Here is a 57,671-nt window from a genome sequence, read left to right on the forward strand (position 1 = left end):
AAGCCACACTAAGGCAACCTGTTCTAAAAGCTGACTCTACGAGCGTGCGAATCATGAAACCAGCGCGTTGATATAAGGGATTTATACTAATGTCCAATATTTCTGGCATCTGGGAATTGATTTGCATCAGCAAATTGTTGTGATTTTTAACACTTTATTGTTGTGACTTAGGTCACACTTCAGAAAAGGAGTAGTTGTTTGTCTCGCCCCTAGGTGGTTTTGAGCGATTGCAACCCCTGGGAAAGCTGAGACTTCGACTGGTCGTTCTACGATTGTTCTTACTAGCGTAGAAACCTGAGTGTTAAGCCTTCATAAACTGAGCAGTGGTTTTTCAACAAGAGTTTGTTAAAGTTCTGGTGCGAAGACTAAATTGTTAACCCTTGACGAGGTAAAAATACCTGTGTTTGCGATCGCTCGAAAGCAGCAACAATACGAAACTTACATACTCACTGACGAAAATGCTCAGTCTCGCCTAGAAGTCGTTCCGGAACGCGGCGGCATTATCACAAGCTGGAGTCTCCAAAGCCAAGATATTCTCTATCTTGATTGCGATCGCTTTGCTGACCCCAGCTTAAGCGTCCGGGGCGGCATCCCTATCCTCTTCCCCATCTGCGGCAACTTACCTGATAGTACTTACACTCACAACGGCAAACAATACACGCTCAAGCAGCATGGCTTTGCTCGTGACTTACCTTGGGAAGTCACCGAGCAAATAACTAATGACCTCGTAAGCCTTACCCTTGTCCTCAATAGCAACGACCAAACTCGTGCTGTTTACCCCTTCGACTTCCAAGTCGCCTTTACCTACGAACTCAAAGGGAATACCTTAGAAATTCGGCAACGCTACACAAACCACTCAACTGAGCCGATGTCCTTCTCGACGGGTCTTCATCCCTACTTCTTTACCTCTGACAAGACCCGATTAGAGTTTGATATCCCTGCCTCCGAGTATCAAAATCAGATTACCAAAGAAGTCCATCCCTTCTCCGGCAGCTTTGATTTGAGCCAAGATGAGATTGATGTTGCGTTTCGTCAAGTTAGCGCTAATTTTACAAGTGCTACGGATACGGGACGAGGGTTCAAAGTCACACTTAGTTACAGCGACCTGTACTCTACCCTCGTTTTCTGGACTGTTAAGGGTAAAGACTACTACTGCCTAGAACCCTGGAGCGCTCCTCGAAACTCTCTCAACACGGGAGAGCATCTCACAGAATTGGCACCTGGAGCCAGTTGTGAGGCATCTGTTCACCTGAAGGTGACTTTTTTTTGAAACGTTGGTTACATTTTCGATTTATTTATGGTAACTTAGAAAACGGTGGATTTATTGAGTTCACCTCTTCGGGTCGCTAACTCAACGGTAGAGTACTCGGCTTTTAACCGATTTGTTCCGGGTTCGAATCCCGGGCGACCCATACAAGTCATAGCAAACGATTATTAGGTCTATAAAAGAGGCTTATCTCAAAATCACTAGAGATAATTTCCTATAAATCGAAAAATATCTTAAGATTATCCTAAGAATTAAACTTGTCTAGAAATAACTAGCTAGCTGACAACTAAACCAAAAGTTAGGAGGACTATTTATGGCGCTCGTACCCATGCGGCTGCTGCTGGATCACGCGGCTGAAAACGGCTACGGCATTCCAGCATATAACGTCAACAACATGGAGCAGATCCTGTCGATCATGCAGGCTGCGGAAGAAGCAAATAGCCCAGTGATCTTACAAGCTTCTCGTGGTGCCCGCAGCTACGCAGGCGAATATTTCTTGCGCCATCTGGTTCTGGCAGCGGTAGAAACCTACCCTCATATCCCGATCGCCATGCACCAAGACCACGGCAATAGTCCATCGACTTGCTACTCAGCAATTCGCCACGGTTTTACTAGCGTCATGATGGACGGTTCTTTGGAAGCGGATGCCAAAACTCCATCTAGCTACGAGTACAACGTTGAAGTCACTCGTAAAGTTGTAGAAGTCGCCCATGCAGTCGGCGTTAGTGTCGAAGGCGAACTAGGATGCTTGGGTTCTCTGGAAACAGGCGCAGGTGAAGCAGAAGATGGTCACGGTTTTGAAGGGACTCTCTCCCATGACCAACTGTTGACCGACCCAGACGAAGCCGTTGACTTCGTTGAGCAGACTGGTGTAGATGCCCTCGCTGTTGCGATTGGCACCAGCCACGGTGCTTACAAGTTCACCCGCAAACCCACGGGTGAAATTCTCGCTATTAGCCGGATTGAGGAAATTCATCGCCGCCTGCCTAACACCCACTTGGTGATGCATGGTTCCTCCTCTGTGCCAGAAGACTTGCTTGCCCTCATCAACCAGTACGGCGGTAGCATTCCTGAAACCTACGGCGTGCCTGTTGAAGAAATTCAAAAAGGCATTAAGAGTGGTGTCCGTAAGGTCAACATCGACACAGATAACCGCTTGGCTATCACGGCTGCAATCCGTGAAGCTGCTGCGAAAGATCCATCTAACTTTGACCCACGTCACTTCATGAAGCCTTCTATCAAGTACATGAAGAATGTTTGCTTAGAGCGTTATCAGCAGTTTGGCACGGCTGGCAATGCAAGCAAGATTAAGCAGATGACTCTGGATGACTATGCGGCTAAGTATGCCAAAGGTGAATTAACTGCTGCGACGAAAAAAGCTGTTACAGCTTAATTTCTTGACTTGTAAGCCAACAAGCTAATTTGTATTGATGATTTGTTTGGGTAGCTTTGACAGCTACCCAATTTTTATTTCTTCTCTAGTAAAGTTTTAAAGCATGTCTAGGGGCGATCGCTTATTTTGTTTGATAGTGATATTAAGCGATCGCGCTTGAAATCTACTATTGCCAGCCAACGGTTAAAGAGTAGACTTGGATTCCAAGAAGAATGCTTCTAAAACTAGACAATAAAATCGGTTATTTGGAATACACAACTGCCTAATCTCAATGGCAATACTCTACAACCCACGGCTAATGCCTTTAGGCAGATGATTGTCTCTGACCAAAGTAGTAAGCTTCAAATTAGGCAAGTCTAAGGTAACGAGGGCATTGCTAACGATAGGACAACAGGCTCTTAGTGCAGAAGCTCTGAGGGCTTTTTTATTTGAATTGCACAAGTTAAACCAAAAGTTTACCCCTGCTTTGAACAGGGGTGAAGCCAACTAATAGGACAGCAAACTCTTGTCTAAGAGTAGAAGCTTTTATAGAGCTGATCTCCTACCATACGACCTATGTCCAATTACATACTTTAGGACTTACGCAAAATTATCCATCAAACGCTAGAGGTAGTACTCCATTATTCCTTTTCCTTTGGCTTGTAAGTAGAAGCAACGTGTAAGTCCTTCAACTGCTTGAGATCAACAGCCGCCGGAGCATCGGTCAAGAGACAGCGTGCTTGTTGCGTCTTCGGGAAAGCAATTACATCCCGAATTGACTCTTCGCCAGCAAGCAACATCACTAATCGGTCTAAGCCGAACGCAAGCCCACCGTGGGGTGGTGTCCCGTACTCAAATGCCTCAAGCAGAAACCCGAACTTGTCGTAAGCTTCTTCCGGAGATAAGCCAATTGTTTCAAAAACTTGTTGCTGTAGTTCGGGTTTGAAAATTCGTAAACTACCCCCTCCAACTTCTAAACCGTTAAAAACTAAGTCGTAAGCTTGCGCTCGTGCGGTTTTTAGATCATTCAAATCATCGGGGTGGGGAGCTGTAAATGGGTGATGCAGTGCCTCTAGTCGCTTTTCCTCAGCATTCCACTCAAACATTGGGAAATCGGTCACCCAAAGTAAGTTAATCTTGTTTGGGTCAATTAGCCCCAATTCACGACCAATCACGCCGCGCAGTCGGTCTAGGGTTTTGTTAACAACGTCTGTAGGTCCTGCACCAAAGAGCAAGAGATGACCGGGTTTTGCCCCTGTGCGCTCTAGTAATTCCTGTTTTTGGGCTTCTGTTAGGTTGTCCTTAATTGCCCCAATCGTGTCGATTTCACCATTATCACGCACTCGAATGTAAGCAACACCCTTAGCACCCGCTTCACTGGCTTCTTTGAATAAGTCGCCACCTGGCTTTATCCGCACATTGGAAATAACTTCATTCCCACCAGGGATTGGTAGAACTTTGATGGTACCACCAGCCGCAACAGCACCGGAGAAGACTTTGAAGCCAGAATCTTTTAGTAAATCAGAAACATTGACAAGTTCTAAAGCAAAGCGCGTGTCTGGTTTATCGCTGCCGTAGCGTTCCATTGCTTCGGCGTAGGTGAGGCGAGGGAAGGGGCGTGGTATGTCAATGCCCTTGAGGGTTTTGAAGATGTGACAGACTAACCCTTCATTTAGCTGGAGAATTTCCTCTTGAGACATGAAGCTCATTTCCATGTCTAGTTGGGTAAATTCTGGCTGCCTTTCGGCACGTAAGTCTTCATCCCGGAAGCAACGGACAATTTGATAGTAGCGGTCAACTCCAGATACCATCAGCAATTGCTTGAAGAGTTGCGGGGATTGGGGCAAGGCATACCACTGACCCGGATTGACACGAGAAGGGACAAGGTAGTCTCTTGCTCCTTCAGGGGTGGAGCGAGTGAGAATTGGTGTTTCGACTTCGATGAAGTTTTGCTCATCTTCCAAGTAACGGCGGATTGCTTTGACGACTTGGTGACGCAGTTGGAGGTTTTTGCTCATGCGATCGCGTCTTAAGTCCAAGTACCGATACTTCAGGCGCAATTCTTCCCGCACTGGCTCTGTATCAGCGGTTGAAACTTGGAACGGTAGCTGCTTACGGACGCTATTGAGTAGCTCAATTTTGTCAGCGTAAACTTCGACTTCCCCAGTCGGGAGTTTAGGATTTAGTGAATCATCTGGACGCGCCGTGACTCGCCCCGTCACTTTCACAACATATTCATTCCGGAGGGTTTCGGCATCATTGTAGGACTCTGGAGTGCGCTGGGGGTCACTGACAATTTGAATAATGCCAGTGCGATCGCGTAAATCCAAAAAAATCACACCTCCATGGTCGCGGCGACGGTCTATCCATCCACACAGGGTAACTGTCTCTCCAATCTGTTCCTTTCTGACTTCGCCGCAATAATAAGTTCGCATAGTTGCAAAAACACTAACTTCGGCTTGAGGATAGGGAATGCGTAAGCATCAAGCCTGAAGTATATAATAAGCGCCATTCGGCTCACTCAGCAGAACAGGATGTAAGTCAATAGTTAAAGCTCAACCAAAAAGCTGGTTGAGCGATCGCTTATTGCATTGCACTTTGTGCGCTGCAAGGTTTAATAGTTGCTATTCCCTAGTAGTCATTGGAATTTCAGACTGCCTATCCTACTGTTTTCAGTCCCTCCAGTTCAGGCACCGCTTACTCAGGTGCCGTGGTAGCCGTAGCCCCTTATGAACCTGCTTCAGATTTGTCAACGTCGCTAACGCTATATTCTTTTGAAGCTTCGTAGTCCACATCAAAATCCACTTCTGGTACTTTCTCTTTCCCTTCAGCCATATTTTGAGCGGCTAACTCAGCTTCCTGTACATCAGTTTGCTTGGGATCTGGTTTCAGTTCCTCAGACATATTCAACTCCTAATTTCTATTTTTTATATTAGCGACGCTAATTCTATCAGTAGCGATCCCCATTGCCTTAGTGTCTTAAGGCATATCTTTAACCTCTTCAGGAACAAAGTTTCCTTCAATATTGCTCCGAGAAAGCAAACTCTCTCTCTTGGAGGGCGATTTCAAATAGTAAACTTTGATACTCCTATGCTTGAACACATTTACTTGCTTTGGAGAAGAATTATGAATAGTCAAGAAAGTGGTAGCTCTTCAACTCGTTCCGGAGATACCAAAAAAGTAGTAGAAGCGTTTGAAGGGCTAGGCACAGATGAAAAACTAGCGCTACTCTACTACGCTTATGAAAAAATGGGAGATTCAATCACGCCAGCCGCTCCTACTGCCACGTTCCCAGAACTGGCTCCTCGCTTACTAGGCGGAGAATTTTATGATATGTCTGATGATGATCAGCTAGCCGTAATGCGAGAGATTGTTAACCGGGAAGATACAGAGCTATCTCGTGCCTATGGAGCATTGACCGAAAACAATCAACTCGTTGTTTGGTATGCCTGGGCTGTGGCGATGGGAGATACCGTAGTAGATATGCCAAGCGATTATCAAGCTACCCAAACCATCAACGATGCCCTATCCCAAATTGAAGGACTAGAATTTGAGGCACAAATCTCAATGTTGCGAGAGATAGTAGGAAATATGGGTCATAGCGATGTCAAGTCGATTCCTACCCAGGCAGAAACCGGGAAGACGGCAAGCTTATAACATTGCGTGTGACGTTGCTCGTCCTTGCTGCGTTGAGGGGTAGCTAGTAGACTTCGGCGGAAGTCTACCTGCCATTATGCAGCCAAAGCCTTACCCTTGTAAGTCCACTTAAAGGGTTTTGCCATAGTGCGATTGAAATAGTCAATAAATTCAAGAATACGGGTTTTGAGATCGGCAATACTTGTAAAACTGGCACGCCTGAGTAACTTCCGGACTAAGATACTGAACCAGATTTCAATCTGATTGAGCCAGGATGAGTGCTTGGGAGTAAAGTGAAACACTCTTGCGTTGGGTTGGATCACTCAAGAAGGCAATTCTTTTGGCGTGCAATGCCAAAAAGTTGCACATCAGATTTTTATAAATCGAAAGAACTACTTGAGAAGTAATTAATTAGGGGTTGCTGTTTAAGCGCCCTGTAAAATACTCCTAGATAGGAAGAGGTGTGATACTTGGTTCTCTGAAAGAGCCTGGTTGAACACTCTTTTTTCTATGCAGGCTATTTTAAAGCTGTAGATTGTGAGGGTGGATGATGCGAGATCAGCTAATGCTCCCACACGATGAACAATAGGGGAGTGTCAAATCAGGAGGATATGAGTTATGACAATCAATACAGCCAAGCTGGAGAGCATTCTCCAAAATTTTGTCACTGGCGCAAGTGATGTTCAGGGAGCCGCTCTTGTCTCTCCTGATGGACTTCCTCTAGCATCCAGCTTACCGAGCGAGATGGATGAAGAACGGGTATCCGCTATGTCAGCCGCCATGCTTTCTTTAGGTGAGCGCATTGGTAGCGAATTGTCTAGAGGCTTTCTTGATCGCATTTATGTTGAGGGTGATCAGGGCTATGGCATCCTCACTAACTGTGGCGAGTATGCCGTCTTACTCGTTTTAGCAAGCAAGGCGGCAAAACAGGGCGTGCTGATGTTGGAAATTAAGCGTGTAATTCCTGAGCTGAAGGCGGCTTTAAGCTGAGGTAGCTGATGATACTCAATCGCCCCTAACATCACACTCTGTAATTTAATTAATTGAATTAAAGCCTTCTACTCCTCAAGCAAGCTGTGGTGCCTCTCGGACTACTTCACTTTCCACCCATAGAAGGCTTAATTTTTAAACAATTCGATTCACAACTTCTTTATAGGTCTTGTGAACATTAGGCAACACCTGCAATGAGTTACTCTGAATTATTTTTGACTAATCTATCACTCGTATTATGTTGTTTTCTACAGTGAAATAACGTAATTCCTCTAGAGGCTCAAACTGTATTCAATTCAACAGCGAGCTGGTAGGTGATGAGTCTCGGAATCAGTGGAAGAATATTTCGGAGACTTGTTTCTATTGATAGGTGATGAATTGACAAAAATTTCTACAATTCTAAGACGATAGCTCGATTTTGGGAACACTAGCCGTGTTCACGTTAGTTTGAAAACCGTTTTATCTAGCCAGTCTACTACTAGTTGACTCTTACTTCTGCATCAACCTTCGGAACGGGGTTTAATATTGTATGTTTAAGTTGTTATGATAGAAAAAATTTACTTTTTTCCTTGAAAAAGAAAAGTAACATAAAGTTAATAATTCTTCGTTTTTAGTTTGAAAATAGGTAGAGTATGCTCCTAATTTCAGATGACTTGTAGAGAAAGCAGCGGAATGAGTAATGGCTATTACGAGTTGTTTAGCAGAATTTTCACTTCCAGAACTATTTCAATTTCTTGATCAAGGCAGCAAAACTGGTTTGTTGACCTTGCGGTTTCAGCCTGACAGTCAAAATCCAGAGAAAAAAATTCGTCATGCTCTAATGCATCAAGGTCGGATTGTTGCGGTGACCAATCGTCTTGACCACCAGTGCTTGCTGGCGATGATTTGTCAGCGAGGCTGGATTAGCCCTGAGGTGCTGCGTGAGCAAGTGAATCGGTGTCCGGCGAATATACCGATTGGACTTTACTTAAAGACGCAGGGCTTTTTACAACCAGAGCAGTTGAGATTGCTGTTCCATGCTCAAGTGTTGCAGCAAGTGTGTGCGTTGTTTAGGCTTCGAGATGCTCGGTTTAAGTTCGACTCTAAAGCCACGTTGCCAACAACCGAAATGACGGGCTTGAGCCTTTCTGCTACCGAAGCGACGTTAATGGGTTTACGTGTGTTGCGAGACTGGAGGTCATTGGTGGACAAACTACCGGAACCAACTTCAGCCTTATCTAGGGTTGTTTTGGGTAAGCGTCACTTGCGGCTAGATTCTTTGGAAGGGCAAGTGTGGCAAATGGCGAATGGCTCACTTCCTCTAAATGCGATCGCGTCTCAACTTAAACAGTCTGTAGAAACGATTCAACAAACAGCCTTTCGGCTTATTAGTGTTGGTTTGGTTGCAGAAGTGCCAATCATCACTCCCGTTCGCAGTAAAACTTCAGAAGAAGATGTTTTAGAGTCAGCTACCTTTGACACCGAAATGACCAAGGAAAACAATGGACAAGCCCTAAGCCAGTCCTTCGTACAAAGCTTGCTTGGTTTCTTGAGGAGCAAGTAAACGTGGAAATTATGCGTCTCGTTGTTACCGGCACTGTAGGTGCCGGTAAGTCAACGTTCATTCGCTCAGTCAGTGAAATTGATGTCGTAGACACGGATCGTGTAGCCACAGATGAAACCGCGTCACTCAAGAAAAAAACAACCGTAGCCATGGATTTTGGGCGTTTGCAATTTGCGCCGGGAATGGCAGTGCATTTATATGGAACGCCGGGACAGTCTCGCTTCGACTTCATGTGGGATATTCTGATTCGCCGCGCTCACGCTTATATCCTCCTTATCGATGCCCATCGCCCTGGTGATTTTCGCGCTGGTCGCCGAATGCTCACCTTTATGAAACAGCGTACACAAATTCCCTTAGTGATCGGTTTAACGCATATGGATTGTGAGGGAGCCTGGTCTGAGGAAAATGTCGCGATCGCGTTGGGCTTTGCTGACAAGAAGCACCGACCACCCTTTGTAACGCTCAATGCTAATCAAAAAGATTCTGTAATTAGAGCATTGATTGTTCTAATGCAACACTTTATGCAAAGCTCAGTTATTTAACTTTATATAAAATCTAAGCGCTTCCTTCTGTAATTACGTCAATAACGTAACAATATTAGCTAAATACAGTATCGCTGGTCACATTAATGACTTGTATTTACTACAAGACAAAGCATCTATTTTACATAAGTTAAATTTCATCAATATCCTGTTATTTTAACTACGCATTCTGTAATTGCAATTACAACGGACTTCGCTAAGATAACTGAAACTTAATAACGTTTACTTAGCAGGTCTCAAGATATGCATCTGGATCTGGCGGACGAGCTACAGATTTCTATCGATAGATTGATTCAGGGGGTGTGGTAAGCAGTTTTACAATAGATGCATGTTAAGGATTGTTAAGATGCTTCCAGTTTGCGTTGCATAGCTAGCTGAGTGCATCGTTGACTTCGCCCACTTGTTTTTTAGCTTCCCATTAAATAACCATGACCATTTCAGGTGCTCTATCGGACTTCTCACTACCAGAAATCTTTCAATTAATTGAGAAAGGACACAAAACTGGCTTGCTGACTCTTCGTGCTTTGCCAGATGCACAAGATACGCAAGCACGATATTTTTACATTTGGGTGCGCGAAGGTCGTATTGTAGCGGCAGCCAACCGCTTAGACCAGCAAGGTTTAGTTTCACTGATTGCACAACGCCAGTGGGTTAGCGATCGCGTTTTTGATAAACTTGTTCATTGGTGCTGTCCCATTAGTGAACCCTTGGGTATGTACCTCAAAGCTCAAGGCGTATTACAAGCCGAACAGCTTAAGCAGTTGTTCCAGATTCAGGTACTAAAGCAAGTCTGTGGCTTATTCCAACTCAAGGACGCTGAGTTTAAGTTTGAGCAAAACGTACACATACCACCGCGAGAGTTAACTGGCTTGAGTGTTCCAGCGACAGAAGCCGCACTGGTAGGACTGCGTGTGCTGCGTAACTGGGAAGCGTTAGCAGACAGACTGCCGGAGGCAAACGAGGGTTTAGCGAGTACCATTGAGGGTCAACCCCATTATCGACTCAACGCTCAAGAGTGGCAAGTTTGGGAATACACGAAAGGTACAGTTTCGCTTTGGGTAATTGCCGAGCAACTGAGACTACCCGTTGAGACAGTTCAGCAGATTGCTTTCCGACTCATCACAATCGGTATAGCAGAAGAAGTGCCTTTAGTGGTTAATACTCAAGTGAAACAAGCCGTTGAGCCACTCCCTTTACAGATTATTGATGAAGCTAAGCAAGAGAATGTTAGTAACTCTTTTGTACAAAATTTAGTGGGATTTTTGCGTAACAAAGTTCTGACACCGTAAAGTTTGTGTTCTTAGGAAACAGCAACCTGAGTCATTTCCTCTGGAGTGAGATGAGAATGTACTACTTCACCATCACGGAACCAGACAATGCGCCTCGTTAAGCGTGCTACGTCTGGCTCGTGAGTGACCATAACAACGGTAATGCCAGCTTGATTGAGTTCAGTAAAGATATCCATGACTTCAGCCGTTGTGTGAGAATCCAACGCTCCCGTTGGTTCATCGGCTAACAGTAAGACAGGTCGATTCACGATCGCTCGTGCGATCGCAACTCGTTGCTGTTGTCCTCCAGAAAGTTGGTTGGGTCTATTTTTCATCCGGTTTTCCAAGCCAACTCGCTTCAAAGCCTGCATCGCGCGATCGCGTCGTTCACTAGCAGGAATTCCTGCATACACCATTGGTAACATCACATTTTCCAGGGCTGTTAATTGAGGCAACAGGTGGAATTGCTGGAAGACAAAGCCAATCTTAAGATTACGAATCCCTGCTAAATCAGCATCTACTAACCGAGAAACATCCACGTTATCCAGGTAATAATGCCCTGATGTTGGTCGGTCAAGACAGCCGATAATATTCATCGCTGTAGACTTACCAGAACCCGAAGCTCCCATAATTGCACAATACTCTCCCTGCTCAACCACCAGGCTGACTCCGTTGAGGGCACGAACTTCCGTATTTCCGATGCCGTAAACTTTGTAAACATCTTCAATGCGGATGATGATCGGTTTCTTACCAACACTGAAGTGATCTGAGTAAAGGTCAACTTTGTCTTGCATACAGCGGTTTTCAGTTGGGTGAGATACAGCGGAAGGTGTGTAAAACCTACCTAGAGCGAGGAAAAAAAGCTGATAGCTGACGGCTTTCTACTAGAGTTAAGAGCTTCTAAGAGCAACAATCGGGTCAAGTTTTGCGGCTCGTTGCGCGGGGACGACACCGAAGAATAAGCCAATACCACCAGACACCCCAACAGCTAAGACAATGGCTACAGGTGAGACACCTGCTTGCAACGGGGTCAACGCACCAACCAGCAGGACACCACCCACACCAATGAGCGTCCCCAAAACCCCACCTGCTGCGGAGAGTATGACAGCTTCAATCATGAACTGAACGAGAATATCTTGCTCTCTTGCACCAATCGCTTTTCGTAGTCCAATTTCCTGGGTACGTTCGGTGACGGAGACAAGCATAATATTCATGACACCGATGCCTCCGACGAAAAGGGAAATCGCCGCGATTGCCGTCAGCATCAACGTTAATGCTCCCGTAATCGTGCCGACAATCTCTAAAAGGTCTTCCTGCGCTCTCACGGTAAAGTCATCTTCGCCAGTGATTTTGTGCCGTAGCCGCAATAGATTCTCCACCTGAAACCGAGCGGCAGTCGTGCTTTCAGGGTCTTTAGCGGAGATTGAAATGATACTGACTTCTAGCCCATAAGGAGAGGTCTGTCCAACAATCCGATTCGCTAGTGTTGTGATCGGGACAAACACCGTGTCATCTTGATTGTCTCCTAGGAAAGAACCTTTCGATTCCATGACCCCGATGACCTGAAAGGAGACATTTTTAATCCGTAGCTGCTGACCAACAGGGTCAACATTACCAAACAGTCGCTCCGCAATATCTGGGCCCAAAGCGACAACTTGGTTATTGCGTCTCACATCTTGATCAGAAATAAATCGTCCTTGGGCAACATCAAAGCTTCTAACAGAAAGATACTCTGGTGTGGCTCCAAGAATCGCCGTGCTGGTGTTTTTGTTACGGTAGGTGATTAGTTGGCGAGAGCTAATTTGGGGAGCTACTTCTTTCACAGAAGGCACTTGAGTTGCGATCGCTTCTGCATCCTCTAGCACCAATGTCCTCGGTATCTCAAATGTTGTATTCCGGGTTTCTTGAGAGCCAGGAACAATAAATAAGACATTTGGGCCTAGGGACTCAAATTGCTCAGAGGCTAACTTCTGCGCTCCCTGTCCAATCCCCACCATCGCAATTACAGAAGCATTGCCAATAATAATACCCAGCATCGTCAGACTGCTACGAAGCTTATTGGCGACCAGTGTTGTCGCTGCCATTTTGACACTTTCAACAATGTCAATGCTTCTAGACGGCGCAGTATATTGATAGCGTTGAGGCTTATCCAAGGAGGCTGATTTCTGAGATTGGTCGTTCGGCTCCTCAAGCTTCACTCTGAATCCTCCTGTTTCTTGCGGTCTTCGGGCAAATCAATAAACACCCGTTCGCCTTGCTTTAAACCATCCAGAATCTGAGTTTGGTTTTGAATCATTGACCCAATCGTCACGGGTTTAAACTTCGGTTTGTCATCTACGTCCGGCACCATCACGCCAGTTTCACCGTCCTGAGTGACAATCGCCACAGTCGGTACAACCAGAGCATTACTCACCTGTTCACCCAAAAACGTCAAGTCAACATTCATCCCAGAGCGCAGTTCTTTTTGACCCGTTACCAGTGCTACCCGCACCTGAAAAGACGTGACATTTTGCTCAACCACCGCCTCCGGGGCAACCAGTTCCACCTGACCCTGGAAAACTTTGTCAGGATAAGCATCTGCAACAACTTCTACCTTTTGTCCAGGTTTAATTTGCCCTACATCCACCTCTGGAACATTAGCAAGGATTTCCAGACCCCTTGCCAAGGCAACAATTGATGTTGAGGTTGCCGAAGCTGTGCTGGAGGCTGACGTAGTGGGCGTTACAAATGCGCCTTCTGTTGCATATTTCTGTGTAACAATCCCAGAAAATGGCGCACGAATCAACGTATCTTGTAGTTGCACTTGCGCTGCTAGCACCTGCGCTTTTGCTGAATTCACCGCCGCTACAAGCTGGGCAATTTCTTCAGGGCGGCTCCCACTCTGTAATTGCTCCACAGCAAAGCGAGCTTCTTCTACTGAGGCTTCGAGCTGATTTACTTCTGGATCAGTTTGACTTTGCACTTGCGCCAAGCGTTGTTCAGCTTCAAAGACTGCTGCCTGTGAACTTTGGGCTTCTGTGATTACCTCATCAAATTGGTCTTGTGAGATAGCCCCCTGGTTAGCCAAAGAACGGTTGCGCTCTACCCGTGACATTGCCAAAGCTAGCCTTGAGCGAGCTGTAGCGACTTGTGCCCTTGCCTGATCAACTTGTGACGGGTTTCCAAGTTGTGCTTGGTTCAAACGAGCTTGAGCCTGTGCTAGACGTGCCTTGGCTTGGTCAATTTCTTGTGGACGACTGCCAGCTTGAGCCTCGGCAAGACGTGCTTGTGCTTGATTTAGGTCAGCTTGGGCTTTTATATATTGCGCCTGAATCTCTGCATTCTCCATCAGTGCCAGTTTTTGTCCCTGCTGTACCTGATCTCCCTGTTCAACGAAGAGTTTTGCCAAACGGCCTGATGTTTTGGGGCTAAGGTTGACACTTTGGATCGGCTTTACCGTACCACTTGCCGTGATTCGTACAGTCAGGTTTTGTGATTGCGTTGGCACCGTCATTTTATCAAGGTCAATTTTGGGAGTCCTGGTGTTAATGACGTATGCCCCCGCACCACCGATTACCAAAATTCCTGATGCAATTAGTCCCAGCAGCCAAGGGAGAGATCGTTTGCCTTTACTGATGGGGGGAACTTCCATGGATGGGGTTTTTAAGTCAGGCTTTAATAAAGAAACAGGCATCAGTGGCTTTCTATCAAATCAGCTTGGCACTACCCGCAAGCATCCAGTCTGTAAAGACATCCTCGTAAATAGAAAACTTTTAGCATCCGACTGGCAACTCGCTTGCTTCTCTTCCATACTAGCTATGTTGCTTGATCAACTTGTCTACCTGTACCGATCGCAGGTTGTAGGGAATGCCGAATTTTGAGAATTGGGAATTGAGGCAGTGACTCATTTTTCCCTCAAATAATTGGTTTTCTGCAATAGTGAATTGTAAAGTTTGGTTTGCCTGTATCTACTCCTGACTCCCGGTTTTGGTTAAAATCTCTGCAACAATCGCGCCAATTATGCGCTAACTTAGCTGAAGATTTGTTCCTTATTGTCTTTTGAGGCTGCACCGTGCCCAAACGTATTCCTTTATTTTCTATACTTGTTCTCCTGGGTTTACTGAGTGTGCAAGTGCCAGTTTCAGGACAGGCACTTTTACCCTACACCCTGGAACTTAATTCAGAAGAACTAGAACAGCAGGGCTTGAATCTCGCTCAGGATGCCGTTCAACTTGTGCGATTTCAGCAGTTTGAGTTGGCGCTACCGAGAGCGGAACTAGCGACTCAACTTGCCCCTAAGAGTTATCAAACCTGGTTTATCTTAGGAAGTTTGTATGTGCAGACTAAAGAGTTGGATAAGGGGATTGATGCTTTACAACGGGCTAGATCCTTGGAACCGAATGAGGCTGGTATTTTATTCACTCTGGGTTCAGCACGTTTCCAAAAAGCTGAGTACACTACAGCGGTTGCTGAATTGGAAGCGGGGTTAAAGATTAAGCCTAATGTGCCTGAAGCGTTGTTTGACTTGGGTAATTCCTACTACATGCTCAAGCAGTTTCCCAAAGCGATCGCTCAATATGAAAAAGCTGTCTCCCTAGAAAAAAACTTCTGGCCAGCGCTGAATAATATTGGGCTGGTGAAGTACGAGCAAGGTGATATCAGAGGGGCAATCAAACAATGGGAAGCGGCGATCGCAATTGATGATGAAGCGGCTGAACCCCAGTTGGCTATTGCTGTCGCACTCTATGCCCAAGGTGACCAGGAAAAGGGACTCTCTCAAGGAGAAGCTGCCATTCGCCTGGACAGTCGTTATGCTGATTTAGAATTTCTCAAGGAAAATCTCTGGGGTGATCGCCTTCTGGCTGATACGAAGAAGTTCCTGGAAACTCCCCGAATCCAAGCTAGCATTGGCCCAAATCAAGGTTCACCTTCACGAGAAGAAATTTCTCCTCAGTAAGGCTATTGACATTGAGACGGAATGCAATTCGCCATAGTTTATTACTTCTGTCAAGGGGTTCTAGAGTCGCTCACAAAAATTCCCGGTGTGATAGTTGGAGCCGATTCACACCGGAAAGGTACAGCTACTATTGACACTCAGATTGCGATCGTTCTCACCTGCGAGCTTCTACCAGATATAGCAGTAGCCACGAATGTTAGGACATTAAGGGGAGAAGAGCGTTCCTTAACTAGAGCCGATTTGACCCAAAGCTGACCGCCCAAAGCTGACTGCTGATGGCTATACTGTTAAAATTCTTGCCTAACGCTCTCGCGTCTTGCCGAAATTGCGTTGTAGTAGTACATATGTACTTATAGATCCTGATTGGCAACTAGATTCTTAACTAGAGAGGATAGATACACTAGCACGGGCATGAGTAAAATAGGCGTTCTGGGGCAAGAAAGTTATGGCTCTTTAGGCAGAAGGGCAAGAATTTGCTCGACAAACTGTTGATGATCAACAACGGGTTTAGAGATGTAGCCATCAGCACCACTCTGCTTGAGGAAGTTTTCGCGATCGCCTTCCATCGCGTGAGCGGTAACCAGAATAATCGGTAGATTGGATGTTTGAGTATCAGCTTTCAACATCTGTGTAATCTTAATACCGTCCACGGCTTTACCCCGGTAAACGCTATGGGACAGGGAAACATCCATCAAGATAATGTCAGCTGCGCCACTCTGGGCAATTTGCATAACCTCTTCTACATCTTCAGTATGCTTTACATCCAAGCCGCCCCGCTTGCTGAGAATCTTGGAAAAAACGCGAGCATTAATTGGATCGTCTTCTACAATCAGAACGGTTTTCATGGGCGTTGCTTTGCTGAAAGTCGTCTTTTTCAAACAGTGCGATTTGATAATAAGTCTGACAGGGACTTTGTAATGTTGCCATCCTTGCGGACGATTCGTCATCACATTTTGGTCAGAACATAGGAAATTCCAACTCATGGCAAAACAGCTGAACCTGCTTGCGACCGGTCAGGTCATTCCCACCGCCCTCCATGCGGAGATGCAACAGTCCTACCTTGAATACGCCATGAGTGTGATCGTTGGGCGGGCGCTACCTGACGTTCGCGATGGTCTCAAGCCAGTGCATCGACGTATATTGTATGCGATGCATGAACTAGGTCTAACACCAGACCGACCATACCGCAAGTGTGCTCGTGTGGTTGGGGATGTTTTGGGAAAATATCACCCCCACGGTGACCAAGCCGTTTACGAGGCGTTGGTGCGCCTAGTACAAGACTTTTCCTCACGCTACCCTCTCCTCGCGGGTCATGGCAACTTCGGTTCGGTGGATAATGACCCACCTGCCGCTATGCGTTATACAGAAACGCGCTTGTCTCCTATCGGCAACGAAGCCTTACTTTCAGAAATTGGTGAGGCAACCGTTGATTTTATCGACAACTTTGATAGCTCCCAGCAAGAGCCAGTCGTGCTACCCTCTCAACTGCCAGTGCTATTACTCAATGGCTGTTCTGGCATTGCGGTAGGCATGGCAACCAACGTTCCTCCCCACAACTTAGGGGAAGTAATCGATGGTTTAATTGCCCTGATTGACAATCCTGATTTAGCAGATAAGAAATTGTGGCAATTAATTCCAGGACCAGACTTCCCCACAGGCGGCGAAATCGTTGAGCTATCTGGGATTCGCGAAGCCTACAGCACAGGTCGCGGCAGTATTTTGGTGCGAGGTATTACCCAAGTTGAGGAGATTCAAAGCGGTCGTGGACGGCGACAACGACGCAGTGCAATTGTGGTAACAGAATTGCCTTATCAGGTGAACAAGGCAGGCTGGATTGAAAAAATTGCGGAACTGGTTAACCAAGGGCGTATTGATGGCATTGCCGACTTACGCGACGAAAGCGATCGCACAGGGATGCGCGTAGTTATAGAACTCAAACGAGATGCCACAGCCAGAGATGTTCTCAGGCAGCTTCACAAGCAAACTGCCCTTTCTAGCAACTTTGGAGCGATTATGCTTGCCCTGGTGGACGGACAGCCGCGCCAGCTAACTCTACGGCAGTTGCTAGAGGAATTCCTACGCTTTAGAGAACAAACCCTCACACGGGAATATACCCACAAACTAGAGCAGGATGAACGACGCCTCCACATTGTTGAGGGGTTACTTGCCTCTCTGCGATCGCTAGATACCGTTATTGAAATCTTGAGAAATGCTCCCGATGGCACGACAGCGAGGGATTCTCTCCAAACCCGGTTAAACATTAGCGAGGTTCAGGCAGATGCGATTCTTTCCATGCCCCTACGCCGTTTGACGGGTTTAGAGCAGCAAAAGCTACAGACAGAGTTTGATGAACTCACGGCAAGCATTGAGCTATACAGGCGCTTGCTCGATAACCGGAGTGAATTGCTCAAAGCCTTGAAGAAAGACTTGCGATCGCTAAAGCGTAAGTACGCCGATCCACGTCGCACGAAAATTCGACCGCTACCTCCTGAGACAGAGGAGAAAGGAAAGGAAGCAAAGAAAACACCTAGTGTACAGAAAGGCAACAACACCAAGGAGGCTAAGAGTTCAAAAAGCAACACGACTAAAACCTCGTCCCCAACCCCAACCTCCAAACCCCAGTCCCCAAAGCCAGCCGAAGAAGAAGAAACTATTCTAGAGTTTACGCTGCAAGGTCATGTACAACGGCAGCGTCCCACAAGCGAACAACAATCGACACGCAGCGCTAGCCGCAACGCTACAGCAACCCCTAAGAAAGGGGATGACGTAGTCGTGGAAACTCATGCTACGGTCACACAAGCAGAATTAGTGGTCATTACTAATGGCGGCAAAGCCTATCCCATCAAAGTTCGGGCTATTCCGCCAGCAGCAGGGAGACAAACAGGAACTCCTTTAGAGAAGTTGCTACCTGATGCCGCACAATCAGAGGCAGTTGTGGCGCATTTTCTGCTACCTGAGAACACCGAAAGCCAAACGCTGATTTTACTAACTCAGCAAGGGCGGGTTAAGCGTCTAGATGTTTCTGAGTTGGCTAACCTCACGGCACGGGGGACAACGTTAATTAAGCTCAAAGATGATGATCATTTGCACTATGTAAACTTTGCTCAAATAGGTCAACAACTGGTTTTAGCGACTACTAATGGGCGGATTTTGCGCTTTGAGGTGAATGACGAACAGTTGCCGCTTATGGGGCGTACAGCTCAAGGGAACCAAGCTTTGCGCTTGAGCCGTCGGGAGCATCTGATTGGTTGTGCGGCACTTGCTGTGGATGACCACCTCTTACTGGTTTCTGAGCAGGGGTACAGAAAGCGCTTACCCGTTAGTGCGATCCGACGAGGAAATCGAGGTGATATTGGTACGCAGGCACTACAGTTTAAGACGGCTACAGATAGTTTGGTGGGTATAGCACCTGCCTTACCCAAGTCTGAAGTCGCATTGTTAACCAGTGCTGAGCGGGTGGTGATTTTACCGATAGATTCCGTTGAGGTACTGGGCAAAGACGGAACAGGCGATCGCATTCATAAACTCAAGCCTGAAGAAAAAATCATCTCTGTTACCGCAATGGCAACACAGCTATAGTCATCGCTGTTGATGATTGAGGAAGTGGATAAGAGATGAACTACCAAACCAGCAACTTCAACATTCGACAAGTGAACCCAGCGGAGTTGGAGGCGCTTCGTCCAGTTGCGCCTTGCTCTCCTTCGTGAGGCGGGTAAAAAGCACAGATTAAAAGAAATCTGGCATCCAGGGAGATGCACCCGCAAACAGTTGATTAGCTGTGACACATGCTGTTTCTGTCGCCTCTAGTTGCCCTGCAAGCTGTAATTGATGGGCTGTAAACAAGCCTGTATAAAGTGGTGCTAATCCCCCTACATTTAGCTTCAACTCACCCTTTCCCCCTGGAGTAACTTCACCACGTCCATTCGAGACGGACAGGATAAATTTACCGTTGTTTTCGGGTAGTAAATTGTCTTGGACTTCTAGATGTAGTTCAGTTTGAATTCCCGGTGGATAACCTCGCTTTTCCAGCGCCTTCCTCACATCAACCACTCGTAGGAACCAACGTTGTACTGAGCGAATTTTGGCGGTTTGCTCTGGCAACAGCAAAGTTAGAGGGTCAACTATTGACCCACGCCATCGAACTTTTTGGATTTGAGAGCGATGATCATTAAGGAATGTCCACAAGCTCCGTGCAGCAGCCGTTGTTAAAACAACCCAATCCCGAATCCGTAGGATAGAGCCATCTTCTGTTTGGTGCGGAGTAAAGATAACGTAGCCTTCGGGTTGGTCGGCTGAACCAATGAGATAGGTGTAAATGGCTTCTTTCTCGTCCGGCTTAGTGATTCCCTGCCAAATTGCTTGATGCCGATCTAGATATCCATTGGTGAGTTTAGCTTGCTGCTGATAGAGCGATCGCAAAACCTCCTGATTGGGGTCAGTCACAGGGTGTAAAGGTAGTAAACGCTCCTTTAGCTGGATACTCTCCGTAGGAATTTCCCAAGTGCAATAACTGCCGCCCTGCTCATACCCTGCTTTCCGATACAAGCGTTGAGTAGCTGGATAAAGAGCAGAGATTGGCACTCCATTGGCATGGAGTTCTTTGAGGGCGTGCTGCAATAATGCGATCGCAGCCCCTGAACCCCGGTATTCGGGCGCGATGCCAACCGATGCAATTCCTGCCATTGGCACGCACTCAGTCCCAAACCACTGACCCATCGGGATAATTGCTAGCCCACCAGCAAGCTGCCCTGCTCGATGTATGGTACGAAAGTTTTTCAAGCCAATGCGGTTGAAGTAAGGCTCACTACTGCCGGGTGGGCTATTGAAGCACTGGTCAAGAGTAGTCCCAAGCGGCTGAGCGTCTTCTGCGTTAGAAACATTGTCGTATTCAAATTGAGGTGTCATATCATCTACCACTCAGCGGCATAGAACTCTCCCTAGAGTAGGACGAGCGATGATGGAACTACTTCACCCGATTGACTCATCCGGTTGATTGATATACCGAGCCTTGTCCGTTCTCACTCTTGTGGCTTTTTAAAGAGTTATTAGTTGTTCATTATCTGGTAGGGGCGCACAGCTGTGCGCCCCTACAAATGGTGTTTCAAGGGTGGATTTGCGTAAGTCCTGCAATTGATAGCCAAAATAGCAATATCCGAACAAATAAAACTAACTCAAGAGACGTTTAGATCTATTGAGTTAACCTTTGCATTCTTAGCAGTAAAGGTTTTTAACTATTTATGCTAATCGGAGCGGCGGGATTTGAACCCACGACCCCCACTACCCCAAAGTGGTGCGCTACCAAGCTGCGCTACGCCCCGGACACATCTAATCAGAATATCATAAGACTTGTCATTAAAACAACTATCTAAAATACTTTCAGCGACTGAGCGGCTTGAACTAAATCTGGAACAGCTTGAGGAAGCCAACTCCCCTCACAACGGCGTCCAGTATTCAAGATGAAACGCAGCATATAGGAATTGGGATAGCCTTCTGCTTCCATCCAGAGCAAGTCACTTTCTACCTCACAAGCAATTTTCTCCTCATCCATCAACTCGCTTGCCATCTGGCTCATGGTTTGGGCGAGTTGCCCTAGCAATTGGCAAAAGTCGTCTAATTCCGCCTCTGTTAACTCAATTGCCCAGTCATCTCCACCAACTAAACCGTGATAGTCAGTCGCTTTCGGGTTCCAGCCAAGACGCCAACCAGCGCCTTTTTTGACTAAACGTTCCATAAAGTCCTCGCCATAGCGACTGAGTAAACTAACTGTACGCTCCTACGACAGTGCTAAGGCATAAGCAATCGAGCATCTCCCGGTTGAGGGAGTGACGGCGTAGTTGCAGGATTAGTCGTTGTTGCTGGTGGTTTAGGTGAGGTTGTTGGTGCCGAGGCTGGTGTTTCGTTGGTAGTGTTGGGAGTGAAGACACTGACGAGGGTATCAATCAAAGCATCCCGTTCAGCACGAGTTAGCTTTTTAATCACAGCGCGATCGCTTTCCATCGGATTTTCCCGTAAAGTTGTAGCACCGGGATATGCCGATTCCACTAGATACTCATGCGCTCCCAAATAGTCCGCTAACGTCAGCTTCCAATCAAAACGGAAATTGGGAGGACGGCTTTTCACATAGATGTGATATCGAATTAGGCGACTCACCAACGTATTCTCCGAAGCTACCGCACCCGTCTCTTTACTGAAATACTGGTTTTCCAAAGGCAAGTTCGGTAAGCGTTCATACACTTGCCGCCACGCATCCTGGGATCTAAAAGGCTGAGCAGTAGCTGAGTCTGAGCCAATCCAGTTAAAAATACCTGAATCCTTTACCTCAGCCTTCCCCAGAAAAAAACAGAAGCCAGTTAGCGTGGCAAGGGTCAAGTGCAGTGTAAGCCGGAGTGGTTTACCTTTTCGTATCGCTTTGAGCATTTTGGGCACGAGAGCGATTGTTCAATCTTCCAAAGCTACAGTTATAGCAGTTAGCGGTCAGCTATCAGCTATCAGCTTGGTCTAATCACCAATAATTTCTGGTTGTGTCAGTTCATCAGACATCTCAATGATTGCCCGCAGCACTGGCTTCATCATCGGGTCATCAATATTTTCAAAATCTTCATAGCGGCGGCGTTTTGCACGATTTGCCACTTGTACGGTAATCCGATAACGATTGGAAGCTGCACCGATTAGCTCCTCAGCGCGGTGCATAATTTGGCTTGAGTCGAACTGATAACGCTTATGCAGCATAAGTTGTTGTGGAGATTGTGAGTCAGGGAGAATGCAACTAGCAATTAGCTATTCGGTTTTAGGGACTAACGGCAGATTGCATCCTCCAGTTTAACAGGATTGACGTTGGCTCAGCTTGGCACGACTTTTTAACAGAAAGCAAAGCTCTCTATAAAAATAGAGCCAGGAAAAAAAAGATTTGATGAAGTTCGCGCTATCCCAGATGCATGATTTGAGGATTACGTCAATAATTTAGAGGCAGGTATTTGGGGAGGCAAAAACTAAAAAGCTCGGTCTGATAATGGTTTCGGAGCTAGTGCTACTTCTGGTTTGGAAAGGTCTAAAAACGATAAGCTCTCTTCGACATCCTGACGCTCTTGGCTGGGCGATCACATTTAAGAAAAACCTGCCTAAATGAAGAACCATCAATTGTCTTTAAGCGCAGATAATGGCGTACCATTATGGAAATTTGTAAATATGTCGAGTTGTTAACAATCAACTGACCAGGTACTATTGTCTATGCAAACACTTGTTGCTTCTAGCTTTCAGCCATTCCATCAAACCCATCGCCAGCCCCTAAAGCTAGTTGTTCTAGGAGATAGCCTCATTTATGGATTTGGTGACCCAGAAGGCGGCGGTTGGGTAGAGCGACTGCGACGCCAGTGGATGTTACCCGATAGTCCCGGTCATGTTCTTTACAATCTCGGTGTCCGAGGTGACGGCGTAAAGCAAGTACAAGAGCGTGTTGAACAAGAGTTTCGCCACCGTGGTGAACTAAAAAACCGTGTTCCCGATGCAATCATCCTTTCTGTAGGTGTAAATGATTCAGCACGTCTTGGACGACCTAACGGACGGAACTACACAGAATTTGGCACGTTCCAGGCAGAACTCGAAAACTTACTAGACCAAGCACAGCGTCTGTGTCCGGTGTTTTTTGTGGGAATGGTGCCAGTGGATGAGGTGAAGATGCCATTTCTCGACTGTTTTTACTACAATCACGCTGATCAGTACAGCTACAAAGAAGCAACCCGCATCGCTTGTCAGGGGCGCCAGATTCCTTACCTCGATATTTTTGACACCTGGAAGGCGCGTGGGACAGATTGGTGCCTCAAGCAACTGTGTTCAGATGGTCTTCATCCTAATGTGGCTGGATACAAAGCCCTATTACAGGATGTCCTGAATTGGCAAGCCTTATCCGAACTCGCTACGCCAAGCTTAGCGACAGCCTAAACTTTCCCGCGTCGAGACACCCGTTACTGGATTTACACCACTGGCGCGATCGCAAAGTAGAGAAACTTGATAGCGGTCAATAATCGCATCCGTAAAATCTGCACCAGTAATCTCGGCATCATAAAAGCGAGTGCGCGTCATTGTCGCTTCTGTAAAAATGGCGTTGGTCATCTTAGCGTTGTCCAAAGTCACCCGATCTACCAGTGCGCCAGTAAGATTTGCTCCTTCTAAGTTTGCGCCGAGTAGTACTCCCATTGTCAGGATAGCGTTAGTGAGGTCAGAGCCTTGGAAGTTAGTACCTCGCATCTCTGCTGACACGAAAACTGAACCGACTAAATCAAGGTTTGAAAAGTCGCGGTTGTTTAAATTGGTATTGGTGTAGTTAATGCGACTCTCTTGAGCATAGGCAGGAGTAGCGCTTAATAGTACCCATAACCCTGCCAGACCGAGAACTAAGATTAATCCCAGTAAACGTTTTAAGAAGGTCTTAATCGTTTTAAAATCAAAAAGTTTGAACAGTAGCATTCTTCTTAAGTACAGACTCAACTATGGATAAGGCAGTAGTTTACGACTATTGTCTCATTGCCATTTCGGTGAGTGCATACTGCTCAAGTTCTGCTGCACGGTGTGCCGCTGTATGTTCTGCTAGGACACGAACACGGGCGCGATCTCCTATTGCCCGACGTTCTTGTTCTGGTATTTCGCGCAAATATCGTAAGATATCCGCTGGGGAATCGGCGACAAGAATCTCTTTACCAATTTCAAAGATGGTATCTAAACCATCCCAGTAGTCGCTGATGATCGGAGTAGCACAAGCCGCTGCCTCGAAAAGGCGCACACTTGGTGAGTAGCCAGAACGAACCATATCAGCGCGTGTAACGTTCAGCGTGAACTGCTGAGCATTATAGAACGAGCAATGTTCAGCAGGTGGCAGGTGTTCAATGCGCTCAACATTAGGCGACCAGTCAATAGTGCTAGGGTACTGTGGACCCGCAACAACAAAATGACCTTCTTTCCAGTGACGCGCTGGTTCAAGCAGAAGTTGCTCCAAAGTTGGTTGTCGGTCATCGCTATAGGTGCCCATGTATCCGAGGTTCCAAGTTTGATGACACTTTTGGGGATAATACAACGCTGGGTCAACTGAACAATAGAGCGCTCTTGCCATAGGAGAACCGTACTGCTGTTCAATCCGCTGTAGCGTTGGGCCACCCGTAAACGATAGATAAAGGTGATAGCGGGGAATCAGTCCGGGTGAAAGATATTCTGTATCACCTCGTTCTAGCTTTGCCAACGTGACTGGTGTGTCGATGTCGTAAAATGCTGTAGTTCCCTGTGCCGTTGTTGTAACCCATTCTCCTACTGTCACACCTTCAGGCACATACGAACCAACCATCACGAAATCTGCCTCACGCACTGTTTGCGTAAAGCCGTCTTTTAGCTCATCAAGACTTGAATAAAGCTTCGTGCAACCATAGGGAGGATTGGGAAGGTCGCGGTTAGCAGCATACCAAGGCACATCCCGCTCTAGAAATAGGACATCCTGACCTCTAGCAACCAATTCGCGCACCAGTCCTCGATAGGTTGTTGCGTGTCCGTTTCCCCAAGAGGAAGTAATTGATAATCCCAGGATGACAATTTTCATTTCAAGTTGCGATACAGATGTCGAAATCCCCCTAGCTTGAGGATTTAGCGAGCAAAATTCTTACAATTGTTCAAACACTACATCTTCATAAACTGCATCTAACGTTCCCTCAAACTCTATACTGTCGAGTCGAAATGATGTCTGTTCCGGCGTGTAGAATTGCAAAACCCACAGCCCTTCATCATTGCGTCGGAAGCATTCAACACGCTGCCGCTTGGTGTTAATCAGGACATACTCGCGTAGACTTTCTAGGGTTTGGTAATCAACAAACTTGTCACCTCGGTCAAATGCTTCAGTAGAATCAGATAAAACTTCGACAATAAGAGTAGGGAAGCGCTTATGGTTGGGGGTTTCCAGGTCACGAGGGTCGCAGGTGACTAGGACATCGGGATAGTAGAACCGATTGAGAGTTTCAATTCGCGTTTTCATGTCCGAAATGTAAACGCGACAGCCAGAACCTCGGACATGGCTACGGAGTAGGGCAAACAGGTTTCCGGCAATAGTGACGTGGGGGTCACTTGCCCCAGCCATCGCATAGATTTGCCCATCAATGTATTCGTGTTTGATGGGGCTTTGTGCCTCTATCTGGAGATACTCTTCGGGCGTGAGGTAGGGCTGTTGGGGAGAGGCAATCATGGTAAGAATTTTAAGGGTTAGATTATGAACAAGAAAAGGCAGAGGGCAGAGGGGATTTATCCCAATGCTGATAGCAGAAGTTTCCCTTTTGTCGTTTGTCCTTATCTCTTATCTTCTAATTTGCCCTCGCCACTCAATTTTTTGTTCTGTAGAGCGTCCAGCAAAGGAGCGAATCGCCACTAACTCTATCTCAACAGCGACTCCGGGTCTAAGAAATTCTGACTCAATTGGTAGCTTACCTAGATTAAGCGTAAAGCGATTGTTGCTACGGCTGACTAACTCAGCAGGAATATTGCCTTCGTATCGGGTGCGATAATCAGCATTGCTGCTAAATCGATCGCTTCCTCTAGCTGCACGATACTTAATTTGGAACTGAGTGGCAATCAAGTCAGACTTTCTCGCCCGGTCTATTAAGGCAAAATTGAGTTTAGATCCACTCCCGGAGAAATCAGCCCGTGCTAGCTGCGTTGCTTCACTTTTGAGGATGACATTAGACGCAACAAATTGGGTTACCTCACCCTGCTGTGATAGCGTACCATCAACCCAAACCTCTTCAGGGAAAGTAACCTTGACCTGTTTATCGTCTTCTAAACTAATATTCACCGTTTGACCAGTGAAATCACTTAGAGGTCGTCCTGCATTCCAAACTAATTGAAACGAACTTTCAATGCGCTCAATGAACTCACGATATTGATCAGCAATTACAGAACCAGGTGCTAATAGGGAAGCCGCACCATTGCGAGTTTCCCACTTATTTTTTGATAGGGCAAAAACGCGATCGCTCAATTCAGGCATCCCAATCGTAACTGTTGGGTTATCAGGGGCAAGTGCTTCAGTACGATTCACCAAACTCAGACTACCCAAGCGTCCATCCCTCCCATCTGAGCCATTTGACCCATCTTCACCATCATTCCCATCTCTGCACTCAAACTCACGATTTGTGCAACTATAGCCAGGAGTCCCTGGAGTACCCGTGCAGGTTTGCCGTACCCAATTCCGTTGCCGACAACTGCAACCTTCACCCCCATAAGCACCGCGCCCAGACCGTCCGCCTCTTCCACCATTGGCGCGTACCGCAATTTTTTTCAAGTCTGCAAGATTGGTGTAATGGATGGTCAAGGCACCACCATCCCCGCCATCACCACCATTACCCCCGTTCCCGCCTTTACCTCCGTCAGCCGCACGCACGTCATGGTCAACATCGCGTGGCTGTCTCTCACAATCCGCGTTTTCACCACTTAAGCCGTCTTCACCACTTGAACCGTCTTCAGCTGACAAATCCAGATTCAGCGGCGAACCATCTGCAAAAATTGTTTGACTTTGACCATCTCGACCACGCTGACCCGTTCGCCCATCTGAGCCATTGCGACCATCATTGCCATATTCTCTAATCTCTGCACTCCAAGCCAATAATGGACAAAAAATTGATTTGGAGGAAGGGGGTAGAAAGTGAGGGAACGTCAGAAAGACCAGAAACAACGATAGCTTACTTAAGAAACGCATTTGCATCCGATATAACCGTGTCCGCAATTTGAGGAAATCGTCAGGCAGTTATCAAATGACTTAAGTTGAATGGTACTGACTTAAGAGAAATTGGTGAGCGTTTAATTCCCATTACCAACTGCATCACCTACCCAAAAAACCTTGTGCAGGGGGACTGGGGGAGGCACTCCGTCCCCCAGAAGGGGGTTTGGGGGTCTTCCCCCAAGTCCGAGTTCTTCTAGTGAGCCACTATTTTTACCTAAAGTTCAGTGACATTCAACTTCAGTTAAAAGCTAAAAAAAGAATACTACCAATACTATCCACCACCAAATTGCCGACATAGTTCTTCAATCTCCTTATCCTCCAGCTTGCGAAATAAGGGAGGTGGCACATCAAAAGGATGACCTGGAACTAGCGCATCCAGATTTACAGCATCACTAATCTTCCTCATCCTGTCAGCTTCCGACAAATGCAGCGCCTCAAAGAGCTTCTGGGATGTAAAGGGAATAAACGGAGCAGATGCGATCGCATAAAGGCGGATTAAGTTAATGCAAGTCCGAATTACCAAAGCCGCTTCTTCACGATTTTCCTTAATTAAACTCCAAGGCGCTCGTTCGTCAATATATTGGTTCCCGACTGACCATAAAGAGTACAAGGTTTCTGTTGCCTTCCTAAACTCCATATTCCTGATCAGTTCGCAGAGTGTTCCAACCAATTTTTCGCAGGTAACCTGTAACTGTTGTTCCCGCTCACCGGGATGCCCTCCTTCTGGTACAGTCGAGCCAAAGTGCTTTGCCGCAAACTTGAGACGGTTGACAAAGTTACCCAATGTATCAGCAAGCTCTTTGTTTACCTTAATTTGTAACAACTCCCAAGTGAAAGCCGAATCAGAAGACTCTGGTGCCATAGACATTAGACTGTAGCGCCAATAATCCGGAGGGAGAATTTCAATGGCTTGGTCTAAAAACACTCCCCGTTTCGCACTAGTTGAGAATTTCCCACCATAGTAGTTCAGCCAATTGAAACCCTTGATTTGGTCAGCCATCTTCCATTGCTCTCTCGTTCCAAGAATCATGGCAGGCCACATAATCGTGTGGAAGGGAAGATTATCTTTAGCCATAAACTGTACGTACTTGGTATCTTCTGGACTGCACCACCAAGTTTTCCAATCGTCCTCTTTTGAGTTCTCTACTGCCCATCCCTTCGTCGCTGCAATATAGCCGATGGGAGCATCAAACCATACATAGAACACTTTGCCTTCAAATCCCGGACGAGGGACAGGTACACCCCAACTCAAGTCACGAGTGATACAACGGTCTTGAAGCCCCTCATTCAGCCACTTCATTGCAATAGACTTAGTAAGATTAGGCCAATCCCGATTTTCATAAACCCAGGCTCTTACCTCATCACTAAGAGCGGCAAGCTTTAAGAAAAGATGCTTAGTTTTTCGGACTTCTAAGTTCGTACTTCCTGAGACAGCCGAACGTGCCTCGATTAACTCAGTTGGATCGAGTACTGATGTGCAATTCTCACATTGGTCACCCCTAGCTGAGTGATAGCCACAACGAGGACAAGTCCCGACAATATATCGATCCGGTAGAAAACGGTCATCGTCAAGGGAGTACATGAGACTGATTTCACGCTCCTCCATAAACCCATTTTTGTCCAGGCTCTGATAAAAATGCTGGGTTAATTCATGGTTGTGAGTTGACGAGGTTCGACCAAAATAGTCAAATGACAAACCTAGCTTTTGATAAATATCTGCCTGTCGTTTGTGTTGACGAAGGCAGTAGCTTTCTACATTGAGTCCGGCTTCCAATGCAGCAAGTTCAGCGGGTGTACCGTGTTCATCAGTCGCGCACACAAACAGAACTGTTTCCCCTTCCTGTCTTAAGAAACGTGCATAGACATCGGCAGGAAGCATAGAACCGACAAGGTTACCCAGGTGCTTTATACCGTTGATGTAGGGCAGTGCGCTAGTAATTAAGTACCTCATGTATCCTCGCCTTGAGTGTGACTAGCTAATTTAATTCATCCAGTGGGTTATCTGCAAATTTATAGCAGGTGCTAGGTGTTAGGTGTTAGGTGTTAAACGCCGACAGATAACGAGTTTTTTGTTTTCCTTTCGTCCTAACCTTTCTGGCATTCGCAAGACGTAGGTGCTAAGTTTCCAAAAATGTAACCTATCTAACTGTGCAAAGGCTTGGGTGCCAGATTAAGAATACTCACTACAATGCCAATACAACCATGAAGCTTGCTCTTTTCTGTTCCCGGTTGACTACCTGGGATCGCTTGAAGACTCTAGGTTTAGTCGTTGGTTTGCTCAGTCTGACGGCGTGTCAATCGGTTCCAAGTAATGCCCAAGCACAAAATCCTGCGTCTCTACCTAGAACCTTGACTGTTTCTGGTAAAGGAAAAATCACTATTCCGACGACCATAACGCAAGTTCGCTTGGGTGTTGAGGTTCAAGGTAAAACCGCCCAAGAGGTACAACAGCAAGTCGCAAAGCGATCGCAAGCTGTGGTAGAACTCCTGAAATCCCGTCAAGTGGACAAACTCGAAACGACAGGTATCAGCCTTAACCCTAACTATAGTTATCAGGGTGGTAAGCAACGCATTAATGGCTATATTGGTACCAACACGGTGAGCTTTCAGATTGATACTGAAAAATCCGGGACGCTTTTAGATGAAGCGATTCAAGCTGGAGCAACACGCATTGATGGTATCAGTTTTGTAGCAACGGATGAAGCGATCGCCCAAGCCCAACAACAAGCAATCAAACAAGCGTCTGAAGATGCCAGAAAGCAAGCTGACGCGGCTCTCGGTGCCCTCAATCTCAGCCAACGTGAAGTGATGGGCATTCAAATCAATGGAGCTAATCCACCTCAGGCACAGAATTATGCTTCTCCTGCGGTGCTGGCACAGATGCCAACTGACAGTGCTAAAACACCAGTTGTTGCTGCCCAGCAGAAGGTTGAGCAAACTGTTACTCTGCAAATTCGTTATTAGACCTTTTGCAAAAGCGATCGCCTAAAATCATGTTAATGTCTTTGCTTCAACGCACCCTAAAAGCACTGAATTCCTTCAAGAACTCCTCATAAGCTGTATTGATTGCTTGCATCTTGGCTATTGCACTAGCAGAACGGTTGATATCAGGGTGATACTGCCTCGCTAGGTGATGGTAAGCCAACTTAACAGCCTCAGAATCAGCATCCATTCCTACGCCTAAGACTTCCCACCATTCCCCAGGAAGAGAAGGGTCAAGTGTGAAATCATTACTGTTAAGCACCTGACACCAAATCTTTATTCTGCCGCCTTCACCACCACTAACTAGGGTTTTCCCATCTGGAGTGAACGCAACAGGACTACATCCAGCAAGAGTATGTAGGAGCGACCCTTGTACTGTGCCATCATCCACACTATGTAGATTCCAAAGTTTTAGCTCTTTCGTACTGCCACTAGCGAGGGTTCGTCCATTGGGGCTGATAGTAATGGAATACACCCCAGATGAGTGTCCAGTCAGAGTGTAGAGTAGTTCTCCAGTCTGGAGATTCCACAAATTGATAGTGCCATCTGTACTGCCACTGGCTAGGGTATTACCGTCAGGAGTAATAACAACGCTAGTCACCCAACCTGAATGTCCAGTTAAAACACGGGGCTGTTGGCAACCACTCAAAGACCAAAGCCTGATTGTTTTATCGGCACTACCACTAGCGATTTGACCATCGGAAGTAATGGCAATAGACAAAACCGTGTCTAGATGACCATTTAAGGTGCGTTTGATTTCTCCTGTGTACCCACCCCAAAGTCTAATACTTTTATCACCACTAGCACTAGCAAGGATTTTTCTATCTTGACTGAAGGCAAGGGAGGAAATGAAACCAGAATGACTATAGAAAGAATTTTGATAAAAAAAGCTGCGAAACAATGCTTTAGTATTTAGCTGCCAACTGGTAATTTTGTTATCAAAGCCACCAGTAACAAGCATCTGTCCATCAGGGCTAATGGCAACTGCATGAACTTCTCCTGCTTGCCCAAAGAAGGTAAAAATCTGCTTCCCTGTTTTTAGATTCCACAGATTAACTGTTCTGTCATCACTGCCACTGGCAAGTGTCTGACCATCGGGGCTAATAGCAATCGAATTAACCGAAGCCTTATGTCCTTTGAGAACTTTTACACATTTCCAGGACTGAGGAGGTTCAACCTCAATGGCAAGAGCTTCTGCTTTAATCTCAGGAGCGGTAAATTGGCTTTCCTGTGGTGTTGAATGGCTGGTAAAGTTTTCTGCCTTTACAGGCGAGTTGATGGTTGGATTAAAGGAGCTTGATGATGCAGCCTTGACATTTGCTTTTAACGCTTCTAACTCCTGCTCCATTTCAAGAGCAGCGAAGTTTTGTTCTACGGGATCACCTAATAACTTCCTCTCTAGTGCTTCTAGTTCTAGTTCCAAAAGTGCTTGGGTGTATTCGGTGTGAGCTTCCATTTCCAGCACTTTACTTTCCATGCGTTCAAAGGCATCTATGGCACCTGCCATCCGTTGCCCCGGCTCTTGTTTAAAAGCCTTATACAAACCATAAACGCCAAGTCCAACCACTCCCCCGGCTGCTGTCATCGTACCCATCCCGATGCCAGCGGCTCCAAATCCTCCAGCTAATCCCATCCCGCCCACGGTGGCAGAAACACCAGCACCACCTAATGCCCCAAGTCCAATTGCACCGAAAGCTGCCGTGTCTCCCTCTCCTATTGCTTTAAAGGCACCATAAGCCGCAGCACCAGCAACTGCCCCAGCTACTGTAACTGGAGCCATGCCAATGCCAACGGCTCCAAATCCTCCAGCTAACCCCATCCCACCAACTGTTGCGGAAACACCGATGCCCAAGCCAGCACCACTGGCAATGAAAACAACACTTTCTCCTGAATTTTCTGCCACCTTTTTTTGCTCCTTGAGCCGCCTAGATACTCAAAGCCTAGGCTTAAGTTAACTGTTGAGACTTCGTAACAATTACTAAAATCTTCATCACCTCCATTGAGAAACAGGAAAGGTGCTTCACACCTAAATAAAAAATCAATGCCCTTCTAGACTCTTCTTAGAGGGGACTTAATTTCCGACACTAATTTGGGCAACTTAAGGGTAACTTTGGGGTACACTAAGTTGATCGAGTTAGGTACCAAGATGAACAACGATGACCTAAAACAGATGGTGGATGAACTAGGACTTAAAGCTGTGGTTTCCCTGCTAGCAACAATTTGCATTGAGAAGGCTGAGGGGATTAAAACAACCCAAGGCTATAACTCAGTACCTTCTAAGGCATGGCTAAATGACTCAGCGAAGCTTAGGGCAACAATGGTCAGGTTAGTCAATAACTAAATACCCCCAAGTTACCCTAAAGTTAGACCCCAGTGAGGTTAGAGCCTACTGGGGTTTATCATTGGGTTGTCCCAGAATTGACTCAAGATGCCTGTAGATAAGTCAAAGAAAGTTCAAGTCAAAGTCAGTATGCCCAAGGAGATCCACAGGCAACTTAAGGATATATCTGAGGCGACTGGTATACCCATGAGTACTATGATGCTCCAGGCAACTATTGAGAAATACCTGGAGAGTGATCGCAAGGATAGCTGATATTTTCCTCTGTCCTCTTGCTAGTAGACGGAGATACTCGGCACTATAGCGATCGCATCTAGAGAGGCAATTGTCCAATACTTACTGAGGAATTCGTACGAGATTGGCGATTACTTCTCCGAGATGAGTAAAGTGGTTAGGATTGAGCGTCAAGAGAATATCTACACCTGCATTTAGCGCAGCTTGAGCAATCAGAGCATCGAAAATGCCACCGCCTGGGAGGTTTAAAGCAGCCATTCGCGCAATAGCTGCCAGATAGTCGTCGGAAAGTAGAGGCACACTATTGAGATGCTGTGAAATATCTGTGATGATGCTTTGGGCTTGTTCGGGAGCGAGGCGGGGCTGAATGGGAAGGCGAGTGAGGACAGAATAGGCTTCTGCCAGAGTGTGAGTTGAGATAAAACCTTGGATTTGCTTGGATTGGGCTGCTTGTAGTCGAGGGAAGCAGGTAGCGTGTTGTGGATGACTGACAACGAGTGCAGCAATCAAAACAGAGGTGTCAAACAAGACTTTTACCAAGCCATCTGCTCCCGAATGCGTTCTTCTCGCAGTTCGTCGATGAAGGCGTTGAGATCAAGGTTGTTGATTGGTTCTGTTTCAATGACTAAAATTCCATCTTTTCGATAGACTCTAGGTTGCTGAGGGGTTGATGAATGTACTTCTGGAACTTGTATAGTGGCTTCAGTATTTTGCTGATTTAGGGCAGTGACTTTCTCAGTTACAGCCTGTAGGATGAACTGTTCAAATGAGAGTCCTTGGCGGCTTGCCCATTCTTCGGCTTCTTGCTGGAGTTGAGGGGGAAGGTTCATAGAAGTAGGTACAAATGTTGCCGCATATCCTAATTGTAAGAGTTTGCTACGAATGAATTTTCTCATGCGGCTCAACTCCATATCTAAGGATGCTTAGGCGATCGCAAAGATAGCGGATATCCTTTATCCTCTTGCTAATAGACGGAGATGCTCGTACTATTCGGCACTATGGAGATCGCTTTCTACCTTTCCCCATCGGCTGGTGTTCCAGGAATGCATGATGCTGTTTTATAGGTGCCCTAAGAACTGGTAGGGTGCGTTATTTAACGCACCCTACTACTGTACGGAGTTTTGCAATTTTCAAGTTTACTTTGAAGGTTGTGCCTGACTCTTTTGATAAGAGTCCCATAGTTGGTATGCGCCATATCCGACCGCTGCCGTTGCTGCTACTGGAACTACTATTGGTGCTGCCACTGCTGCAAGTGGAGCTGCTACTGTAGTAGCTACCTGCCCAATCGCAGTCATTCCAGCCGCAGCCATAACGTTACCACCTCCCGTTGCAGCAACCGTTACCGCGCTGCCACTAATTACCCCTGCCGTAAATGCTGCCATATTGCCACAGTTTGTCTCACACTTGAAAATCACGACATCTCCTGCTGCTCTAGCCGGAGCAGGGAAACTCAGCAAGGTGCTAGTAACCAGAAGCAGTGTAACCAGGCAAATCGAAATCAGTCTTTTGGTATTTTGAAGGATGTATTGCATCTTGTTGCTTCTCAGAAGTGGGTATCAACGGCTCACATCTTCAATATGAACGTTGGGTGTTTGCGATCGCGTTTGCGCTCACATGTGTTGTGTATAAGATGATGTTTGTGTTCAGAATCAGGGCTAAAATCGACGATTTTGTCAGGTGATCAGCTTTTTGTGGATGAGCTGCGGTTATTGACGTATCATGAAGCGCTCTCAATCCCCTCTAAGGTATCGTGAGAAAATTGACCTGAGTTTTAAGAGACGACGTTTCAATGACTGCCATAACTCCCGATTCTGCCAAGCATAAAAAAGCTAAAGCCATCAAACCCTCCAGCCGCCGTCCTGCCAAGGAACTCTGTAGTGAGTGTGGACTTTGTGATACATACTATATTCACTATGTCAAGGAAGCTTGTGCCTTCTTAAACCAGCAGATTGCTGAATTAGAAGAAGAGGCACATGGTAGAAGCCGCAACTTGGATAATCCCGATGATTGGTACTTCGGTGTTCACCAAGATATGATGGCAGCGCGGAAGACTGAGCCAATTGACGGAGCGCAATGGACAGGGATTGTTAGCAGCATTGCGATTGAAATGCTTAATCGTGGCTTGGTTGAAGGTGTTGTCTGTGTACAAAATACCAAGGAAGACCGCTTCCAACCAATGCCAATCATTGCTCGTACTCCAGAAGAAATTCTAGCAGCGCGGGTGAATAAGCCGACACTCTCACCTAACCTTTCCGTGTTAGAGCAAATTGAGCAATCTGGGATGAAGCGATTGCTGGTGATTGGTGTTGGTTGCCAAATCCAAGCCTTACGAGCAGTTGAGAAGCAACTAGGTTTAGAAAAGCTCTATGTTTTGGGAACTCCCTGTGTTGATAACGTTAACCGTGCTGGGTTGCAGAAATTCCTAGAAACCACCAGCCGTTCCCCAGAGACTGTTGTGCATTATGAGTTTATGCAAGACTTCCGGGTTCACTTCAAACATGAGGATGGTTCAGTTGAACTGGTTCCCTTCTTTGGACTAAAGACGAATCAATTAAAAGATGTGTTTGCCCCCTCTTGCATGAGCTGTTTTGACTATGTAAACTCCTTGGCAGATTTAGTCGTAGGCTACATGGGTGCGCCTTTTGGCTGGCAGTGGATCGTAGTACGCAATGACACTGGACAAGAGATGTTAGATTTGGTGCAAAATCAGTTGGAAACGCAGCCCGTGATGTCAAAGGGAGACAGACGTAATGCTGTACAACAGAGCATCCCCGCTTATGATAAGGGCGTTACCCTACCCATGTGGGCAGCCAAAATGATGGGTGTGGTGATTGAAAAGATTGGTCCTAAAGGTTTGGAGTATGCTCGGTTCTCAATCGACTCTCACTTTACTCGCAACTATTTGTATGTAAAGCGTCATCACCCAGAGAAATTGGAGGCACATGTGCCAGAGTACGCTAAACGAATTGTTGGGCAATATCAACTGCCAGAATCTTAAGTCTTTGCAAATGATTTCAATATTTTTTGCTCTGTTGAAAAGTCACAGGACTTACGCAAATCCACCTTTTAACCACCATTTGTAGGGGCACTCTACCAGATATTGCACTTGTGCGTAAGTCCTAAATCATTATTAGTTCTTTTTGGACAAGCACCAGGGAGAAGCAAATGACAAAAATCAACTATTGAAGTTTCGGGAGGACTAATGGAACTTGTGTTTCGTGAACGTCCAAGGCGAACACCCGTTTGATACCGTTTCTGTATGAGAAAACACCAGGTTCCCTTAACCTCCCAGTGCTAAGGTAGGGTGCTGTTGAGCAAAGCTTTTGTTGTTTAATGAAGCCGTTGCTTAAAACAAGAGGAGGCAGAGGTACAGATATGGGAAATGTTAAGGTTGCAGAAAAATCAAACCATCTTATGACCTCTCCTTCGGAAATCTTCTAACCTTCTTATGAAGCAGCAAGAATTGCCGATAATCGGCTGGCGGGAGGAACTTGCTTTACCTGAACTTGGGATTTCACAGGTGAAGGCAAAAATTGACACAGGCGCACGTTCATCCGCTTTACATGCTTTTGATATCCAGATTTTCGAGCGTAGTGGGATACAGATGGTTAGGTTTAAGGTGCATCCCTATCAACGGGATACTCATCGCACTGTAATGGCTGAAGCTGAACTTATCGACCAACGAGAGGTTCGGAATTCTGGTGGACAAACTCAACTTAGACCTGTTATCCAAACTCCTGTAGAACTGAATGGCTATACTTTCCCAATTGAACTAACTTTGACGAATCGAGATGTGATGGGTTTCCGGATGTTGCTGGGGCGTCAGGCTGTGCGTAAACGTTTTTTGGTAGATGTGAGTCGGTCGTTTCTGCACAGTCCAAGTGGGAACAACAAACTAAAGAGTAAAAATCAAAAGTAACGATGAAAATCGCAATTTTATCGCAGGATGCTTCGTTATACTCCACTCGACGCCTCAAGGAAGCTGGGGAAGAGCGAGGACATGAGATACGGGTGATTGATTACTTACGTTGCTACATGAATATCACGTCTCACAAGCCGAGTGTGATTTATCAAGGCAAACCCTTGGAAAATTTTGATGCGATTATTCCTCGAATTGGGGCATCGAAAACGTTCTACGGGACAGCTGTTGTGCGGCAGTTTGAAGTAATGGGTGTCTTTACGGCAAACGAATCCCAAGCGATTTCTCGCTCCCGTGATAAGCTGCGTTGCCTCCAGATTCTCTCTCGCGAAGGCATTGGTTTACCTGTAACTGGTATTGCTCACTCTACACAAGATATTGATGGCTTAATTGATACGGTTGGTGGTGCGCCTGTTGTCATTAAGCTATTGGAGGGAACTCAAGGAATTGGGGTGGTGCTTGCCGAAACCCACCATGCAGCTAAGTCGGTGATTGAAGCATTTCGGGGATTGGATGCGAATATTTTGGTGCAGGAGTTTATCAAAGAAGCAGGAGGCATGGATATTCGCTGTTTCGTCATTGACAACAAGGTAGTTGCTTCAATGAAGCGGCAGGGTGCCCCAGGTGAATTTCGCTCCAACCTGCATCGAGGTGGAACGCCTGACACAATTAAGTTGACACCAGAGGAACGAAGCACAGCAGTACGTGCGGCTAAAGCGATGGGGTTGAGAGTGGCAGGTGTGGATATGCTGCGCTCAAATCACGGTGCAGTGGTGATGGAAGTCAATTCTTCACCCGGTCTCGAAGGAATTGAGAAAGCAGCGGAGGTTGATGTGGCGGGGAAGATTATTGAGTTTTTGGAGAAAAATGCCCTTTTAGGAAAAACACGCGATCGCATCCAGTATTAACACGATGATTATGAGTTTTATCTCAAGGTAGAGATATCGCTTCATAATATCTTCATAAATTAACCGTGTAAAACCCACGATCTCTTAACCGCTGGTTCCGGAAACATTCAGGAGTCACTAGAAAGAGGAATCTAGATGTAAGGGAGTCTGGCAGGAAGGAGTTTGGTGAAGACTAATGCAAGCCACCCTGTTGTGGGAAAGTTTCTGAACGGGCGTTACAAAATTGTTCAAGTTCTGAATGCCGGAGCATTTGCACAGACCTATATTGCTGAAGACACTTGGCTTATCGGCAATCCTCAATGTGTGGTCAAGCACCTTAAGCCGAATGGCGATCATCCTAAACAATTGCAAGTTTGCAAGCGTTTATTCACCAGTGAAGCCGAAATACTCAAGAAGCTGGGTAAGCATGACCAGATTCCCCAACTTTTAGACAGCTTTGAAGAACACCAAGGGTTCTACTTGGTGCAAGAGTTGATTATTGGAGAACCATTAGTTACAGAACTCCCAATTAGTAAAAATTGCAAGAAACGCTGGAGTGAAATTCAGTGCGTTGAATTATTGCAAGACGTTTTAGGTATTTTAGAATTTGTTCACAGCCAAGGGGTCGTTCATTGTGATCTCAAACCCAATAATTTGATTAGACGCGCCTCAGACGGCAAACTGGTTCTGATTGACTTTGGTGTTGCTTATCAAATTCCTTCTACTCAAGCCAAGCTAAGGGCTATCCCAATCCAGTTCTCAATTGCATCTGTAGCTATTCACGGCTTAGGCTACATTCCAGCCGAACAGTTTAGCGGTCAGCCCTATCCCTGTAGTGACATTTATGCACTCGGCATGATTGCCATTGAGGCACTAACGGGTCTGAATCCCATGCAATTGGGAATTGATTCTGAGAGTGGGGAAGTTAGCTGGCAACAGCAAGTATCGGTAAGTAACCCGATGGCTTGTGTGATTAATCATATGGTGCGCTATGACTTCAAAGAACGCTATCAATCAGCAACAGATGTCCGAGTTGTACTAAAAAATCTGGCAATTAAGAATCAGGAGCAAGGTGTGAGAAAAGATGAATTAGACAAGGCGTTGATTGGTGAGTCTTCTTCAGAATTAAAACCATTAATTACGCCAGTAGATAGCGAGCCATTAGATTTAGGCTTTTATGTGCGGGAATTGGCACAGTCTTGCTTACCCAAATTACCGCCTATTGTATCGGGAGTGGGAGCAGGGATGGCAACGTCTAATGCTCTGGCTATATCCTTTGGACTGTACACTCTGCTATCTGCAACTCCGTCTAATCCTGGTCTTGATACTTTAGCGAGGGCAGCACAAGAGTATCAGGCAGGGAATTTAGAAGAAGCGATCGCCTTAGCTCAATCAGTTCCTTTAGATAGTGCGGCTTATCAAGAATCTTTAATTGCAATTCAAAAATGGCGCAAAGAATGGAACACTGCTGCCGCTCAGTATCAAGCTGTTGAAGATGCCTATAATGAAGGGCGGTGGCGGGATATTTTTGAGGAGGCTCGAAGGACTCCTGATGTTGCGGCTTGGCAAAAAAAAGTTGAACAATTTATTGAACAAGTTAAACCAGAAATTGAGGCAGAATCTGAACAGCTATTACAGCAAGCCTATCAATTAGCAGCAGAAAAAAACTTTACAGGAGCACTAGCCTTAATTAGACAAATTCCTCCCGAAACAGCCACTGGTGCCAAAATTGAACCCAAACTATCAGAATATACTAAAAAGCAGCAGATTAGAGCAGACTCTTTATTACAAGAAGCCTATGACCGGGCAGCAAAAAGAGACTTTAGTGGTGCATTAAAGTATTTATCACAAATTTCTGACGAAACTCCTACCTACGATAAGGCTCAAATCAAAATTGTTGAGTATGCTCAAAAGCAGCATTTTAAGGAAGAAGTTGAAAGACAAGCTTCATTAACGAGAGCGGCTTCTGAGTCAAACTTGAGGTTTTCAGAGCCATTTGTGCGTAGCAGTGGTGAAGAAATGACTTTAGAACTTAACCCTGGTACCCAACTTACAGAAGTTAGTCCTCGCTCATCTTTTACTGCACCTAGCAGACGTTAGTAAGCTGATGTGCGTTTAAATCTCATATTGAAAAATACCGAGGGCAACCGTGTAAGGGCTGCAATGTGGGTTCAATTCTCCTCGTCTCCAGTTTTGAGTTGGAAATAAACCAGTACGAGAGTGAAGCTAAGTAACACGGTTGTTGCTGCCGCCGCGTAGCCAAAATCAAACAGGGAAAAGGCTTCTTCGTAAATGTAGTAAACCAATAAATTGGTGGAATTTAGTGGACCACCACCTGTGATGATGTAGACCTGCTCAAAACTTCTTAAGGTAAAAATAGCAGTAGTGACTGTTGCAAAAATTAGTGTTGGTCGTAATCCTGGAAGCGTGATGTGCCAGAACTTAGCCCAGGAGTTTGCACCATCTAACTCAGCGGCTTCGTAACGATTTAGAGGAATCGCTTGCAGTCCTGCGAGAAATACCACCATATTGAAACCCAGTTGTTTCCAACTGCTCAATAAAATGATGACGGGCATTGCCCAAGTGCTGCTACCTAGCCAGGGAATTGGTTCAAACCCAAGAGAATCTAGAAGCGCATTGACTGGGCCTTCAGTTTGGAACAACCAGCGAAACCCCAAGCCAACGGCAACCAAAGAGGTGATGGAGGGAATGAAATAGGCGGTTCGCAAAAGTCCTCGTAGAGCAAATGACCAATTTAACAGGACAGCTAACCCCAAGGGAATAACGAGGCTGGGAATGACGGTGGCAATGGTGAAGTAGAGAGTATTGCCAAGAACTTGCCGAAAATCGGGATTGATTATCAAACGTAAGTAGTTTCTGAAGCCTGCCCATCTAACTCCCTCGGCGGTGAAACTGCCTGTGGTGAAACTAAGGTAAAACAGGTAGGCGATTGGCCAGAGGAGAAAGATGCCGAGGAGGATAAGTGCGGGTGCTAAGAAAATCCAGGCGGCGATCGCATCATTATCTAGCAACTGCTGAGGAGATCGAAACTTGATTGCCATGTGGGTTGCAGGTGCGCCTGTATCATTTACATTAAGTTATCCAGTGCAATGTCCCGGTTGAACAATGCTTCATGGAAGTCGGGGTTGATTTCTAAGGCTTTGTTGTAAGAAGCAACAGCGGCTTCAAAATCTCCTGCTTCAACTTGTTGGTTGCCTTGCTGAAACCAGGCTTGTGCCTCATTAGTAGCGGATTGCTCGGCTGTGTCGAATTGATGCATCAATTCCTCAATTATTACTAATGGGTCAGTGGTTTCAATGCCTAATTGTTGAGCAACCAGTTGGCGTAAGTTATCATCCTGCTGCAACCTCACCATTAATTCATCTAAGGTGATGGTTTCAGTGGGTAAGGCTTCCTGGTTGATTTGTTCCGTCTCTTGAGTCGGGACGGCTTGGGGGGGTAAAGGTGCTGTTGCCTGGGCATCTGGTCCATCATATTCCCAGACTGTTCCACTTGTCTGTCTGATGAGCAACTGCCTGCCAATGTCGTAGGCAACTTCTCCGATTGTTGCAAGAGAGGGGAGAGATTGAGTCATTTCACCTACCTGCACTAGCCGTGTGGCTAATTCGTTATTCGGTGCAGGGGAGGCAAGTACTCTTTCCCCAAACCGACGCAGCCATGCCACCCATTCTGTTTCCGTGGTGCGCCCCTTTAGGGTTTCAAACCAGCGCAGAACTCGATCCTGCTGCCAGCCATGCGCTACTCCTTCGAGAAGTTGCCTGAATAGATACTCGTAGTCGGAGTCAGCGAGGGGTGGAGGCGCTTCTACCTCGGTTTGTCTCTCTCTTCGGTTGGTGGAAGCTTGGGGAGAGGTGCCAAACAGACGCTGAAACAATCCTTTGAGCCACTGCCAAATTCCCTTGAGCATCTGTTGAATCCTAAGTGCGATCGCGTTTATCCAGATTTTAGACTGGCTAAGTAGTGTTAGTGACAGTCGGTTTTGTTTGTCGGTACTCGATATCAAGATAATAGCTAGCTCTAGCTGGGGACTACACTGAAAAAAGCAGAGCAGTAATGCTTGTAGTTAAAATGCGATCGCACTTATGGGCCTTCTCATGCAACCAAGAACCGTCTGGCAGCAGAACAGTGACAACCCTGAAAACCGCACGAACTTCGCCATTATCCAACAATGGTGGACAAACCTCAACGACAAAAAAATTGCTTGGCGGCAACGAATCATTCCCCAAACAGGCGATGTCAGCCAACTCAACTGGGAACTTCAACGCTTTGATGAAGTATTCAAACTACAAGCACCTCAAATTCGCGGTATCACTCTCTACTGGCGTAAAGCTGATAACGAGCGAGAAGGTAGTACTACACCCCGTAAGCTAGAACTAGATACCTACAGCCAACAACTCTATATTTATCCCCAATCACAACAAGAACTTGTTATTCGGGTTGGGGTTCCAGAAATCATCTATCAAAAAATTGAAATCAAAAATCCCCAGTACCAAAGTGCCAGGAACGGTGAAAACCACATCATCATTTTGCGCGATCAGCAGCAACAACTAGAAATCACACTCAACCTTACGCCAGATAATCTGGCCCAACTTAAAGAACAACTACCAGGATGATTCTCAATTCTCTAACGTCATCCTTTTCTTAAAAAGCCAAGATATGCAAGGTTGGTATCAGTCTTGGTAACCGCCCTGCACTATCTTCTTTTAAATTGTCTTTGCAACATAAACGGCAGTGCCAATCTACCATTAATTCTGCTAAATGAATCAATCTCTTACACTTGTGCGGTGGATTATCCCAGTTGCTTTAATTTTGATGGGATGGTTTTTTGGGATAATTTTTGAAAAAGTTTTTTTCACGAGATTCAAAAAATTTACGGCTAGAATGCCGTTTCCAGGAAATGAACTGGTTGTTGAATCTCTACAGAAACTGCCAAGCCTTTGGCTTTTCTTGGCAGGGCTTTATGGCGCAATTCTTGCTTCACCGTTTACTCTACCAGTTTCAGGGATTCTTCAGAAAGCTTTAATTGCCACTTTTTTATACACAGTAACACTCCTAGTTGCAAGGCTTGCTGCAGGCTTTGTAACCTTATACAGCCAGAGAGTTGAAGGACTATCTGCTTCCTTATTTTCCAACCTTACTAGAATCCTCGTATTACTTCTGGGGATTTTAATAATCTTGCAAGCGATGGGTATCTCAATTACACCTATCCTAGCAACATTAGGGATTGGGGGATTAGCTGTTGCTTTGGCTTTTCAGGATACCCTTGCAAACTTATTTTCTGGTTTATACTTAATTATTTCAGGTCAAGTAAGAACAGGTGACTATGTAAAACTAGAAAGCGATCAAGAAGGGTATATAACTGATATTACTTGGCGCAACACTACAATCAGAGAAGTTCCCAATAATATTATCGTTGTCCCTAATACAAAGTTGGCTTCGGCAATCTTCAAGAATTACCATCTACCTACCAAAGAAATAACTTTACAAATTACTTTTGGTGTTGGTTATGACAGTAATCTAGAGCAAGTCGAACAAGTGACAGTTGCTGTTGCTGAGGAGGTAATGCAAACCGTTCCAGGTGGTGTACCTGAATTTCAGCCATTTGTCCGCTACCAAAGCTTTGAGGATTATAGGATTAATTTAATAGTGTGCTTAAGAGTTAATGAGTTCCTTGACCAACATATTATTAGACATGAGTTTATTAAGCGGTTACATAAACGGTATCAAGAAGAAGGAATAGAAATTCCCTTCCCATCCAGAAATGTGTATATGAAAGATAAGTGAGTAATGGGGGCAATCCTTACCTCACTTACCCAGTTGAAATTCCCATTTCAGATTAGTTCCATAATAGGGAGCTATACAGTTATAGAATTAGACTCTAGAGGTAATGTATTACCCGCTTGCACAAGGTTAAGAAAGCCTGAAATATTACGCTGAATTTCATCAATAGTAATAGTAATCATATTTTTAATTTAGCTAAGTTATCGCTATACATTGGAATTGTGCTTACAGCGAGAACTTACCGCTACGCGATCGCACTTCTACTCCTTGTCAAAAACGAGATCGCTTACCAATCTCTAGACGCTAATGAGCAACACAGTAAGTAGGTACAGGTACATCCTGCTGAGGGCAAAAACAGTGTTCTTATAAGCTGAGTGTCCTACTCACCCAATTGTTGAGAAAACTCGGAGACTAATCTAAGAGGTTTTGTTGGATTTCGTGCCTTATGCAGGAACCGTCAATGGCATCCCGTTGTCGGTTGGACTGAGTTGAAGTAAGAAGGGAACGGCTTTTTCTACCCAATCTTTAATTGCTGTGTAGTTTGCAGCATCTTCGCCATAACAGATTTCCAGCATCTCAGTATGAATGATGCCGGGATTGAGAGGAATTGCTGCCATTCCAGGAGGGAGTTCTTGAGCAAGCGATCGCGTCATCCCCTCAATTGCCCACTTAGAAGCACAATAGGACGAGACTTGAGGAGACGTAGAGCGACCCCAACCTGAACTTAGGTTAACAATCACACCGCTTCCTTTATCAATCATTGCCGGGATAAAATGACGAATCACATTCGCCACTCCCTTGATATTCACATCAATGAGGCGGGAAAAATCTTCACTGGGAATCTGCCAGAGTGGTGCTAATTCATTAATCAATGCCGCATTATTAATCAGCAAATCTGGTGGAGCATATTCAGAAAGAAGTCGCTTTGCCCAAGCTTTCACCTGTTCTTCATCAGCAACATCTAGTGCCGTGAAATTGTGGGGCGAACCAAACTTTTGGTTGAATTTCTCCACCGCTGCTTCTGAGCGAGCGCAACCTAGAACAGTATGTCCTGATTGAATAAATCGCTCGGTCAAAGCTTGTCCAAGACCTCGGCTGACACCTGTAATTACGATAAGTTTTGTCATGCTGACTTTTTATAAACAGGATTTTACTTAGTGATCGCGTTTTAACTCTTAGCGTACCCTCTCCCGAAACTCCAGCACTGCCTCTAGCGGATCGGGTTGCACTACATAGCCTGCTAGTAGTGCCAGATCGAGATCGGTGAGCAGGATAGAAGTCATATCTGGTTGGATAACATCGTCTTCAACTGTTTTGTCTATTTTGTATTCCAGAGATTGTAGCGTCCTCACAGCTTTGTGAATGTAGGGAATGATTCATCGCTAGGTGCGTCAAAAATGACTTCAAATTCGGCGGCAGGCATGAATCGGCTGAGATATCGTTTGTGGTCGTCAGCATCTTGTCGGTTCACAAACCATTTTGAATGTTTCATCTCTAGTTCGGGTAAGTGACGATTGGTCTGTTGAGCAATCGGCTGAAAGCAGCAGCACAACGTGATCGCATTTCAGATATGCGATCGCTTTTTATTGATCACAGACATCAAAAAAACATGCAGACACCACACAGCAGTCTGCTGTGGTTGCAAAGCAGAGTGAATTGGTGTCACATATCTTCAGGAAGGGGAAACCACAGCATTAACCACTGCTACCGTTTCCCCATCGTTTTTTTGTTTGCGATGTGGCACCTTGCCACATGATTGATAAGATGGTAAACAATCAGGATTCAAATTTCAACCCCAACGTGCCAACTTTAAAACAAGTTCGCGATCGCCTGGGGATGACTCAGGAAGAGTTTGCTGATGCTTTGAGCTTGTCGCGCTATACGGTCATGAGATATGAGAGCGGTAAGCATCAGAAGCTTCAGCTCTCTCTGGCTCAGGTGAGGAAGTTAGTTGAGTTGATGGAGCAGGCAGGGCTTCCCATCAAAGAGTTACCTGAAGATATCGAGTGATGACTGACATCATGTGGCAGTTGTCGATCCGGTGGCTATCACAAGACCAATAACCGACAGAGGAGTCAATCAAGGTGCAGAATGAGTCGAGAAGATACAGAAAAATTACAGCAGCTAGCTCAAGAGGGGACTTGCCAATGCACCGCCGTCTCAAATTTCTCAGCGTTGCTACTGCTACTCTACTGCTGTCGCTGAAATCTCCCCTTTTACCGCTTAGCTGGAAGTTTGAGCCTCTAGTAGTTCAGGCGCAAACGATTGAAGAGCAAGAACCTGGGGCGGAAAAATGGTTTTTAGAAGCTTATGAGCTATGGCTCAAAGGCGACTATCCAGCAACATTGGAAAAACTTCAGCAAGATTTAGCCAGGTTTAGACAAGAGGGCGATCGCGCAAGAGTTGGAGCTGTCATTACCTGCATTGGGGTAGTTTACCGTAGTATGGGACAGTATGCCCAAGCTCTAGAGTACTCTCAGAAAGCTTTAGCTCTCCTTAAAGAAGTTGCTAAGTTACCTAACAGCGAACAGCGCTTCACTGCACGCACCTGGGAAGGAAGAACCCTTTATGGTATTGGGATAGTTTACCGCAACCTAGGACAATATACCCAAGCCTTGGAGTACTCTCAGCAGGCTTTAGTGATCAATAGAGAAGTTGGTGATCACCTTTGGGAAGGGAGAACCCTCAATAGCCTTGGAGGAACGTACTACTACCTGGGACAGTACCCCAAAGCTTTGGATTTCTATCAACAAGCCTTAGCTATTTTCAAAGAAATTGGCAATAGCTCTGATGAAGGAAGAATTTTCAACAACTTTGGGTTAGTTTACCGCAACCTCGGAGAGTATTCCAAAGCTTTGGAGTTTTTTCAGCAAGCCTTAGCCATTCACAAACAAATTGGTGACAAGGCAGCGGAAGGAAACAGTATCAGAAATCTTGGGCTAGTTTACCGCAACCTGGGACAATATCCCAAAGCCTTGGAGTTCTTTGAGCAAGCCTTAGCTATTCACAAACAAATTGGCAATAAAGGGATGCAAGGGACGACCCTGAGCAACATAGGGGCAGTTTATTGGGATCTGGGACAGTATCCCAAAGCCTTAAAGTTTTTTCAGCAAGCTTTAGCCATTGGCACTGAAATTGGTGACAAGGCAGGAGAAGGGGAAAGCCTCAACAACATAGGGGCAGTTTATGAAAAACTAGGACAGTTCCCCAAAGCTTTGGATTTTTATCAACAAGCTTTAGTGATTTCTAAAGAAATTGGCGACAAGCCAGGAGAAGGAGGAACTTTCAACAACATAGGGGCAGTTTACGAAAAACTAGGACAGTTCCCCAAAGCCTTAGAGTTCTTTCAGCAAGCTTTAGCGATTGCTAAAGAAATTAACGACAAGGTGGGGGAAGGAACGATCCTGAACAATATCGGTTTTCTCCTAGATGCACAAAAACAACCGGAGTTAGCAATTGTATTCTTCAAGCAATCGGTCAATGTCACAGAGGGAATTCGCGAAGAGTTACGGATACTGCCAAAAGAGCAACAGCAGTCATTCACCGAAACAGTAGCAGCCACCTATCGCCATCTAGCCGACCTCCTCCTGAAACAAGACCGAGTCCTCGAAGCGCAACGAGTCCTCGACCTCCTCAAAGTTCAAGAACTTGATGATTACCTCCGCAACGTGCGCGGCAATAACAATACTGCTCAAGGATTACCGAATCTCCCACTTGAACAACAGACGTGGGCGAGTTACGAAGCAATTCTCAATAAAGCCGTTGAAATTGGTAAAGAACTCACCCAACTGCGACAGCTTAAACAACAAAACGGCACACTCACTCCTGCTCAAGAACAGCGTATCGCCCAACTGGTGAAAGCCCAAGAAACGATTACAGAGGAATTTAACAACTTCACCCAAAGTCCAGAAGTGCTAGCACTGGTGACACAGCGAAGTCCCGAAACCCTTTCTCAGGATTTGCTGCTACAGATGGGAAACTTCAACGCCTTACAAGATAACCTCAAGAATCTGCAACAAAAGGCAGTACTCCTCTACCCCTTAATTCTGGACGATCGCATCGAACTCATCCTCACCACCCCCGACTCTCCGCCGATTCGGCGCACCGTCCAAGTTCCCAAGCAACAACTCAACGAGACAATTGCCGCCTTTCGCAGTGCCTTACTCGATCGCACATCCGATGCTAAACCTCTCGCACAACAACTCTACAACTGGCTGATTAAACCCCTAGAAGCAGAACTCAAAGCGGCAGATGCCCAAACTATCCCTCTTCTGTCACTCTCCGGTTTTTCCTATTATTAATATTTTCTACAAAGGAGGTACATTAGGGAATACAGCGTTTGCCCATCTAATTTTGGCAATTGCCCTACTCTAAGCAATTTCTATGAAGAAAAAGTTTGCGATCGCCTACCATAGGTTAGTTCTAGAATTCAGCAATGGCAAAAGTTTTCGGAGAGTGACAGAAGAGGGCTATTATCTACGCCCCCGACGCTCAACTGCGTTACATTCCTCTTGCCGCTTTGCACGATGGGGAACAATGGTTAGTGCAACGCTACCGCCTCAATAATATTACTGCCGCTTCCCTCACTGACCTAAACACCCAACCGCAACGGCAAATGCAAGTCTTAGCGGGTGCTTTTGCCACTGGACGCTATAACTTTACGGTTGGCGGAGAAGCCTTTGACTTTTCTGGGTTGCCCTTTGCTGGAGCCGAGGTGGAGAATTTAGCTAAGACTATTCCGACTACCACTCAATTCATCGACCAAGCCTTCACCCCCGAAGTCACCGTTCCCAAAATGGATGACTACACGGTTGTGCATTTAGCGACTCATGCGGCGTTTGTCGTAGGGACACCAGATGATTCCTTTATTCTCTTTGGTAATGGCGATCGCATCACCCTCCGAGAGATGCAAAATTGGAGCCTCAAGAATGTTGATTTGGTAGTGCTTTCTGCTTGTGAGACGGGATTGGGCGGAAAACTTGGTAATGGTGAAGAGATTCTTGGCTTAGGCTATCAGATGCAACAAGCTGGAGCAAGGGCGGCAGTTGCCTCATTATGGTCAGTTTCTGATGGCGGTACTCAAGCTTTGATGAATGCCTTCTACGCCGGACTAAAAAGCGATAATTTAACAAAAGCCGAAGCTCTGCGGCAAGCCCAAATTGCCTTAATCACTAACAATTATCAGGCGCTAGGTGAACAACGAGGTATTGGAGTAGAAGCGATTAGCGATCGCACACAGCCATCTGTACAAGAGCAACTGAGCCATCCCTACTACTGGGCATCCTTTATTTTGATTGGGAATGGTTTGTAATTCCTGGGTTTTGCCGCGAATCACAACACTATCAAATACATCAGAAATCTCAGGACTTATGCACTAACGCCATATATAGTAGGGGCGCACAGCTGTGCGCCCCTACAGATGCCGTTTTAAAGACCGAATTGCGTAAGTCCTGATCTTTACCTCGACTGACTTTTCCCCATCACCAGATATTTGTTTTTCGATAACCACTCAATAGTTAAGAGTCTTAGCTAGTTGTATTTAATAATCACAGCTCTTCAGTAACCAGTATGCTAAACTAACAATTAAACTGCCAATTAAGCAAACATCTAACTCGGAAGTTTTCAAAATTTCTAAACCCGTAGGCAGAGCGTTTAATCAACTTAAGCTTATTATTGATACCTTCGACAACACCACTTGTAGTCTTATGATCGAAGTAAGCAATAATCTCATCCAGCCAACGAATAATAGTGTTCTGACTATCGGGGAAATATTTTTTGGCTTCTGATAGCCATACTCCTAGTTTAAATAAACCGGCTAACCAATGATTAACCTGCTCGAAAATCTGTCTGATTTTCTCTTTTAATTCATGCATACTCTTAAGAGTAGCAGAGACATCTTTAACTTGAACGAGTTTAGCTTTTTGCCCTTCATTTAGGTCTGATTCATTTTTCAATAACACATATTTACTTTTCTTCAATCCTTCTAAAGCTTTCTCTTGAACTGCTTTGTTTTCTGACGTTTTTGCTTTTTTAATCAAATCTTCCGCTTGTCTCTTTTCTCGCTTCCTTTGGGTGTCTAATTCCTTATTTATTTGTGCCATTACATGAAATCTGTCGGCAACCACTTGTACATTTGGCATCAGCTCTATCACGACATTTTTGTAACCTTTCCACAAATCTATACTTACTTCTTCTATTTTCTCTAATACCTCTTTTCCCCATCCCCTCTATTTCTTCTGTTGTCACCAACCCTTTTTTCGCTATGCTGTGGATATCGTTCTCTAACACTTCTTGGATTATTTGCTTGGCTAACCGTTTCGTATAGGTTCTTCTTTTCCTGACAAACTCTAACTCTTCACTAAATGGCTTGACACATTTTTTACATTTAAACTGTCGTCTGTTAATTTCTAAATATATGAAAGTCTCTCCCCAAGGTAAATCTTTTACTAGGTATCGATGATTTTGATGTAATCTGTGGCTTCTTGTTCCACAACGTGGACAGCTACTTTCCTTGCCAATCCGTTCCACCTGTAAAATTATTCCAATCCCCTCATGCTGGTGATGTGAAATGACTTTTATTCCCTCTATATTCAATAGCTTTGTTAAAACCTTTATATCCTTTTTCGTCCTCATGGCTGTTTAATGCACCTAAAAGCTCTGGCTTCGGCTTATAGTTAATACCCAATGAGCCTCCTGTGTCAACTCTGGCAATAACTCTATCCACTATTTGCTAGATTTATTTATAGTTCTTTACTTCTTCAACTATTGATTTGGCATATTAGCTACTGAAGAGCCAGAATCACTAACGAGTCTTTGATATTCACTAACGAGCTTTTGATATCCGTTAGCGATTTTTTGATATTCATGATCGAGTCTTTAATACTTAACGATGAGCCTTTGATATCCGTTAACGATTTTTTTGATGTTCGCTAACGAATCTTTGATACTCGCTAACTAGGCTTTGATACTTAATGATGAGCCTTTGATACTCGCTGAACTCTCGCAAAAATTATTGCATAAGTCCTCTACCTATGAGAGATATAGATAAACAGAGTCAGCAATCTGCTTTCCTAGCTCAACAGAGGAGTTGCAATGCCTTTACGTCTCAGCTACCTTAGCCAAAGCCACTATAACTCTAAGGCTTTCGCTGACATCCTCGCTTAATTTGCTCATTTCATTATCTGTTACTACTTATTTTCGTTGTCCATTGCAACTGACTACTGACAAACGACCCAACTCCGAAGTAATAAGGATAAAGGATATTTAAGGATACCTGAAAGAAATGACCCAGAGTGCTTCTGTTTTCCACCTCAAAGTTCAGCGAATCGAGCAGGTATGCCTATTTGAATTGTCTTGGGGACGAGGACAGCAACTCGGTGTAACACTTCCTTATCCTGAAGCGTTGAATACCCTGTATCAGGAGTGGAGTTCTGTTTATCTAAGTTTTTATAAAACCGCACTACGAGGACGAGTTGCTGCAAAAGGTAGCATCTTACCGCCACCTGTAGATTGGCACGCCAAACTGGTACAAGCAGAAGCCAAACTACTCTATGAATTTCATCACTGGTTGCGTCGTGCAGAACTCTATGAAATTCGTTCTCGTCTCGCTCAAGCGGCTAGAGGTGGAGGAATAGAGAGTGGCAATTCTCCAATCCCCAATTCCCAATTCCCAATCCCCACTGTTGATGTTTTCCTCACTTGTAACCCATTAGATTTGGAACGGTTACCGTGGGAAGCCTGGGAAATTGGTACGGAGTTTGCGGCTACGGGTAAGATTCGCTTTTTCCGCAAACCGTTGAACATTGTAGGCGCGACAGTGACTCCTCAACGTCGCCGTCGTCGGGCTAGGATTTTGGCGATTTTGGGCGATGACACGGGCTTGAATTTTCAAGCGGATAGAGAAGCGGTGCGATCGCTAAATTCAATCGCGGATATTGAGTTTGTTGGTTGGCAACCTGGAGAGGATATTCCCCAACTCAAAACCAAAATCTCAGCCGCGATCGCAGATGCACGCGGTTGGGATGTGTTATTTTTTGCAGGTCACAGTAATGAAACCGACTTGACTGGCGGAGAGTTAGGGATTGCTCCCGGTATTTCCCTTAACTTAAGAGAAATTGCCCAACCTCTCACGGTTGCTAAGGAACAGGGATTACAGTTTGCCATTTTCAACTCCTGTAATGGACTCAGCCTCGCTAATGCACTGATTAATCTGGGATTGAGCCAGGTGGCGGTGATGCGAGAACCCATCCATAATCAGGTGGCACAAGAATTTCTGGTGCGGTTTCTCCAGCGTCTAGGAGAGTACAAAGATGTCTATGAGGCGCTGCAATATGCCTGTCAGTACCTCAAATTAGAAAAGCATTTTACCTACCCTAGTACTCACCTCATTCCTTCCTTGTTTCGTCATCCAGATGCGCCCCTATTTCGGATTGAACCGTATGGAATCAAGCAACAGCTTAAGCGCTGGTTGCCAACCCGGAAAGAAGCGATCGCACTAACTGCCCTGGGACTCGTTAGTTGGCAACTCTCCGTGCAAGGCTTCTTATTAGATCGACGGGTATTAGTCCAATCAGGCTATCGCCAACTCACCAATCAAGTCGAAACAACTCAGCCGCCTCCTGTTCTCATAGTAGAAATTGACAATGAATCGATCAGAAAAGGAGGAATTTCTCAGCCAAACCCAATGGATCGCAGCTATCTAGCGGATTTGGTGACTAAGCTAGCGGCAATCAACGCCAAAGTTGTTGGCATTGATTATCTGCTAGACCGTTATCAAAAGGAAAATGACCAAAAACTTGCTAATGCCATACGTGCCTCAGTCCAACAACAGGCAACCTGGTTTGTTTTTGCCATTCAGCGCCATCATAATACGGGTGGCTGGTTTGAGGTACTGCCAGAACTCGCTCAGCCAAGCTGGAGCTTACAAGGGAATATTCTCGGTCTTGGTCGCTACCTACAATACATGACACTGGTGCCGAGAGATAATCCTGATCCTCGGAATATGCCCTTAGCCTACATGCTGGCATTATCTCACTGGCTAAACTTTGGTCAATCTCAAGATTGTTCCAGCAATCCCTCCCCTCCAAATATAGGGAAGTTGGGTTCCCCCTCTTCTGTGCCCTCCTTAGCTAGAGAGTCTGCCTTATCCAATTTGTCTTGTGAACAATTTGGGAAAGTGCCCCAACCGCAACTGCAATCATCTGCTGACTGGTTCTCTCAGTTAACTACCTATGTCACAAACATAACGGGTAAGGACTATCGGCATATCTTCTCACCAACTGCTCGCTTGCAACCCCTAACTAACTGGGCTTACCTATTGCGTCAAATGTGGTTGCATCCCATTATTGACTACTCAATTCCTCCTGAGCAGGTTTATAGGCGAGTGCCAGCTTGGAAATTGTTGGAAAGCCCTGTGACATCCTTAAAACTAGATAGTCAGGAGCAACCCGTAGTCATTATTGCCGCTGGTGGCTATGACGAAGCTGGGGTAGCAGCAGAAGGTCAGGACAATTTTCCTCTACCACTGGCTGTTGGTTATTGGCGTTCTCAGGAAAATCCCCCTGATCCACGTCAAATATTTCCAGGTGGTGAAGCTCAAGCCTATATGGTTCACCATTTACTCAATCAGCGACTAGTTGTTCCAATTCCTGACTTCTGGCTCGTTGGGGTAGCGGTGTTATTGGGGAAAGGAACAGCCCTGGCACTAGAAAGGGTGAAGGGGGAGAGGAAAAACAGACAAGGGAAACTTTGGCTGTTGGCTATACCGTCCAGACGGGGCAAATGGTTGCTACTACTGGGTGGGACTACAGCAGTTTACGGATTGGCTAGCTTGCAGCTTTACATTACTGCTGCGGTGCTAATGCCTTGGCTTTTACCTATATCAGCGTTTTGGACTTTTGTTTTTCTAGGTTTATTAGAAGGGAAATCTCATGCGTAAATTCACTTGGGTATTATCGACTTTGCTCTTGAGTGCGATGATTTCTAGTGTGCCAACTAGAGCATTTCAGGTAGCAAAGGTGCAAATCAATCTACCTGGGTCATCAAAAGATATTATTCAGACTTCCTTTAGTAAGGACAACCCTCCTCCGACAGATCCTACAACTACTGGGACACGCGGACCTTGCACGATCGCACCCTTGGACTTAAAAACCAATACAGAAGTTTGGAGCGATCGCCCTATGTTTGTCTGGCGGGGACCCATTGGAAAAATTGAGGTGCGCCAGCAAGGTAGCAATGATGTGTTGTGGCGTGAGACTATCCCCCAAGGCGTTGGGAGAATCCAGTATGCCGGAGAATCACTCCAGCCTGGTGAAACTTACAACTGGGTACTCTTTGACTTGCAAAACAATGCGATCAGGTCTATGGCGTTTAAGGTCATGGATGCACGAGAACGTGAACAAGTCAGTACCCAATTGCAAAGCTTAGAACGGGAACTCAAAGCCAAAGGAGCGACAGTGGAGGAAAGCGCGGCACGTCGCGCCCAATACTTCGCCCAGCGGCAACTCTGGTCAGATGCTTGGCGGGAAGCCTTTTCTGTAGACAATCCCGTAGCCATCATTGGAACGATTACTCAGACAACTCCGACTCCGTTCTGTACGCGATCGCCTAAGCCCAACTCCATTTAAATTGGGCGATAACGAGGAAAACTGGGTAAGTCAATTGATGCCAAGGACGGGCGCTTTTTTGGAGGACGTAGCGGATAAAGGACAGGTGAGGGCCAGTTGGATTGAGGGAGACGTACTTCCGATGGGGCTGGCTCTTGCCTTAGATCATCTCCCCAGAATTCCTCATTCGGCATTTGTGTCTCCCTATCCCCTGGTGAGGCTGTTGCTTCGACACTTCTCAAATGACGTACTGGTGAAGAGGATTCGCCTGAGTTCGTTCCTGATGCCGAAATTAATGGCGTTTGGGGGAGGGCTAAATCGGATTGGAGTTCCTCCGCTAAACCAGACGCTTCGGCTAAAGAGGACATCTCGGCAAGTAGCTGCTGTTCTAATTCCAGTTCTTTGGCTTCACTTTCTTGGAGAGAAGCGACTATTGCCTCTACGGGATTAGAGGTTTCTGCTGCTGAGAACTGCTCAAGTTCTTCAATGCGCTTGGTTATGGTGGGTTCCGTTTCTGAGGAATAGGGCTTGAGAGGCTCAAGTCGGATTGGGCGATTCCAGATTGGGTCTAGATTAGCTGTATCTTCGATTAACTCCGGTTCGGCTGACCAGGGTTGGATCGGCACTGCTTTGTGAACGGCTGACTGGGTTGCGTTGTTTCTGGGATGAGGCTGTTGTTGTGAGCTAGAATTACCAGGCATCTCTAAAGACTTTTCTAGAGCGGCTTTGAACTGTAAGGATTGGCGCTGCTGTCGATGTAAGCGAGTTCTGAGTTCTCGACAGGTATTTGCGGCTTGTAATAGCTGGTGGGACTGCTCGTTGTAGCGTTGTTGGGTAAGGGCGCATTCACGCTCTAGTTGAGCGACTCGTTCTTGTGAGCTTTGTAACTGTTCTGATAGGGTTTCAATTAAAATTTGCTGGCGCTGAGACGCTTGATGCGATGATTCCAGCGCATTGAACATTCGCGTCAGTTGTTCTTGGAGGGTATTGAATTCCTCTGTCTGTTGTGCTAAGAGCGTTTCGCGATCGCGCGATCGCACTAACTCCGTATGTAACTCTTCCTGCTTTTCCCGGAGTGATTGCCTTAACTGAGTCACTTGGTCAAGTAAGCGACGGTTGCGTTGACGCATTTTTTGTGCCAGAGCAAACCAGTCAGCATCTTTAGAGTGTTCTCGCTGCAAGGATTCTAGCGGTTCAGTTACCTCATCATCTCCCATTGAGGGTATTGAGGCAGGCGGGAGACTAAGTGGCGTAATCGCTCGTCCTAATCTCGGCGACTGAACAGCCTCCTCGAAACTCGGCAACTCTGGCAGATTGACAATCTGTGGGTTTTCTGGAGTTCCTGGCGCATCTGGCAACTCCACTGTACTCTCATCCCCCGCAGTGGGGGGTTCAGGAAGGGGCTGGTTATTTGGGGTGTCAGCTTCACTCATAGCTCAACATTTCAGAGGTTCACAATCCACGACGTAGGCAAGTAGGGGCATCTCACCAAAAAAACAAGGGTCTACTCAGAAGCTTTGGGTTAACTGTAACGCCAAAAGAGAGTGTCCGTGTAGAAGAGATTCGAGTCAAATGCTTTGCCCTGACTTAGTTTGGGTGCCAAGATACGAAATTACCTCATATCAAGCCCAGTTCGTTACTTCGTGTATTTGTCTGTTGTCCGTTGCTACTGACAAAAAGCAACAATTCATCTACGAAGTGAGCTTACTGGATTTAATATCACCCCTCTCTCCATACAAAAGTAATGCACAAAAACCGCCAGACCACAAATTTTAACTTGCAAGACAGACATTAGAGTGTCTTTGCGGAAACTTAGTTAGAGATTGATAGCGCTTGTGTCAACAAATCTCGATGCATTAGTGCCCGATCAACTAAGGACTGAATTTGGTCACTACTTAGTGGGTCGCCATTGGCATAGTGTTCTAGCCAAGTTTGACTGATAATATTTGGGTCATCTGGCAACTGTGCTAGTTCCCATCCTGGTAAGTCCAAGTCACTCATCAGTTGGCTAACCTTGGGGTCATAACTAAGAGCAAAACAGCGGCATTCTGCTGCCGCCGCCATGATTAAACTGTGATAGCGCATCCCAATTGCCATTTCTACACCCCGGAATAAACCTTTCAATTCTCTAGGGTCTTCTATCTGGAAAATCTGGTTTGAACCGGGAAGCTGGGACTGAATGGATTCAGCAATGCTTAAGTCTTGAGAGGCTTGGAAGGGGACAAGCAAGATACAGGTTTGTGTGGCTTTTTGAAAGTTAATTAGAGCTTCCGTAAGATTGGCAAGGCGTTCTGGGGTTAGCGCAGGATGCGATCGCAGGGTAACAGCGACTCTTGGTGCGGGTAAGTCCCACAACCCTTGTACCTGTGAGGAATCTAGTGCCCAGACTGGATCAGGGGCAATAATAAAGGGAATTTTCCAATCCGCTAGCAGTTCGGCTGAACCACGATCTCGCACGCTTACGGCAGTACAACTAGCAAATGACTGCCGCGCTACCCGACGAGTCAGTTCACGCTTCAGAGGGCCAATTCCCTGCGCCCAGGCAATCGTTTTTAAGCCCAGTTGCCGTGCTAGCCCCATTAATCCGGCATAGTAGAGTGGGCTAGCGGCACTGGTAACATCTTGGATGAGACTACCGCCGCCCCAAATAAAAAAGTCGGAGTTACGCATTGCCTTGAGCACTCGAAAGGCAGAATTACGATCGCAACTCTGCACTTTATAGCGCTTCCTGGTTTCTGTCGGGTTCCCAGAAAGCACCAAAGGTGTCACCCCCTTCGGCAACATTTGCAACAGGGAAGCAAGCAAGGCTTCATCACCAGCGTTGCCCTTCCCGTAATATCCACATAAAACTGCTCGTATTTCCCTCATGCGAAAACTCTACCAGCTTTCGCTCAACCATACGATAAGTAATTCATAGTCATTGGATAAAGGCATCTTTCTTCACTTTGCCCTTTCCCTTGCTTGGAGCAATAAGTCATTACTTAACGCGATCGCACCCTTAAATACCAAGAATTACACCTCCTCTTAATTCATGAAGGCGCAATTCTTTGTTTTTATATTTCAAACACAGTTTCAGTTGAGTATTACTCACTTGTGGTTAGGCATTGCTCCGTCATCTCCACTATCCCAACATAAGTAAAACTTCAACACAACCTAGTCCCAAGGTTGGAGTTGTGCATCGTCTCCACCAATGCCGATTCCTGTTTCATATATTTCGGCATCACTGATGTTGAGGTCACTCATTGATGCACCATAAACATTAGAATCATAAATCTTAGCGAGAGTAAAGTTTACCTCGTCAAGATTGGCTTCCTGAAAATTGACGTTGGTTGCAAAAGCTGACGTTAAATTTGCCCCTTCTAAATCGGCACCCTTGAGGTCAGCACCTTCAAGATTTGCTTCTGTAAGGTCAGCATTTTGCAGATTCGCTTCTCTCAAGTCAGCACCAATCAAATGTGCGCCCCTGAGGTTAGCTCCCGATAAATCACACTGGAAACATGCTCCAGTTGACAGTAGTTGCTTTACATGAAGTGGATTTTCAGCTTTAACTGGGTTAGTGAAAAATAGGGGAGTTAATAAAGTTAGGGCGGCTAACAATTTGAATTTCA

At 45.9% G+C, this 57,671-nt stretch carries 55 protein-coding genes, 2 tRNA genes and 1 pseudogene (2 of these 58 running past the window's edge); 27 read left to right on the forward strand and 31 right to left on the reverse strand.

Going from position 1 to position 57,671, the window contains the following annotated elements:
• Window positions 1-127: the start of a hypothetical protein gene (locus H6F98_RS28915; RefSeq protein WP_242058739.1), read on the reverse strand. Its footprint begins 158 nt before the window's first position; the window shows 127 of its 285 coding nt (coding positions 1-127); its start codon is at window positions 125-127; its stop codon lies off the left edge, out of view.
• Window positions 128-400: 273 nt separating this feature from the next.
• Here H6F98_RS28915 and H6F98_RS28920 point away from each other — a divergent pair, with 273 nt between their 5' ends.
• The 3 genes from H6F98_RS28920 (at window position 401) to fba (ending at window position 2,660) form a co-directional block, all read left to right on the forward strand.
• Window positions 401-1,270 carry an aldose epimerase gene (locus H6F98_RS28920; RefSeq protein ID WP_192222238.1) on the forward strand — a complete coding sequence of 290 codons (870 nt, stop codon included), beginning with the start codon at window positions 401-403 and terminating at the stop codon, window positions 1,268-1,270.
• A gap of 70 nt (window positions 1,271-1,340) precedes the next feature.
• Window positions 1,341-1,412, forward strand: a tRNA-Lys gene (locus tag H6F98_RS28925).
• A gap of 168 nt (window positions 1,413-1,580) precedes the next feature.
• Window positions 1,581-2,660: a class II fructose-bisphosphate aldolase gene (gene fba / locus H6F98_RS28930; protein WP_192222188.1), complete on the forward strand. Its 1,080-nt coding sequence runs from the start codon at window positions 1,581-1,583 to the stop codon at window positions 2,658-2,660.
• Window positions 2,661-3,280: 620 nt separating this feature from the next.
• Here fba and aspS read toward each other — a convergent pair.
• Both aspS and H6F98_RS28940 read right to left on the reverse strand, forming a co-directional pair.
• Entirely contained in the window at window positions 3,281-5,074 is a 1,794-nt protein-coding gene (gene aspS / locus H6F98_RS28935; RefSeq protein ID WP_192222189.1) for an aspartate--tRNA ligase, read from the reverse strand.
• Between the two features lie 292 nt (window positions 5,075-5,366).
• On the reverse strand, window positions 5,367-5,543 hold the full coding sequence (locus H6F98_RS28940) for a hypothetical protein (RefSeq protein WP_192222190.1): 177 nt from the start codon (window positions 5,541-5,543) through the stop codon (window positions 5,367-5,369).
• Window positions 5,544-5,765: 222 nt separating this feature from the next.
• Here H6F98_RS28940 and H6F98_RS28945 point away from each other — a divergent pair, with 222 nt between their 5' ends.
• Entirely contained in the window at window positions 5,766-6,296 is a 531-nt protein-coding gene (locus H6F98_RS28945) for an orange carotenoid protein N-terminal domain-containing protein (RefSeq protein ID WP_192222191.1), read from the forward strand.
• 74 nt (window positions 6,297-6,370) lie between these two features.
• Here the strand turns inward: H6F98_RS28945 and H6F98_RS34700 are convergent, their stop codons facing one another.
• Window positions 6,371-6,598 (reverse strand): transposase, encoded by a 228-nt coding sequence (locus H6F98_RS34700; RefSeq protein ID WP_199349045.1) that lies wholly within the window; start codon window positions 6,596-6,598, stop codon window positions 6,371-6,373.
• Window positions 6,599-6,893: 295 nt separating this feature from the next.
• Here H6F98_RS34700 and H6F98_RS28955 point away from each other — a divergent pair, with 295 nt between their 5' ends.
• The 4 genes from H6F98_RS28955 to H6F98_RS28970 all read left to right on the forward strand — a co-directional run bounded on the left by H6F98_RS28955 (window position 6,894) and on the right by H6F98_RS28970 (window position 10,639).
• On the forward strand, window positions 6,894-7,265 hold the full coding sequence (locus H6F98_RS28955; protein ID WP_192222192.1) for a roadblock/LC7 domain-containing protein: 372 nt from the start codon (window positions 6,894-6,896) through the stop codon (window positions 7,263-7,265).
• 679 nt (window positions 7,266-7,944) lie between these two features.
• Window positions 7,945-8,808: a DUF4388 domain-containing protein gene (locus H6F98_RS28960; protein WP_192222193.1), complete on the forward strand. Its 864-nt coding sequence runs from the start codon at window positions 7,945-7,947 to the stop codon at window positions 8,806-8,808.
• An 11-nt stretch (window positions 8,809-8,819) separates the two neighbouring features.
• Window positions 8,820-9,350: an ATP/GTP-binding protein gene (locus H6F98_RS28965; protein ID WP_192222239.1), complete on the forward strand. Its 531-nt coding sequence runs from the start codon at window positions 8,820-8,822 to the stop codon at window positions 9,348-9,350.
• A 428-nt stretch (window positions 9,351-9,778) separates the two neighbouring features.
• Entirely contained in the window at window positions 9,779-10,639 is an 861-nt protein-coding gene (locus H6F98_RS28970; RefSeq protein ID WP_192222194.1) for a DUF4388 domain-containing protein, read from the forward strand.
• An 11-nt stretch (window positions 10,640-10,650) separates the two neighbouring features.
• Here H6F98_RS28970 and H6F98_RS28975 read toward each other — a convergent pair whose 3' ends face one another.
• The 3 genes from H6F98_RS28975 to H6F98_RS28985 all read right to left on the reverse strand — a co-directional run bounded on the left by H6F98_RS28975 (window position 10,651) and on the right by H6F98_RS28985 (window position 14,291).
• The gene (locus H6F98_RS28975) at window positions 10,651-11,412 is read right to left on the reverse strand and encodes an ABC transporter ATP-binding protein (protein ID WP_199349046.1); all 762 of its coding nucleotides are present in this window, start codon (window positions 11,410-11,412) and stop codon (window positions 10,651-10,653) included.
• Between the two features lie 96 nt (window positions 11,413-11,508).
• Window positions 11,509-12,726 (reverse strand): ABC transporter permease, encoded by a 1,218-nt coding sequence (locus H6F98_RS28980; RefSeq protein ID WP_192222241.1) that lies wholly within the window; start codon window positions 12,724-12,726, stop codon window positions 11,509-11,511.
• Window positions 12,727-12,812: 86 nt separating this feature from the next.
• Window positions 12,813-14,291: an efflux RND transporter periplasmic adaptor subunit gene (locus H6F98_RS28985; protein ID WP_242058740.1), complete on the reverse strand. Its 1,479-nt coding sequence runs from the start codon at window positions 14,289-14,291 to the stop codon at window positions 12,813-12,815.
• A 378-nt stretch (window positions 14,292-14,669) separates the two neighbouring features.
• Here H6F98_RS28985 and H6F98_RS28990 point away from each other — a divergent pair, with 378 nt between their 5' ends.
• Window positions 14,670-15,554, forward strand: a complete 885-nt coding sequence (locus H6F98_RS28990; protein WP_192222195.1) for a tetratricopeptide repeat protein — start codon at window positions 14,670-14,672, stop codon at window positions 15,552-15,554.
• A gap of 21 nt (window positions 15,555-15,575) precedes the next feature.
• Window positions 15,576-15,809, forward strand: coding sequence for a hypothetical protein (locus H6F98_RS28995; protein WP_192222196.1), 234 nt, complete (start codon window positions 15,576-15,578; stop codon window positions 15,807-15,809).
• 188 nt (window positions 15,810-15,997) lie between these two features.
• Here H6F98_RS28995 and H6F98_RS29000 read toward each other — a convergent pair whose 3' ends face one another.
• Window positions 15,998-16,399: a response regulator gene (locus tag H6F98_RS29000; protein ID WP_192222197.1), complete on the reverse strand. Its 402-nt coding sequence runs from the start codon at window positions 16,397-16,399 to the stop codon at window positions 15,998-16,000.
• A 136-nt stretch (window positions 16,400-16,535) separates the two neighbouring features.
• Here H6F98_RS29000 and H6F98_RS29005 point away from each other — a divergent pair, with 136 nt between their 5' ends.
• A complete protein-coding gene (locus H6F98_RS29005; protein WP_192222198.1) occupies window positions 16,536-19,133 on the forward strand; it encodes a DNA topoisomerase (ATP-hydrolyzing) subunit A in 2,598 nt (865 codons plus the stop codon).
• 147 nt (window positions 19,134-19,280) lie between these two features.
• On the opposite strand, the gene eis is transcribed toward H6F98_RS29005, so the two are convergent.
• From eis to H6F98_RS29030, 5 genes are all read right to left on the reverse strand, one after another.
• Complete coding sequence (gene eis, locus H6F98_RS29010) at window positions 19,281-20,459, reverse strand: enhanced intracellular survival protein Eis (protein WP_192222199.1); 1,179 nt, start codon at window positions 20,457-20,459, stop codon at window positions 19,281-19,283.
• Between the two features lie 339 nt (window positions 20,460-20,798).
• Window positions 20,799-20,872 (reverse strand) — tRNA-Pro (locus tag H6F98_RS29015).
• 47 nt (window positions 20,873-20,919) lie between these two features.
• The gene (locus tag H6F98_RS29020; protein ID WP_192222200.1) at window positions 20,920-21,285 is read right to left on the reverse strand and encodes a DUF1818 family protein; all 366 of its coding nucleotides are present in this window, start codon (window positions 21,283-21,285) and stop codon (window positions 20,920-20,922) included.
• A gap of 53 nt (window positions 21,286-21,338) precedes the next feature.
• Window positions 21,339-21,971 (reverse strand): hypothetical protein, encoded by a 633-nt coding sequence (locus H6F98_RS29025; protein ID WP_192222201.1) that lies wholly within the window; start codon window positions 21,969-21,971, stop codon window positions 21,339-21,341.
• A gap of 81 nt (window positions 21,972-22,052) precedes the next feature.
• Entirely contained in the window at window positions 22,053-22,280 is a 228-nt protein-coding gene (locus H6F98_RS29030) for a DNA-directed RNA polymerase subunit omega (RefSeq protein WP_396813886.1), read from the reverse strand.
• Between the two features lie 501 nt (window positions 22,281-22,781).
• Between H6F98_RS29030 and H6F98_RS29035 the strand changes: the two genes are divergently transcribed.
• On the forward strand, window positions 22,782-23,492 hold the full coding sequence (locus H6F98_RS29035; protein WP_192222203.1) for a GDSL-type esterase/lipase family protein: 711 nt from the start codon (window positions 22,782-22,784) through the stop codon (window positions 23,490-23,492).
• Here the strand turns inward: H6F98_RS29035 and H6F98_RS29040 are convergent.
• From H6F98_RS29040 to metG, 5 genes are all read right to left on the reverse strand, one after another.
• Complete coding sequence (locus tag H6F98_RS29040) at window positions 23,478-24,017, reverse strand: pentapeptide repeat-containing protein (protein ID WP_199349048.1); 540 nt, start codon at window positions 24,015-24,017, stop codon at window positions 23,478-23,480. The genes H6F98_RS29035 and H6F98_RS29040 overlap by 15 nt on opposite strands.
• 46 nt (window positions 24,018-24,063) lie before the next feature.
• Complete coding sequence (locus tag H6F98_RS29045; protein ID WP_192222204.1) at window positions 24,064-25,134, reverse strand: glycosyltransferase; 1,071 nt, start codon at window positions 25,132-25,134, stop codon at window positions 24,064-24,066.
• Window positions 25,135-25,194: 60 nt separating this feature from the next.
• Window positions 25,195-25,770 carry a Uma2 family endonuclease gene (locus tag H6F98_RS29050; protein ID WP_192222205.1) on the reverse strand — a complete coding sequence of 192 codons (576 nt, stop codon included), beginning with the start codon at window positions 25,768-25,770 and terminating at the stop codon, window positions 25,195-25,197.
• Window positions 25,771-25,878: 108 nt separating this feature from the next.
• A complete protein-coding gene (locus tag H6F98_RS29055; protein WP_242058741.1) occupies window positions 25,879-27,180 on the reverse strand; it encodes a collagen-like protein in 1,302 nt (433 codons plus the stop codon).
• Between the two features lie 388 nt (window positions 27,181-27,568).
• Entirely contained in the window at window positions 27,569-29,248 is a 1,680-nt protein-coding gene (gene metG / locus H6F98_RS29060; protein ID WP_192222207.1) for a methionine--tRNA ligase, read from the reverse strand.
• A 251-nt stretch (window positions 29,249-29,499) separates the two neighbouring features.
• Here metG and H6F98_RS29065 point away from each other — a divergent pair, with 251 nt between their 5' ends.
• Window positions 29,500-30,261 carry an SIMPL domain-containing protein gene (locus H6F98_RS29065; RefSeq protein WP_192222208.1) on the forward strand — a complete coding sequence of 254 codons (762 nt, stop codon included), beginning with the start codon at window positions 29,500-29,502 and terminating at the stop codon, window positions 30,259-30,261.
• Between the two features lie 46 nt (window positions 30,262-30,307).
• Here H6F98_RS29065 and H6F98_RS29070 read toward each other — a convergent pair whose 3' ends face one another.
• Window positions 30,308-32,182: a DnaJ domain-containing protein gene (locus tag H6F98_RS29070; RefSeq protein WP_313929965.1), complete on the reverse strand. Its 1,875-nt coding sequence runs from the start codon at window positions 32,180-32,182 to the stop codon at window positions 30,308-30,310.
• Between the two features lie 243 nt (window positions 32,183-32,425).
• Between H6F98_RS29070 and H6F98_RS29075 the strand changes: the two genes are divergently transcribed.
• Together H6F98_RS29075 and H6F98_RS29080 are read left to right on the forward strand one after the other, a co-directional pair.
• Complete coding sequence (locus H6F98_RS29075; RefSeq protein WP_192222209.1) at window positions 32,426-32,620, forward strand: hypothetical protein; 195 nt, start codon at window positions 32,426-32,428, stop codon at window positions 32,618-32,620.
• Between the two features lie 87 nt (window positions 32,621-32,707).
• Window positions 32,708-32,872: a ribbon-helix-helix domain-containing protein gene (locus H6F98_RS29080; protein ID WP_192222210.1), complete on the forward strand. Its 165-nt coding sequence runs from the start codon at window positions 32,708-32,710 to the stop codon at window positions 32,870-32,872.
• Window positions 32,873-32,953: 81 nt separating this feature from the next.
• Here the strand turns inward: H6F98_RS29080 and H6F98_RS29085 are convergent, their stop codons facing one another.
• From H6F98_RS29085 to H6F98_RS29095, 3 genes are all read right to left on the reverse strand, one after another.
• Window positions 32,954-33,391: a PIN domain-containing protein gene (locus tag H6F98_RS29085; RefSeq protein ID WP_192222211.1), complete on the reverse strand. Its 438-nt coding sequence runs from the start codon at window positions 33,389-33,391 to the stop codon at window positions 32,954-32,956.
• A complete protein-coding gene (locus H6F98_RS29090) occupies window positions 33,385-33,747 on the reverse strand; it encodes a hypothetical protein (protein WP_199349050.1) in 363 nt (120 codons plus the stop codon). Before H6F98_RS29090 ends, H6F98_RS29085 begins: the two co-directional genes overlap by 7 nt.
• A 240-nt stretch (window positions 33,748-33,987) precedes the next feature.
• Window positions 33,988-34,383, reverse strand: coding sequence for a hypothetical protein (locus tag H6F98_RS29095; protein ID WP_192222212.1), 396 nt, complete (start codon window positions 34,381-34,383; stop codon window positions 33,988-33,990).
• 257 nt (window positions 34,384-34,640) lie between these two features.
• Here H6F98_RS29095 and H6F98_RS29100 point away from each other — a divergent pair, with 257 nt between their 5' ends.
• The 4 genes from H6F98_RS29100 (at window position 34,641) to H6F98_RS29115 (ending at window position 39,757) form a co-directional block, all read left to right on the forward strand.
• Window positions 34,641-35,849, forward strand: a complete 1,209-nt coding sequence (locus H6F98_RS29100; protein ID WP_192222213.1) for a Coenzyme F420 hydrogenase/dehydrogenase, beta subunit C-terminal domain — start codon at window positions 34,641-34,643, stop codon at window positions 35,847-35,849.
• 450 nt (window positions 35,850-36,299) lie between these two features.
• Complete coding sequence (locus H6F98_RS29105) at window positions 36,300-36,770, forward strand: RimK/LysX family protein (protein WP_192222214.1); 471 nt, start codon at window positions 36,300-36,302, stop codon at window positions 36,768-36,770.
• A 2-nt stretch (window positions 36,771-36,772) separates the two neighbouring features.
• Window positions 36,773-37,678 carry a 30S ribosomal protein S6--L-glutamate ligase gene (gene rimK / locus H6F98_RS29110; RefSeq protein WP_192222215.1) on the forward strand — a complete coding sequence of 302 codons (906 nt, stop codon included), beginning with the start codon at window positions 36,773-36,775 and terminating at the stop codon, window positions 37,676-37,678.
• Window positions 37,679-37,843: 165 nt separating this feature from the next.
• On the forward strand, window positions 37,844-39,757 hold the full coding sequence (locus tag H6F98_RS29115; RefSeq protein WP_192222216.1) for a serine/threonine-protein kinase: 1,914 nt from the start codon (window positions 37,844-37,846) through the stop codon (window positions 39,755-39,757).
• A 71-nt stretch (window positions 39,758-39,828) separates the two neighbouring features.
• Here H6F98_RS29115 and H6F98_RS29120 read toward each other — a convergent pair whose 3' ends face one another.
• Together H6F98_RS29120 and H6F98_RS29125 are read right to left on the reverse strand one after the other, a co-directional pair.
• Window positions 39,829-40,719, reverse strand: coding sequence for a carbohydrate ABC transporter permease (locus H6F98_RS29120; RefSeq protein WP_192222217.1), 891 nt, complete (start codon window positions 40,717-40,719; stop codon window positions 39,829-39,831).
• A gap of 26 nt (window positions 40,720-40,745) precedes the next feature.
• The gene (locus H6F98_RS29125) at window positions 40,746-41,681 is read right to left on the reverse strand and encodes a tetratricopeptide repeat protein (RefSeq protein ID WP_192222218.1); all 936 of its coding nucleotides are present in this window, start codon (window positions 41,679-41,681) and stop codon (window positions 40,746-40,748) included.
• A 91-nt stretch (window positions 41,682-41,772) separates the two neighbouring features.
• Here H6F98_RS29125 and H6F98_RS29130 point away from each other — a divergent pair, with 91 nt between their 5' ends.
• Entirely contained in the window at window positions 41,773-42,291 is a 519-nt protein-coding gene (locus H6F98_RS29130; protein ID WP_192222219.1) for a hypothetical protein, read from the forward strand.
• 145 nt (window positions 42,292-42,436) lie between these two features.
• Window positions 42,437-43,462, forward strand: coding sequence for a mechanosensitive ion channel family protein (locus H6F98_RS29135; RefSeq protein ID WP_192222220.1), 1,026 nt, complete (start codon window positions 42,437-42,439; stop codon window positions 43,460-43,462).
• A gap of 440 nt (window positions 43,463-43,902) precedes the next feature.
• Here the strand turns inward: H6F98_RS29135 and H6F98_RS29140 are convergent, their stop codons facing one another.
• From H6F98_RS29140 to H6F98_RS29150, 3 genes are read right to left on the reverse strand one after another with little or no spacing between them, the layout of a single operon-like run.
• On the reverse strand, window positions 43,903-44,586 hold the full coding sequence (locus H6F98_RS29140; RefSeq protein WP_192222221.1) for an SDR family oxidoreductase: 684 nt from the start codon (window positions 44,584-44,586) through the stop codon (window positions 43,903-43,905).
• A gap of 48 nt (window positions 44,587-44,634) precedes the next feature.
• Window positions 44,635-44,811 carry a hypothetical protein gene (locus H6F98_RS33800; RefSeq protein ID WP_242058743.1) on the reverse strand — a complete coding sequence of 59 codons (177 nt, stop codon included), beginning with the start codon at window positions 44,809-44,811 and terminating at the stop codon, window positions 44,635-44,637.
• The gene (locus H6F98_RS29150; RefSeq protein ID WP_192222246.1) at window positions 44,808-44,951 is read right to left on the reverse strand and encodes a hypothetical protein; all 144 of its coding nucleotides are present in this window, start codon (window positions 44,949-44,951) and stop codon (window positions 44,808-44,810) included. The genes H6F98_RS33800 and H6F98_RS29150 overlap by 4 nt, the downstream gene beginning before the upstream one ends.
• A gap of 272 nt (window positions 44,952-45,223) precedes the next feature.
• Between H6F98_RS29150 and H6F98_RS29155 the strand changes: the two genes are divergently transcribed.
• From H6F98_RS29155 to H6F98_RS29165, 4 genes are all read left to right on the forward strand, one after another.
• The gene (locus tag H6F98_RS29155; protein WP_192222222.1) at window positions 45,224-45,469 is read left to right on the forward strand and encodes a helix-turn-helix transcriptional regulator; all 246 of its coding nucleotides are present in this window, start codon (window positions 45,224-45,226) and stop codon (window positions 45,467-45,469) included.
• A 137-nt stretch (window positions 45,470-45,606) separates the two neighbouring features.
• Window positions 45,607-47,760 carry a tetratricopeptide repeat protein gene (locus H6F98_RS29160; protein ID WP_242058744.1) on the forward strand — a complete coding sequence of 718 codons (2,154 nt, stop codon included), beginning with the start codon at window positions 45,607-45,609 and terminating at the stop codon, window positions 47,758-47,760.
• Between the two features lie 82 nt (window positions 47,761-47,842).
• Window positions 47,843-48,025, forward strand: a complete 183-nt coding sequence (locus H6F98_RS34705; protein ID WP_396813870.1) for a hypothetical protein — start codon at window positions 47,843-47,845, stop codon at window positions 48,023-48,025.
• Window positions 47,979-48,770: a CHAT domain-containing protein gene (locus H6F98_RS29165; protein ID WP_396813873.1), complete on the forward strand. Its 792-nt coding sequence runs from the start codon at window positions 47,979-47,981 to the stop codon at window positions 48,768-48,770. The genes H6F98_RS34705 and H6F98_RS29165 overlap by 47 nt, the downstream gene beginning before the upstream one ends.
• A 265-nt stretch (window positions 48,771-49,035) precedes the next feature.
• On the opposite strand, the pseudogene H6F98_RS29170 reads toward H6F98_RS29165, so the two are convergent.
• Window positions 49,036-50,092: pseudogene (locus H6F98_RS29170) on the reverse strand (transposase).
• A gap of 649 nt (window positions 50,093-50,741) precedes the next feature.
• Here H6F98_RS29170 and H6F98_RS29175 point away from each other — a divergent pair.
• Together H6F98_RS29175 and H6F98_RS29180 are read left to right on the forward strand one after the other, a co-directional pair.
• Window positions 50,742-53,396, forward strand: coding sequence for a CHASE2 domain-containing protein (locus H6F98_RS29175; RefSeq protein WP_192222223.1), 2,655 nt, complete (start codon window positions 50,742-50,744; stop codon window positions 53,394-53,396).
• Window positions 53,389-54,084, forward strand: coding sequence for a hypothetical protein (locus tag H6F98_RS29180; RefSeq protein WP_192222224.1), 696 nt, complete (start codon window positions 53,389-53,391; stop codon window positions 54,082-54,084). The genes H6F98_RS29175 and H6F98_RS29180 overlap by 8 nt, the downstream gene beginning before the upstream one ends.
• On the opposite strand, the gene H6F98_RS29185 is transcribed toward H6F98_RS29180, so the two are convergent.
• From H6F98_RS29185 to H6F98_RS29195, 3 genes are all read right to left on the reverse strand, one after another.
• The gene (locus H6F98_RS29185) at window positions 54,081-55,496 is read right to left on the reverse strand and encodes a hypothetical protein (protein ID WP_192222225.1); all 1,416 of its coding nucleotides are present in this window, start codon (window positions 55,494-55,496) and stop codon (window positions 54,081-54,083) included. The two genes, H6F98_RS29180 and H6F98_RS29185, sit on opposite strands and share 4 nt — an antisense overlap.
• Before the next feature lie 379 nt (window positions 55,497-55,875).
• Complete coding sequence (gene csaB, locus H6F98_RS29190) at window positions 55,876-56,931, reverse strand: polysaccharide pyruvyl transferase CsaB (RefSeq protein WP_192222226.1); 1,056 nt, start codon at window positions 56,929-56,931, stop codon at window positions 55,876-55,878.
• Between the two features lie 285 nt (window positions 56,932-57,216).
• Window positions 57,217-57,671: the 3' portion of a pentapeptide repeat-containing protein gene (locus tag H6F98_RS29195; RefSeq protein ID WP_192222227.1), read on the reverse strand. It continues 1 nt past the right edge of the window; 455 of the gene's 456 nt are visible here — the last part of the coding sequence; its start codon straddles the right edge of the window (only 2 of its three bases are visible, at window positions 57,670-57,671); the stop codon is at window positions 57,217-57,219.

Source organism: Microcoleus sp. FACHB-SPT15 (assembly GCF_014849525.1).
GTDB classification, from domain to species: Bacteria; Cyanobacteriota; Cyanobacteriia; order Cyanobacteriales; family Coleofasciculaceae; genus Symplocastrum; species Symplocastrum torsivum.

Coding starts and splice junctions, on each gene's coding strand:
- fba (WP_192222188.1), top strand. CDS start 1,581: ATGGCGCTCGTACCCATGCGGCTGCTGCTGGATCACGCGGCTGAAAAC.
- aspS (WP_192222189.1), bottom strand. CDS start 5,074: ATGCGAACTTATTATTGCGGCGAAGTCAGAAAGGAACAGATTGGAGAG.
- H6F98_RS28940 (WP_192222190.1), bottom strand. CDS start 5,543: ATGTCTGAGGAACTGAAACCAGATCCCAAGCAAACTGATGTACAGGAA.
- H6F98_RS28945 (WP_192222191.1), top strand. CDS start 5,766: ATGAATAGTCAAGAAAGTGGTAGCTCTTCAACTCGTTCCGGAGATACC.
- H6F98_RS28955 (WP_192222192.1), top strand. CDS start 6,894: ATGACAATCAATACAGCCAAGCTGGAGAGCATTCTCCAAAATTTTGTC.
- H6F98_RS28960 (WP_192222193.1), top strand. CDS start 7,945: ATGGCTATTACGAGTTGTTTAGCAGAATTTTCACTTCCAGAACTATTT.
- H6F98_RS28965 (WP_192222239.1), top strand. CDS start 8,820: ATGCGTCTCGTTGTTACCGGCACTGTAGGTGCCGGTAAGTCAACGTTC.
- H6F98_RS28970 (WP_192222194.1), top strand. CDS start 9,779: ATGACCATTTCAGGTGCTCTATCGGACTTCTCACTACCAGAAATCTTT.
- H6F98_RS28975 (WP_199349046.1), bottom strand. CDS start 11,412: ATGCAAGACAAAGTTGACCTTTACTCAGATCACTTCAGTGTTGGTAAG.
- H6F98_RS28985 (WP_242058740.1), bottom strand. CDS start 14,291: ATGCCTGTTTCTTTATTAAAGCCTGACTTAAAAACCCCATCCATGGAA.
- H6F98_RS28995 (WP_192222196.1), top strand. CDS start 15,576: ATGCAATTCGCCATAGTTTATTACTTCTGTCAAGGGGTTCTAGAGTCG.
- H6F98_RS29000 (WP_192222197.1), bottom strand. CDS start 16,399: ATGAAAACCGTTCTGATTGTAGAAGACGATCCAATTAATGCTCGCGTT.
- H6F98_RS29005 (WP_192222198.1), top strand. CDS start 16,536: ATGGCAAAACAGCTGAACCTGCTTGCGACCGGTCAGGTCATTCCCACC.
- eis (WP_192222199.1), bottom strand. CDS start 20,459: ATGACACCTCAATTTGAATACGACAATGTTTCTAACGCAGAAGACGCT.
- H6F98_RS29020 (WP_192222200.1), bottom strand. CDS start 21,285: ATGGAACGTTTAGTCAAAAAAGGCGCTGGTTGGCGTCTTGGCTGGAAC.
- H6F98_RS29025 (WP_192222201.1), bottom strand. CDS start 21,971: ATGCTCAAAGCGATACGAAAAGGTAAACCACTCCGGCTTACACTGCAC.
- H6F98_RS29035 (WP_192222203.1), top strand. CDS start 22,782: ATGCAAACACTTGTTGCTTCTAGCTTTCAGCCATTCCATCAAACCCAT.
- H6F98_RS29040 (WP_199349048.1), bottom strand. CDS start 24,017: ATGCTACTGTTCAAACTTTTTGATTTTAAAACGATTAAGACCTTCTTA.
- H6F98_RS29045 (WP_192222204.1), bottom strand. CDS start 25,134: ATGAAAATTGTCATCCTGGGATTATCAATTACTTCCTCTTGGGGAAAC.
- H6F98_RS29050 (WP_192222205.1), bottom strand. CDS start 25,770: ATGATTGCCTCTCCCCAACAGCCCTACCTCACGCCCGAAGAGTATCTC.
- metG (WP_192222207.1), bottom strand. CDS start 29,248: ATGAGGTACTTAATTACTAGCGCACTGCCCTACATCAACGGTATAAAG.
- H6F98_RS29065 (WP_192222208.1), top strand. CDS start 29,500: ATGAAGCTTGCTCTTTTCTGTTCCCGGTTGACTACCTGGGATCGCTTG.
- H6F98_RS29075 (WP_192222209.1), top strand. CDS start 32,426: ATGAACAACGATGACCTAAAACAGATGGTGGATGAACTAGGACTTAAA.
- H6F98_RS29080 (WP_192222210.1), top strand. CDS start 32,708: ATGCCTGTAGATAAGTCAAAGAAAGTTCAAGTCAAAGTCAGTATGCCC.
- H6F98_RS29090 (WP_199349050.1), bottom strand. CDS start 33,747: ATGAGAAAATTCATTCGTAGCAAACTCTTACAATTAGGATATGCGGCA.
- H6F98_RS29095 (WP_192222212.1), bottom strand. CDS start 34,383: ATGCAATACATCCTTCAAAATACCAAAAGACTGATTTCGATTTGCCTG.
- H6F98_RS29100 (WP_192222213.1), top strand. CDS start 34,641: ATGACTGCCATAACTCCCGATTCTGCCAAGCATAAAAAAGCTAAAGCC.
- H6F98_RS29105 (WP_192222214.1), top strand. CDS start 36,300: ATGAAGCAGCAAGAATTGCCGATAATCGGCTGGCGGGAGGAACTTGCT.
- rimK (WP_192222215.1), top strand. CDS start 36,773: ATGAAAATCGCAATTTTATCGCAGGATGCTTCGTTATACTCCACTCGA.
- H6F98_RS29120 (WP_192222217.1), bottom strand. CDS start 40,719: ATGGCAATCAAGTTTCGATCTCCTCAGCAGTTGCTAGATAATGATGCG.
- H6F98_RS29130 (WP_192222219.1), top strand. CDS start 41,773: ATGCAACCAAGAACCGTCTGGCAGCAGAACAGTGACAACCCTGAAAAC.
- H6F98_RS29135 (WP_192222220.1), top strand. CDS start 42,437: ATGAATCAATCTCTTACACTTGTGCGGTGGATTATCCCAGTTGCTTTA.
- H6F98_RS29140 (WP_192222221.1), bottom strand. CDS start 44,586: ATGACAAAACTTATCGTAATTACAGGTGTCAGCCGAGGTCTTGGACAA.
- H6F98_RS29150 (WP_192222246.1), bottom strand. CDS start 44,951: ATGAAACATTCAAAATGGTTTGTGAACCGACAAGATGCTGACGACCAC.
- H6F98_RS29155 (WP_192222222.1), top strand. CDS start 45,224: ATGGTAAACAATCAGGATTCAAATTTCAACCCCAACGTGCCAACTTTA.
- H6F98_RS29160 (WP_242058744.1), top strand. CDS start 45,607: ATGCACCGCCGTCTCAAATTTCTCAGCGTTGCTACTGCTACTCTACTG.
- H6F98_RS34705 (WP_396813870.1), top strand. CDS start 47,843: ATGAAGAAAAAGTTTGCGATCGCCTACCATAGGTTAGTTCTAGAATTC.
- H6F98_RS29175 (WP_192222223.1), top strand. CDS start 50,742: ATGACCCAGAGTGCTTCTGTTTTCCACCTCAAAGTTCAGCGAATCGAG.
- H6F98_RS29180 (WP_192222224.1), top strand. CDS start 53,389: ATGCGTAAATTCACTTGGGTATTATCGACTTTGCTCTTGAGTGCGATG.
- H6F98_RS29185 (WP_192222225.1), bottom strand. CDS start 55,496: ATGAGTGAAGCTGACACCCCAAATAACCAGCCCCTTCCTGAACCCCCC.
- csaB (WP_192222226.1), bottom strand. CDS start 56,931: ATGAGGGAAATACGAGCAGTTTTATGTGGATATTACGGGAAGGGCAAC.